This window comes from Nonomuraea sp. NPDC049750 (genome assembly GCF_040659625.1).
Lineage (GTDB): Bacteria > Actinomycetota > Actinomycetes > Streptosporangiales > Streptosporangiaceae > Nonomuraea.
This window is the reverse complement of the sequence record NZ_JBFANB010000040.1, coordinates 1-56,681: the sequence shown is the minus strand read 5'-3', so window position 1 is coordinate 56,681 and position 56,681 is coordinate 1. Positions and strand designations below refer to the sequence as shown.

Annotated in this window: 54 protein-coding genes and 1 pseudogene (1 of these 55 running past the window's edge); 25 read left to right on the top strand and 30 right to left on the bottom strand. The window is 69.8% G+C overall.

Annotated features, from left to right (window positions below; translation table 11 throughout):
- The 4 genes from AB0J16_RS52665 to AB0J16_RS52650 form a co-directional block, all read right to left on the bottom strand.
- On the bottom strand, positions 1–750 hold the 5' portion of the coding sequence (locus AB0J16_RS52665) for a class F sortase (RefSeq protein WP_358554689.1). It extends 9 nt beyond the left edge of the window; 750 of the gene's 759 nt are visible here — the first part of the coding sequence; its start codon is at positions 748–750; its stop codon lies beyond the left edge, outside the window.
- Between the two features lie 5 nt (positions 751–755).
- A complete protein-coding gene (locus AB0J16_RS52660; RefSeq protein WP_358554686.1) occupies positions 756–1,517 on the bottom strand; it encodes a hypothetical protein in 762 nt (253 codons plus the stop codon).
- A 234-nt stretch (positions 1,518–1,751) separates the two neighbouring features.
- On the bottom strand, positions 1,752–2,537 hold the full coding sequence (locus AB0J16_RS52655) for a class F sortase (RefSeq protein WP_358554683.1): 786 nt from the start codon (positions 2,535–2,537) through the stop codon (positions 1,752–1,754).
- Entirely contained in the window at positions 2,534–3,895 is a 1,362-nt protein-coding gene (locus AB0J16_RS52650; RefSeq protein WP_358554681.1) for a hypothetical protein, read from the bottom strand. The genes AB0J16_RS52655 and AB0J16_RS52650 overlap by 4 nt, the downstream gene beginning before the upstream one ends.
- Positions 3,896–4,057: 162 nt before the next feature.
- Between AB0J16_RS52650 and AB0J16_RS52645 the strand changes: the two genes are divergently transcribed.
- Positions 4,058–5,203: an acyl-CoA dehydrogenase family protein gene (locus AB0J16_RS52645; protein WP_358554678.1), complete on the top strand. Its 1,146-nt coding sequence runs from the start codon at positions 4,058–4,060 to the stop codon at positions 5,201–5,203.
- 51 nt (positions 5,204–5,254) lie between these two features.
- Here AB0J16_RS52645 and AB0J16_RS52640 read toward each other — a convergent pair whose 3' ends face one another.
- Positions 5,255–6,622, bottom strand: a complete 1,368-nt coding sequence (locus AB0J16_RS52640) for a S1 family peptidase (RefSeq protein ID WP_358554675.1) — start codon at positions 6,620–6,622, stop codon at positions 5,255–5,257.
- Between the two features lie 158 nt (positions 6,623–6,780).
- Between AB0J16_RS52640 and AB0J16_RS52635 the strand changes: the two genes are divergently transcribed.
- Positions 6,781–6,942: a hypothetical protein gene (locus AB0J16_RS52635; RefSeq protein WP_358554672.1), complete on the top strand. Its 162-nt coding sequence runs from the start codon at positions 6,781–6,783 to the stop codon at positions 6,940–6,942.
- On the opposite strand, the gene AB0J16_RS52630 is transcribed toward AB0J16_RS52635, so the two are convergent.
- Entirely contained in the window at positions 6,939–7,367 is a 429-nt protein-coding gene (locus AB0J16_RS52630) for a MarR family transcriptional regulator (protein ID WP_357959835.1), read from the bottom strand. The two genes, AB0J16_RS52635 and AB0J16_RS52630, sit on opposite strands and share 4 nt — an antisense overlap.
- Positions 7,368–7,387: 20 nt before the next feature.
- Here AB0J16_RS52630 and AB0J16_RS52625 point away from each other — a divergent pair, with 20 nt between their 5' ends.
- A complete protein-coding gene (locus AB0J16_RS52625) occupies positions 7,388–7,756 on the top strand; it encodes a hypothetical protein (protein ID WP_358554669.1) in 369 nt (122 codons plus the stop codon).
- Here the strand turns inward: AB0J16_RS52625 and AB0J16_RS52620 are convergent.
- From AB0J16_RS52620 to AB0J16_RS52610, 3 genes are all read right to left on the bottom strand, one after another.
- Positions 7,753–8,529, bottom strand: a complete 777-nt coding sequence (locus AB0J16_RS52620; protein ID WP_358554666.1) for an alpha/beta fold hydrolase — start codon at positions 8,527–8,529, stop codon at positions 7,753–7,755. The two genes, AB0J16_RS52625 and AB0J16_RS52620, sit on opposite strands and share 4 nt — an antisense overlap.
- A gap of 17 nt (positions 8,530–8,546) precedes the next feature.
- Positions 8,547–10,766 (bottom strand): SpoIIE family protein phosphatase, encoded by a 2,220-nt coding sequence (locus tag AB0J16_RS52615; RefSeq protein WP_357959827.1) that lies wholly within the window; start codon positions 10,764–10,766, stop codon positions 8,547–8,549.
- A 123-nt stretch (positions 10,767–10,889) separates the two neighbouring features.
- A complete protein-coding gene (locus AB0J16_RS52610) occupies positions 10,890–11,594 on the bottom strand; it encodes a metal-dependent transcriptional regulator (RefSeq protein WP_358554663.1) in 705 nt (234 codons plus the stop codon).
- A 102-nt stretch (positions 11,595–11,696) separates the two neighbouring features.
- On the opposite strand from AB0J16_RS52610, the gene AB0J16_RS52605 reads away from it, so the two are divergent.
- Positions 11,697–12,314: a UdgX family uracil-DNA binding protein gene (locus AB0J16_RS52605; protein ID WP_357959821.1), complete on the top strand. Its 618-nt coding sequence runs from the start codon at positions 11,697–11,699 to the stop codon at positions 12,312–12,314.
- 31 nt (positions 12,315–12,345) lie between these two features.
- Here the strand turns inward: AB0J16_RS52605 and AB0J16_RS52600 are convergent, their stop codons facing one another.
- Complete coding sequence (locus AB0J16_RS52600; RefSeq protein ID WP_358554660.1) at positions 12,346–13,614, bottom strand: MFS transporter; 1,269 nt, start codon at positions 13,612–13,614, stop codon at positions 12,346–12,348.
- Between the two features lie 10 nt (positions 13,615–13,624).
- Positions 13,625–14,278 (bottom strand): pyridoxamine 5'-phosphate oxidase, encoded by a 654-nt coding sequence (gene pdxH / locus AB0J16_RS52595; RefSeq protein WP_225294082.1) that lies wholly within the window; start codon positions 14,276–14,278, stop codon positions 13,625–13,627.
- Positions 14,279–14,454: 176 nt separating this feature from the next.
- On the opposite strand from pdxH, the gene AB0J16_RS52590 reads away from it, so the two are divergent.
- Complete coding sequence (locus tag AB0J16_RS52590) at positions 14,455–15,561, top strand: citrate synthase 2 (protein ID WP_214643257.1); 1,107 nt, start codon at positions 14,455–14,457, stop codon at positions 15,559–15,561.
- Positions 15,562–15,631: 70 nt separating this feature from the next.
- On the opposite strand, the gene AB0J16_RS52585 is transcribed toward AB0J16_RS52590, so the two are convergent.
- Entirely contained in the window at positions 15,632–18,277 is a 2,646-nt protein-coding gene (locus AB0J16_RS52585; protein ID WP_358554657.1) for an ABC transporter substrate-binding protein, read from the bottom strand.
- A 128-nt stretch (positions 18,278–18,405) separates the two neighbouring features.
- Here AB0J16_RS52585 and serC point away from each other — a divergent pair, with 128 nt between their 5' ends.
- Positions 18,406–19,515 carry a phosphoserine transaminase gene (gene serC, locus AB0J16_RS52580; protein ID WP_358554655.1) on the top strand — a complete coding sequence of 370 codons (1,110 nt, stop codon included), beginning with the start codon at positions 18,406–18,408 and terminating at the stop codon, positions 19,513–19,515.
- Between the two features lie 31 nt (positions 19,516–19,546).
- On the opposite strand, the gene AB0J16_RS52575 is transcribed toward serC, so the two are convergent.
- On the bottom strand, positions 19,547–19,921 hold the full coding sequence (locus AB0J16_RS52575; protein WP_358554652.1) for a BlaI/MecI/CopY family transcriptional regulator: 375 nt from the start codon (positions 19,919–19,921) through the stop codon (positions 19,547–19,549).
- Positions 19,922–20,054: 133 nt separating this feature from the next.
- Here AB0J16_RS52575 and AB0J16_RS52570 point away from each other — a divergent pair, with 133 nt between their 5' ends.
- Positions 20,055–20,591 (top strand): TIGR00645 family protein, encoded by a 537-nt coding sequence (locus AB0J16_RS52570; protein WP_358554649.1) that lies wholly within the window; start codon positions 20,055–20,057, stop codon positions 20,589–20,591.
- 307 nt (positions 20,592–20,898) lie between these two features.
- Here the strand turns inward: AB0J16_RS52570 and AB0J16_RS52565 are convergent, their stop codons facing one another.
- The gene (locus AB0J16_RS52565; RefSeq protein WP_358554646.1) at positions 20,899–21,450 is read right to left on the bottom strand and encodes an EF-hand domain-containing protein; all 552 of its coding nucleotides are present in this window, start codon (positions 21,448–21,450) and stop codon (positions 20,899–20,901) included.
- 145 nt (positions 21,451–21,595) lie between these two features.
- The gene (locus AB0J16_RS52560; RefSeq protein WP_358554643.1) at positions 21,596–22,513 is read right to left on the bottom strand and encodes a hypothetical protein; all 918 of its coding nucleotides are present in this window, start codon (positions 22,511–22,513) and stop codon (positions 21,596–21,598) included.
- A 137-nt stretch (positions 22,514–22,650) separates the two neighbouring features.
- Here AB0J16_RS52560 and AB0J16_RS52555 point away from each other — a divergent pair, with 137 nt between their 5' ends.
- Complete coding sequence (locus AB0J16_RS52555; RefSeq protein WP_358554640.1) at positions 22,651–23,880, top strand: transposase; 1,230 nt, start codon at positions 22,651–22,653, stop codon at positions 23,878–23,880.
- On the opposite strand, the gene AB0J16_RS52550 is transcribed toward AB0J16_RS52555, so the two are convergent.
- The 9 genes from AB0J16_RS52550 to AB0J16_RS52510 form a co-directional block, all read right to left on the bottom strand.
- The gene (locus AB0J16_RS52550; protein ID WP_358554637.1) at positions 23,863–24,411 is read right to left on the bottom strand and encodes an RNA polymerase sigma factor; all 549 of its coding nucleotides are present in this window, start codon (positions 24,409–24,411) and stop codon (positions 23,863–23,865) included. The genes AB0J16_RS52555 and AB0J16_RS52550 overlap by 18 nt on opposite strands.
- 96 nt (positions 24,412–24,507) lie before the next feature.
- Positions 24,508–25,122 (bottom strand): rhomboid family intramembrane serine protease, encoded by a 615-nt coding sequence (locus tag AB0J16_RS52545; protein ID WP_358554634.1) that lies wholly within the window; start codon positions 25,120–25,122, stop codon positions 24,508–24,510.
- 102 nt (positions 25,123–25,224) lie between these two features.
- On the bottom strand, positions 25,225–25,989 hold the full coding sequence (locus AB0J16_RS52540) for a crotonase/enoyl-CoA hydratase family protein (protein ID WP_358554631.1): 765 nt from the start codon (positions 25,987–25,989) through the stop codon (positions 25,225–25,227).
- A 6-nt stretch (positions 25,990–25,995) separates the two neighbouring features.
- Positions 25,996–26,769, bottom strand: a complete 774-nt coding sequence (locus tag AB0J16_RS52535; RefSeq protein ID WP_358554628.1) for an SDR family NAD(P)-dependent oxidoreductase — start codon at positions 26,767–26,769, stop codon at positions 25,996–25,998.
- Positions 26,770–26,817: 48 nt separating this feature from the next.
- On the bottom strand, positions 26,818–27,156 hold the full coding sequence (locus tag AB0J16_RS52530) for an STAS domain-containing protein (RefSeq protein WP_225294105.1): 339 nt from the start codon (positions 27,154–27,156) through the stop codon (positions 26,818–26,820).
- A 110-nt stretch (positions 27,157–27,266) separates the two neighbouring features.
- Positions 27,267–28,028, bottom strand: a complete 762-nt coding sequence (locus tag AB0J16_RS52525; RefSeq protein WP_358554625.1) for an ABC transporter ATP-binding protein — start codon at positions 28,026–28,028, stop codon at positions 27,267–27,269.
- A complete protein-coding gene (gene cbiQ / locus AB0J16_RS52520) occupies positions 28,025–28,816 on the bottom strand; it encodes a cobalt ECF transporter T component CbiQ (protein WP_358554622.1) in 792 nt (263 codons plus the stop codon). Before cbiQ ends, AB0J16_RS52525 begins: the two co-directional genes overlap by 4 nt.
- Positions 28,817–28,846: 30 nt before the next feature.
- A complete protein-coding gene (locus tag AB0J16_RS52515; protein WP_358554619.1) occupies positions 28,847–29,896 on the bottom strand; it encodes an energy-coupling factor ABC transporter permease in 1,050 nt (349 codons plus the stop codon).
- A 76-nt stretch (positions 29,897–29,972) separates the two neighbouring features.
- The gene (locus AB0J16_RS52510) at positions 29,973–31,799 is read right to left on the bottom strand and encodes a glycosyltransferase family 2 protein (RefSeq protein WP_358554616.1); all 1,827 of its coding nucleotides are present in this window, start codon (positions 31,797–31,799) and stop codon (positions 29,973–29,975) included.
- Between the two features lie 335 nt (positions 31,800–32,134).
- Between AB0J16_RS52510 and AB0J16_RS52505 the strand changes: the two genes are divergently transcribed.
- Positions 32,135–32,476 (top strand): hypothetical protein, encoded by a 342-nt coding sequence (locus AB0J16_RS52505; protein ID WP_358554613.1) that lies wholly within the window; start codon positions 32,135–32,137, stop codon positions 32,474–32,476.
- 17 nt (positions 32,477–32,493) lie between these two features.
- A pseudogene (locus AB0J16_RS52500) lies at positions 32,494–32,628 on the top strand (ClpX C4-type zinc finger protein); the annotation flags it as partial.
- Between the two features lie 559 nt (positions 32,629–33,187).
- On the opposite strand, the gene AB0J16_RS52495 reads toward AB0J16_RS52500, so the two are convergent.
- Positions 33,188–33,739 (bottom strand): CHRD domain-containing protein, encoded by a 552-nt coding sequence (locus tag AB0J16_RS52495; RefSeq protein ID WP_358554610.1) that lies wholly within the window; start codon positions 33,737–33,739, stop codon positions 33,188–33,190.
- Between the two features lie 160 nt (positions 33,740–33,899).
- Between AB0J16_RS52495 and AB0J16_RS52490 the strand changes: the two genes are divergently transcribed.
- Complete coding sequence (locus AB0J16_RS52490) at positions 33,900–34,826, top strand: D-2-hydroxyacid dehydrogenase family protein (protein ID WP_358554607.1); 927 nt, start codon at positions 33,900–33,902, stop codon at positions 34,824–34,826.
- Between the two features lie 99 nt (positions 34,827–34,925).
- Here AB0J16_RS52490 and AB0J16_RS52485 read toward each other — a convergent pair whose 3' ends face one another.
- On the bottom strand, positions 34,926–35,495 hold the full coding sequence (locus AB0J16_RS52485) for a CGNR zinc finger domain-containing protein (RefSeq protein WP_358554604.1): 570 nt from the start codon (positions 35,493–35,495) through the stop codon (positions 34,926–34,928).
- A gap of 70 nt (positions 35,496–35,565) precedes the next feature.
- Between AB0J16_RS52485 and AB0J16_RS52480 the strand changes: the two genes are divergently transcribed.
- Positions 35,566–36,333, top strand: a complete 768-nt coding sequence (locus tag AB0J16_RS52480) for a class I SAM-dependent methyltransferase (protein WP_358554601.1) — start codon at positions 35,566–35,568, stop codon at positions 36,331–36,333.
- Between the two features lie 95 nt (positions 36,334–36,428).
- Here AB0J16_RS52480 and AB0J16_RS52475 read toward each other — a convergent pair whose 3' ends face one another.
- Positions 36,429–37,529: a 5-methyltetrahydropteroyltriglutamate--homocysteine S-methyltransferase gene (locus AB0J16_RS52475; RefSeq protein WP_358554598.1), complete on the bottom strand. Its 1,101-nt coding sequence runs from the start codon at positions 37,527–37,529 to the stop codon at positions 36,429–36,431.
- A 168-nt stretch (positions 37,530–37,697) separates the two neighbouring features.
- Here AB0J16_RS52475 and AB0J16_RS52470 point away from each other — a divergent pair, with 168 nt between their 5' ends.
- The 10 genes from AB0J16_RS52470 to AB0J16_RS52425 all read left to right on the top strand — a co-directional run bounded on the left by AB0J16_RS52470 (position 37,698) and on the right by AB0J16_RS52425 (position 48,137).
- The gene (locus tag AB0J16_RS52470; protein ID WP_358554595.1) at positions 37,698–38,885 is read left to right on the top strand and encodes an ABC transporter substrate-binding protein; all 1,188 of its coding nucleotides are present in this window, start codon (positions 37,698–37,700) and stop codon (positions 38,883–38,885) included.
- A gap of 2 nt (positions 38,886–38,887) precedes the next feature.
- A complete protein-coding gene (locus AB0J16_RS52465) occupies positions 38,888–39,643 on the top strand; it encodes an ABC transporter ATP-binding protein (protein WP_358554592.1) in 756 nt (251 codons plus the stop codon).
- The gene (locus AB0J16_RS52460; protein ID WP_358554590.1) at positions 39,640–40,299 is read left to right on the top strand and encodes an ABC transporter ATP-binding protein; all 660 of its coding nucleotides are present in this window, start codon (positions 39,640–39,642) and stop codon (positions 40,297–40,299) included. Before AB0J16_RS52465 ends, AB0J16_RS52460 begins: the two co-directional genes overlap by 4 nt.
- On the top strand, positions 40,296–41,156 hold the full coding sequence (locus tag AB0J16_RS52455; protein WP_358554587.1) for a branched-chain amino acid ABC transporter permease: 861 nt from the start codon (positions 40,296–40,298) through the stop codon (positions 41,154–41,156). Before AB0J16_RS52460 ends, AB0J16_RS52455 begins: the two co-directional genes overlap by 4 nt.
- Positions 41,153–42,121 (top strand): branched-chain amino acid ABC transporter permease, encoded by a 969-nt coding sequence (locus AB0J16_RS52450; RefSeq protein ID WP_358554584.1) that lies wholly within the window; start codon positions 41,153–41,155, stop codon positions 42,119–42,121. The genes AB0J16_RS52455 and AB0J16_RS52450 overlap by 4 nt, the downstream gene beginning before the upstream one ends.
- A gap of 21 nt (positions 42,122–42,142) precedes the next feature.
- The gene (locus AB0J16_RS52445; protein ID WP_358554581.1) at positions 42,143–43,162 is read left to right on the top strand and encodes a hypothetical protein; all 1,020 of its coding nucleotides are present in this window, start codon (positions 42,143–42,145) and stop codon (positions 43,160–43,162) included.
- A 143-nt stretch (positions 43,163–43,305) separates the two neighbouring features.
- Complete coding sequence (locus AB0J16_RS52440; protein WP_358554578.1) at positions 43,306–43,971, top strand: hypothetical protein; 666 nt, start codon at positions 43,306–43,308, stop codon at positions 43,969–43,971.
- Between the two features lie 85 nt (positions 43,972–44,056).
- Positions 44,057–45,412: a DUF4331 domain-containing protein gene (locus AB0J16_RS52435; RefSeq protein ID WP_358554575.1), complete on the top strand. Its 1,356-nt coding sequence runs from the start codon at positions 44,057–44,059 to the stop codon at positions 45,410–45,412.
- 32 nt (positions 45,413–45,444) lie between these two features.
- Positions 45,445–46,722: a tetratricopeptide repeat protein gene (locus tag AB0J16_RS52430; RefSeq protein WP_358554572.1), complete on the top strand. Its 1,278-nt coding sequence runs from the start codon at positions 45,445–45,447 to the stop codon at positions 46,720–46,722.
- The gene (locus AB0J16_RS52425; RefSeq protein ID WP_358554569.1) at positions 46,719–48,137 is read left to right on the top strand and encodes a High-affinity nickel-transporter; all 1,419 of its coding nucleotides are present in this window, start codon (positions 46,719–46,721) and stop codon (positions 48,135–48,137) included. The genes AB0J16_RS52430 and AB0J16_RS52425 overlap by 4 nt, the downstream gene beginning before the upstream one ends.
- Before the next feature lie 14 nt (positions 48,138–48,151).
- Here AB0J16_RS52425 and AB0J16_RS52420 read toward each other — a convergent pair whose 3' ends face one another.
- The 3 genes from AB0J16_RS52420 to AB0J16_RS52410 form a co-directional block, all read right to left on the bottom strand.
- Positions 48,152–49,396 (bottom strand): MFS transporter, encoded by a 1,245-nt coding sequence (locus AB0J16_RS52420; protein WP_358554566.1) that lies wholly within the window; start codon positions 49,394–49,396, stop codon positions 48,152–48,154.
- Entirely contained in the window at positions 49,393–50,484 is a 1,092-nt protein-coding gene (locus AB0J16_RS52415; protein WP_358554563.1) for a PLP-dependent cysteine synthase family protein, read from the bottom strand. The genes AB0J16_RS52420 and AB0J16_RS52415 overlap by 4 nt, the downstream gene beginning before the upstream one ends.
- A gap of 97 nt (positions 50,485–50,581) precedes the next feature.
- The gene (locus AB0J16_RS52410; RefSeq protein WP_358554560.1) at positions 50,582–51,043 is read right to left on the bottom strand and encodes a hypothetical protein; all 462 of its coding nucleotides are present in this window, start codon (positions 51,041–51,043) and stop codon (positions 50,582–50,584) included.
- A gap of 218 nt (positions 51,044–51,261) precedes the next feature.
- Between AB0J16_RS52410 and AB0J16_RS52405 the strand changes: the two genes are divergently transcribed.
- The 3 genes from AB0J16_RS52405 to AB0J16_RS52395 all read left to right on the top strand — a co-directional run bounded on the left by AB0J16_RS52405 (position 51,262) and on the right by AB0J16_RS52395 (position 56,491).
- A complete protein-coding gene (locus AB0J16_RS52405) occupies positions 51,262–52,638 on the top strand; it encodes an aminotransferase class V-fold PLP-dependent enzyme (protein ID WP_358554557.1) in 1,377 nt (458 codons plus the stop codon).
- A gap of 125 nt (positions 52,639–52,763) precedes the next feature.
- The gene (locus tag AB0J16_RS52400; RefSeq protein ID WP_358554554.1) at positions 52,764–55,766 is read left to right on the top strand and encodes a BTAD domain-containing putative transcriptional regulator; all 3,003 of its coding nucleotides are present in this window, start codon (positions 52,764–52,766) and stop codon (positions 55,764–55,766) included.
- A gap of 62 nt (positions 55,767–55,828) precedes the next feature.
- Positions 55,829–56,491: a M15 family metallopeptidase gene (locus AB0J16_RS52395; protein WP_358554551.1), complete on the top strand. Its 663-nt coding sequence runs from the start codon at positions 55,829–55,831 to the stop codon at positions 56,489–56,491.
- Positions 56,492–56,681 lie beyond the last annotated feature (190 nt).

Sequence of the window (56,681 nt, the reverse complement as noted above, 5' to 3'; positions counted from 1 at the left end):
ATAGGAGCTTGTCATCGTCGCATAGACGATGATGTTGTCGGTGTAGTGACCGATACTGCGGTTGTACGTGCCGCCGCAGGTGATGAGGTGGAGCTGGGCGTTGGCGTTGGGCTGGTTGCCGTAGACGCGCTGGGTGGGGAACGTCTTCTTGCTCGCCTGCTCGACGCCGCCGACGGTGAACACCGCGGTCGTACGGTCCTGCCGCTTGACCTCGATGGTGTCGCCGTAGCGGATCTCGTACAGGCGGCTGAAGACGGCACTGCGCGTCCGGGTGTCCTTGTGCCCGAGCATCACGGCCGGACCGGCTTCGCCGGGGGTGGACATGTTGCGGTACCAGCCGACCAGGTTGGGGTTGTCGGCCGCCGGCACCTGGATCGTCCCGTCCTTGGCGAGGCCAAGGGATTCGACCGGCGCGTTGATCCCCAGCCGCTTGATCACGATCCGCTGCGGAGTGGACGGCAGCATCGGGGGCGCCGGGTCCGGCTGCGGCAGCGGCGGCGGCGCCGTCGGGGCCGCCTTGAACAGGGCCTGCGCCGGCTGTCCCGTCGCCTTGCCGTCGGGCTGCACGGTGACAGGCAGCGTGTCCCGCTGGCTGGCCAGGCCGTACTCCTCGGGCGAACGGAGCACGATCAGCAGCCCGGCCACCACGGTCACCACGCCGGCCACGGCGGCGAGGATCAGCACCGACCTGAGTACGGTGCTGCCCCTGTCCTGCGGCGGCTCGCCCCCGTAGGGGTACTGTCCGGCCACCTCGATCAGCCTCTGGTGGCGGAACGGCGACGCATGAAGAGTCCTCCAACGCCGGCGGCGAGTATCAGTGCGGAGCCGGTCAGCACGACCATCCTGCCGTCGGGACCCATGTCACCACCACCACCTGTGTCGGCTCCGGCCTTGGGAGTCTTGGAGCTCTTGGTGGTGGTCTTCGTCGCCGTGGGGGTCTTGGTGACATAGGCGGTGCGCGTCTTGGTGGGCTTGGGGGTGGGGGTGGGTGTCGGCGTGGGGGTGGGAGTGGGGGTGGTGCTTGGGGTGGAGCTGCCAGTCGGGGTACCCGTGGGGGTGGTTCCGGTCGCGACGACGAGGTTCATGGACGGTCCGCCGGAGGTTCCGGGCTGGCAGGTGTACCAGGTGGTGCCGTTCACTTTCAGCGCGAAATTGCCACCCTTGATCGCGACCGTTCCGGTGGCGGTCGGCTTCACTACCAGCGCCATCGTGGGCAGCGGCATGGGCGAGCCCGATGAAACGACTGTCAGCGGGGTGGCGGTCGCGCCGACAGATACCGGCGTCGACGGAATCGGGGTTCCGCTGGGGCTGATGGTGCCCTCAGCGACGACCGTGCTGTTGGCGGTGATCTGCGCGGTTGCCGGGAGCTGACTCGCGGTGGCCGTGGGCTGCTGGATGTCCCAGGTGACCGTCACAGTGGCGCTGGGCGTGATCGCCACAGCTGGAGTCTTCAGCTCCATCCGGAACGGATAGCTGGTGCCGTTGCACGTATAGGGCACATCAACCTGTGTGGCCATCGCGGAGGCCATCGTCGGAACGACCCAGAAGATACCCGCACCCGCTAAGGCCAGGCCAGATGCCTTGAGGGCGAGGCGATGCCTCGCCTTGGACGTCAGCACTGTCCTTCTCCGTTCAGCGCGCAGTATCAACAGGCGTATCAGAATCCCAGCCGTTGGTCACGGTTAGGTAGCGATGATACGAACTGTCCCTGTGAAGTTCGCGTAAACCCTACAAGCAAGCACTTGCCACCCTTACCCCTTCTTCTTGGACAGGGTGGCGTACACGATGATGTTGTCCGTGTAACTGTGGGCCGTCTTGTTGAAGACGCCGCCGCAAGTGATCAGCCTGAGCTGCGCGTTCTTCGTGTTCCCGTATACCCGAGCCGTCGGGAACGAGGACTTGCTGACCTGCTCGACTCCACTCACCGTGAACCGCGTCACCTTTTTGTCCGACCGGTACACGTAGATCTGATCCCCCTTGGCCATCTCGGAGAGCCGGTAGAACACCGCCGCGCCCTTCTTGGTGCTCACGTGGCCGTTGATCACCGCGGGCCCGAGCTCGCCCGGGACCGGCGAGAACTTGTACCAACCCGTGAGGCCCGGCTTGGTCAGCGGCGGGGTCGTGAGGTTGCCCTTGAGGTCGACAGTGACCGAACCGATCGTGGCGTTGACCTTGATCTTGGGGATCTTGATGCGGTACGGCTTCGCCTTCGCCTTCGCGGCCTTGGTCTTGGCCGGCGGGATGGCCGCGACGACCGGGGCGGCGGCCAGCGGCGGCGGCGCGTCGAGGCGGGCGGGGGTGAGCGGCACGTTCTTGCCGCCGGGGCCCACGGTCGGCGGCAGGACGAAGGCGCCCGCCGCGTTCTGGATCTGGACCGTGTCGCCCGGCTGCTGGGCCTGCGGCCCGGGACCCGAGCCGTCGTCCACGGGCGGCGCCAGCGACAGCAGGCCGACCATGATGGCGCCCACCCCGCCCAGCGACCCGGCGATCAGCAGCCCGGGAAGTGCCCTGTTCAGCAGCGGCTTCTGCTCGGTCATGACTCGACTCCTCCGGCATGCTCGGCCTTGCGCCGCCGTAGCAGCAGCCCTCCTGTGGCGCTGCCCATCAGCAGCATCGAGCCGCCCGCGATCAGCCCGTACGACCCGCCGCCCGGCGGCTCGGGCGCCTCACCGGAGTCGACCCCGCCCTTGGGGGTCTTGGCGACCTGCGCCTTGACGTACGTGGTCTTGGTCGTGGTCGGTTTGGGGGTCGCCGTGCTCGTACTGGTGCGTACGCCCCCCGGTATCACGCTCACCAGGTTGTCGTTCGTGCCCGGCGGGTTGTTGTGCGGGAGCGTGGGGGTGGGTGTGGTCGGGCCCGTGGTCGGCGTGCCGGTGGGACCGGTCGGGGTGGGCGTGGTCACTGTGGGGCTCGAGGTGGGGGTCGGCGAGGTGGGGGTGGCGCCGGGCACCGGCACGTCGATGGCGCCGGGGTCGTTCTGCAGCGCGCACGTGGCCTCGTCGTGGGTCGGCGGCTCGCCCAGGTTGGCGGTGCGCACCCGGAAGGCGTCCACGTTGGCGACCTTGGCCTCGGTGTTGGTGATCTCGATCGTGTGGGGTCCGTAGGGGAGCACCGGTGACTCCCAGAGGTCCTCCTGGGACCTGGAGCCGGTCATATCGCTGCCGTCACGGTCCTTGCTCGGCTTGACCAGCCCATCGGTCACGGTGGCGCCGTCGAGGAGCACGCGCACGTCGCCGAGGGCCCGATCCCGACGGGCGATGTAGGCGACCTGCGTGCCGGTGAAGGACAGCTTCGCGCTCTCGCCCTGCTGGTCGGTCCTGTGCAGGTCGTAGAGGTAATCGCCGAACACTTTCTCCGTGTTGATCCGCTGCCAGCCGCTGGAGTAGGTGATGCTCTCGTGGTTGTTGACCATCACCTCGCCCTCGGCGGGCTGGAACCTGACGACCAACCCGCCCGGCCTGACCCGGATGGTGCCGGTCCGCTTCACCAGGCCCGCGTCCGACAGTCCGTCGGGGAGCACTAACTGGTCACCGGGCACGAGTTCGGCCTGGTCCTTGCTGCCCTTCGGGCGGAGCTGACCGTTCCAGGCGCCGGTGATGTCGACCACGCCCTCCAGGTTCAGCGTGGATCCGGCCTCGAAGAAGCCCGGTGAACCGAACCGGCGAGTGCCCTGATACTTCAGCGCCCACTCGACGTCCAGCATGCCGCCCGCGGCGATCTTGGGCGTGATCGTGGCCTCCAGCTGCACGCCGTTCGTACCGGCGACACCACTCGTGCAGAGGTACTTCGCGACGAGCGAGGACTCCGCCGACCCTGAGGGGGATGACACCACGAACGCGGCCGACGCCGCCATGCCGACCGATGCGGCGATGAACGCCTTACTCCACCGATTCACGGCACACTCCGATCAACACAGTTGGCCGAAGGTCGATCTTAGGGTCGATATCCGCCGAAGACCGCAACTACCGGCACTTGTGATGAACCCGTGTCCGCCCCCGCAAACCGGCAACAGAATCGTATTCTGTCCAGCACGACCACCCCCACTTGGAGGCGACTGATGCGGCGAGACCTCTTCGACGAGGAGCACCTGCTCTTCCAGGAGACCGTGCGCGAGTTCATGGCCCGTGAAGTCGTGCCACACCACGGCCAGTGGGAGAAGGACGGCATCGTCCCGCGTGATGTGTGGAAGAAGGCCGGAGAGATCGGCCTGTTCGGGTTCTCCGTCCCCGAGGAGTACGGCGGAGCCGGTGTCACCGACTTCCGGTTCAACGCGGTCATCGTCGAGGAGATCATCCGGCATGGCGCGTCAGGGCTCGGGTTCGGGCTGCACAACGACATCATGGCGCCGTACCTCGTCGATCTGACGGACGAGGAGCAGAAGCGGCGCTGGCTGCCCGGGTTCGTCAGCGGCGAGCTCATCACGGCGATCGGGATGACCGAGCCGGGCGCCGGGAGCGACCTGCAGGGGGTCAGGACGACCGCGGTCCTTGACGGCGATCACTACCTGGTCAACGGGCAGAAGACGTTCATCACGAACGGGATCAACGCCGACCTCGTCGTGGTGGTCGCCAAGACCGATCCCGCGGGCGGGGCGCGCGGCACCACGCTGCTGGTCGTCGAGCGGGGCATGGAGGGGTTCGGGCGGGGTCGCAATCTCGACAAGATCGGGATGAAGGCGCAGGACACGGCCGAGCTGTTCTTCGAGAACGTCCGCGTCCCCGTGGCCAACCGGCTCGGCGCCGAAGAGGGCCAGGGCTTCTTCCAGCTCATGAACAACCTGCCGCAGGAGCGGCTGTCCATCGCGGTGGCGGCGGTCGCGGCGGCGGAGACGGTGCTGGAGCAGACCATCGAGTACTGCAAGTCCCGTCAGGCTTTCGGACGAAATATCGGGTCCTTCCAGAACACCCGGTTCGTCCTGGCGGAGCTGGCCACCGAGACGGAGATCGCCCGCCACTACGTGGACAAGTGCGTCCGGGCGCTCAACGCCAAGGAGCTGACCGTGGTCGACGCCGCCAAGGCCAAGTGGTGGACCACCGAGCTCCAGAACAAGGTCATCGACCGCTGCCTCCAGTTGCACGGCGGCTACGGCTACATGATGGAGTACCCGGTCGCCAAGGCATGGATCGACAGCCGCGTCCAGAGCATCTACGGCGGCACCACCGAGATCATGAAGGAGATCATCGGAAGGTCCTTCGGGTTCTAGAACCCGGACGCACGACGCCCTCCGACCGAGGAGGGCGTCATGCGTCCGTGGTCAGCGTTGCCAGACGTCGTAGTTTCTGTTCTGGTACAGGTACGCCGGCGTGAACGAGCACCGATAGGTGTCACCGGACTTGCGAATCAGGCCCTGGTGGATGCCCATGGCCATGCCACCGTGATACCAGGGGCCACCGCTGTCGCCGCTGGCGCAGTCGGTCGAGTTCGAGACGACCATGTGCCGCAGCGAGTTGACCGAGACGTTGCGGTAGCGCACGCTGGTGCACACGCGCCCGCTGATCTTGCCGAACTTGCAGGCCGTGTCACCGACCGCCGGCATGCCTGAACGGGAGTCGGCGTAACGCTTCTTGCTGAAGTCGTAGTAGAAGGTGCGCGTGGGCGTAAAGCCGCCGGTGTCGTAATACCCGATGTCGCCCCACTTCCCCTGATGGGACCAGATTTCCATGACGCCCGTCGATCCGCCGTCGGCACTGTGATTCTTGTACGTGCTGAACTCGGTGGAACCGCAGTGCCCGGCCGTGCCGATCCGCTTGGTGCTGGAGGTGACGTACTTGAGGTTGAACCCCGCGGTGCATCCGGTCAGGTAGCCGCCACCGCGGAGGTAATCGTCCTGCGGGACCGAGGCCGGCAGGGAAGAGACCTCGACCTCGACCTTCATGCCCGTGCTGAGAGTCCGTGCGGACGCGAGCCGGTCGCGTACGGCGTCCCGCTCGGCCTGCGGCATCCCCGTCTCCCGCAGTTCCGCGGAGACATGGATCACGCCGGTCTCGATCTCGTAGTACGTGCTCGCCCCCGCGACCGCCGGGTCCGCCATCGCGGCCTCGTGCGCGTTCTCCGAAGCCGTCGCCAGCTCCGCCTCCGAGAAGCCGCGCCCGCCGACCAGCCGCACCTCTGCGGGAAGCGTCTTGGCGAGCGCGACCGCCTGCTCGGGGATCGCGTCCTTGAAACCGAACCACGCGCTGGAGCCGTCCTCGGCCCGGACCGCGCCGGAGAACTCCTGCGGGAACGCCTCCTCCAGCTCGGCCGCGACCTTCCGGTAGGCCGACGTCCAACCATGCCGATCGATCGTCTCGGCGAAGCCGGTCCCGGTGTCCTTGGCGAGGGCCGCGAGGTCGTCCAGCTCTACCGCTGACAGGTCGTCGACCATGACGTCGGGGATGCTCGCTCTGCCGTCGGGCTGGTTCGCCCAAGCCGTGGGTGAGGTGGCGGCGGTCTCGGCCACGTACGCCTCGACGGCCGCCTCAAGAGTGCCGCGCTGGTTCGCGGCCGCGCGCTTGATGCCGTCCAGGGTGGGACGCTTGATCTGGGGCTGGGTCTCCAGGGGCAGGACGATCGTGTCGTCGGCCGCCGCGGCTGGGGCGTTCGCTCCGGCAAGGGGGGTGACCACGAGGGCGGCCACTGCCATGACGCGGATCCACTGTTGACCACGTGATAAGTGCACGGTTGTCTTCCTCGGTGAAGGGCGATCAAAGATCGCCCAGGGTTCCGGATCGTCAGACTCATGTCAAGATCAGCAGCCGGTGAACCGCACGCGAAGCGCCCCGACACCGCATACTGGTCAGCATGTACGGCGGCCTGATCCTGCTGGTTTTCCTGGCGTTGCTGTTCGCCTGGGGCCTCAACCGCGTGCGGCGTGCGATACGCCTGGGGCCGGTGGGCTACGTCGGGGTGATGATCGTCTTCGTCATCGTCATGCTGCTCATCTATGGGCAGACGGTCCGCTAGCCGGGCAGCCCTTCGACGAAGCGGGTGAGGAGCCGCGCGAACTCCGCGCGCTCCGCGTCCGACCATCCCGTCATCGCCTCGGCGAACGCCGCCTGCCTGCCGCGATGTGCCTGCTCCAGTGCGATCCGGCCGGCGTCGGTCAGCACGAGCAGCGCCCGGCGCCCGTCGGCCTGGTCCGCCCGCCGCTCGACCAGGCCGGCCGCGACGGCCGCCGCCACCAGCCTGCTCGCCCTCGGCTGGTCGACCGAGAGCGCCTCGGCCACCGTGGAGACGGTGGCGGGCGCGCTCGCGGACTCGATCACGTCGAGCACCTCGAACTCCGGACCCGGCGCGCCCTGCAGCCGCGCCAGCGCGCGCCTGCTCTGCCTGCGCCTGATGGCGACCATCGCGCGCTCGACTGCGGCAATTTCATTGTCATCGTACATATAGTTGCTATTATACATCCATGAACCGAAGAATCGGCTTCCTCCTCAAGCATGTCCACACCCTCCTTGAGGACACGATGGCCCGCGCCCTCCACGACCATGACCTCTCGCGCCGCCAATGGCAGGCACTCAACGCCGTGTCCGAGGGCGACGACCCGTACGAGGCGCTGAAGGCGTTCGACGGCGTCGGCGACGCGGTGCGCGAGCTGACCGCCAAGGGATGGATCACCGGCACCGCCCTCACCGAGGAGGGCAAGACGGCCCACGCGGCGGTCCTCGATCGCGTGGCCGAGTTCAGGCAACTCGCCATCCAGGGCGTGAGCACGCAGGACTTCCAGACCACCCTCGCGGTCCTGAACCAGATGGCCGCCAATCTGGAGGCCGCCTAACCTCCGCTGCCCTCCAGCAGCACCTGGGCCACCAGCCCCGGATCGTCGCTCATCGGCACGTGACCGCAGCCCTTGAGCAGCTTGACCCGCTGCCCCGACCACCTGGCGGCGCGTACGGCCTGGCGGCGCGGCAGCAGCCGGTCGTGCTCGCCCCAGGCGATCGTGATGGGCGACTTGGGCGGCGCGGGCGGCATCACTCCGGCGAACGCCTCCAGCGTCTCGTCGAAGCCGGGCGCACCGCCCAGCGCCTGGGTGGCGGCGATCAGCGCCGTCGGCGACAGCCGGGACGGATGGGCCACCAGGAGCCCGGCCGACAGGGCCCGGCCGAGGGGGTTCTCGGCGAGCCCGATGGCCTGCTCCGGCGGCAGCGCCCTGGCCGTGGCCCGCAGCGCGCGCAGCACCGACCGGCAGTACAGCAGCTCGGAGCGCGACCAGAAACCCGCGGGCGACAGCGCGGTGGCGGTGCGGACCACGCCGCGCGAGGCCAGCTCCAGCGCGATGTAGCCGCCGAGGGAGTTGCCCGCGACGTGCGGCTCGCGCACGCCGAGCAGCGCGCAGAACGACTCGACCGCGTCGGCGAGCGACTCCGCGGTGTACGGCGTGCCGTCGGGCAGGCCGGGTGAGACGCCGAAGCCGGGCAGGTCGACGGCGATGACAGTACGCGAGGCGGCGAGGCGGTCCATGACCGGCAGCCATGCCTGCCAGTGGTGCCCGATGCCGTGCAGGAGGATCAGTGGCTCGCCGGTGCCGCGTCGTTCGAAGGCCAGGTCCATGGCTTCGAGCCAATCACTCAGCGGCTACGGGTGGGAATCTCGAACCAGACCGCTTTGCCTTCCCTGGTGGGTCTCGACCCCCAGCGCCTGGCGAGTTGGTCCACCAGGTAAAGGCCCCGTCCGCCCTCGTCGTTCTCCCCCGCGCTGCGGATCCGCGGCAGGCGCAGGTCCTGGTCGAACACCTCGACCCAGACCGACTCCTCGCCTCTGCGCAGCCGCAGCGTGAACTCCTTGTCGCTCACCACTTCGTCCTCGAAGCCGGGCACGTCCCACGACTCCTCGAACGGCAGCGGCGGCCCCTCGACGACCAGCTCCCTACGCGGCACGCTTCCGTGGGCCGCGTGGAGCACCACGTTGGTGACGACCTCGGAGACGAGCAGGCAGGCCAGCTCGGCGCGCTCCTCGGGGACGTTCCAGCCGCCGAACGCCTCGGAGGCCATCCGGCGCGCCTCGCCTACCATGATCGGCTGGGCCGGGAACGTCCGCTCCTCGACGTCGAGGTCCGACTCGCTCGACCGGACCACCAGGATCGCCATGTCGTCGTCGATCTCGCCGGGCACCGCGACGGTCGCCGCGTCGGCCACCCGCTCCACCTCGGCGTCGGCCATCTTCGCCAGCTTCTCGCACAGGACGCCCAGCGTCTCCTCGTCGCTCGGCATCCGGCCGTCACGGCCGGGGCGGCGGTCGACCAGGCCGTCGGTGTAGAGGAGCAGCGCCGCGCCGGGCGGCAGCGTGCGCGTCTCCTCCTTGTAGACGAGGTCGGCGTGCAGGCCCTTGGCGCGTACGCCCAACGGCTGGCCGACCTCCTCGATGTCGAGCTCGACGCACTGGCCGTCGACGAGCAGCAACGGCGGCGCGTGCCCGGCGTTGGCGAACGACAGCTGCCGCGACCAGGCGTCGTAGACGAGGTATTGGCAGGTCACGATCGGCGGGACGCTGATGTCGGCGCCGCTGTCGTCCTTCTCGGGAGTGGCGATGATGCGGGTCCACTCGTCGAGCCTGGCCAGGATGTCGGCCGGTGACTTGTCGTCCTGCGCGAAGGCCCGCAGCGCCGCCCTGAGCTGGCCCATGATGGCCGCGGCCTTGGCGCCCCGGCCCTCCACGTCGCCGATGACGATGCCGACGCGACCGGCCGACAGCGGGATCACGTCGTACCAGTCGCCGCCGACCTGGGTCTGGATGCCCTGGCCGTGGGAGGCGAGCGGCGCCGCCGGGTAGTAGCGCACCGCGATCTGCAGGCCGTCGAGCTGGGGCAGCGCGCGCGGCAGCAGGTGCTTCTGGAAGGACTCGGCGGTGTGCCGCTCCTCCTCGAACAGCAGCGCGTTGTCGATCGCGAGCGCGACCCGGGTGGCGATGGCGCCGACGAAGTCGCGGTCGAAGGCGTCGTAGTGGGGGCTGCGGCGGTCGGTCAGGTTGGACAGCCCGAGGTACATCAGGCCGAGCGTCTCGCCGCGTACGCACAGGGGGGCCACGATGGCGGAGGTCATGCCGACCTCGCCGCACAGCTTGGCGCTGCCCTCGCTCGGCGACGGGAAACTGCTGACGGCGAAGTCCTCGACGAGGATGGTCTCCTGGCGGCGCAGCGCGGTGTCGGCGTAGTGGGAGGCGGGGTAGCGGATCTCCGCGCCCACGGGCTTCCAGGTGCCGGCCGGTGGGCTCCAGCCCTGTACGTGCTGCGAGACCCGCCGGACCAGCCGATCGCCCTCCATCAACTCGATGAAGCAGTGGTCGGCGAACTGCGGGACGAGCATCTCGGCCACCCGCTTGAGCGTCTCCTCGACGTAAAGAGAGCCGGCCAGCCGCTCGCCGATGCGCTCCAGCAGGCCGAAGCGGTCCTTCTCCCGCTCGTTGCTGCGCAGCGCCTCGCGGGCGGTGACGACGATGCCGGTCACCGACCCCGAGGGGTGGCGCAACGGCACGGCCTGGGCGCGGACGTAGACGATCGTGCCGTCACCCCGCCGTACGTCGAAGGTGCCCTCCCACACGCCGCCCTTGAGCACATGCTTGGTGAGCTCGATGGCGAGCGGGTGGTCCTTCTCCATGATGCCCAGCGACAGCATCGAGGTGTCACGTGACGACTTCGACGGGCGGCCGAAGAGCTTCTCGGCGAACGGGTTCCAATAGAGGAGATTGCTGAAACGGTCGGTCACCACGACCGCCATCTCGGCATGATCAAGCACGGATTCAGCCGCCAGATGATCAGCCTCTTCCTGGGACACATCCCCCCAACGCTTCATCCGGAGACCACTCCTAGGGAGGGCATGTGCGCAATGCGAACCACGGGCACTCCTGCAACAGCGTCGACCGGCCGGGAGTGGAGGGCCTCCCAATAGGGATTCAACCAAGGAGTAGCGGGCGAGTCAGCGCCTGGAGACGAAAACATGCGCGGCAACGTCACGCGGAAGCTCCGCGAGAGTGTCGTTCGCGTCACCGTCACCTGTCACCCGCACACCGTCGTCGCTCGCCGCGAGCGTCACCTCGCGTCCGGGTTGTATCCCAACTTGCTTGAGTTTAAGCATCACAGCAGGATCGCTTTGCACTTGTTCGCTAATTCGCCGCACGACCACGGGTATATCTCTTGGTCCGGCGAGGTCGGACATGGACGTCAAGAGGCTGGGGCCACCCTCTATGGGCTCTCTGGCGCCCAGCTCGCCCAGCCCGGGAATCGGGTTGCCGTGCGGGCAGACCGTCGGGTTGTCGAGCAGCGTCACCAGCCGGGTCTCCACGGACTCGGACATCACGTGCTCCCAGCGGCACGCCTCGATGTGCACGTCTTCCCAGGGCAGGCCGATCACCTCGGTCAGCAGGCACTCCGCGAGCCGGTGCTTGCGCATCACGCGCGTGGCCAGGGTGCGCCCGAGATCGGTCATCGACAGGTGGCGGTCACCTTCGACGCGGACCAGGCCGTCGCGCTCCATCCGGGCCACGGTCTGGCTCACGGTGGGACCGCTCTGCTGGAGCCGCTCCGCGATGCGCGCGCGCAACGGGACGATGCCCTCCTCCTCGAGCTCGAAAATCGTGCGGAGGTACATCTCCGTGGTGTCGATCAGGCCGTGTGCGGTCAAGGCTCCTCCCAACTGAATGCTACGCCGGTCAGGGCATGGACTGGACCCGTCGGCGACGGGCACAGAAGTCACACGGGAACCCTATGGGGAGAACGAGCGACCATGGTGATGGACGACAACACCGGGGCAGCCCGGTTCCTTCCCGACCGCCTCGATCTCGCCGCGCTGCGGCGGGCCGCGGCCGGGTGTCAGGGCTGCGACCTGTTCAGGAACGCCACCCAGACCGTGTTCGGCGAGGGCCCGGCCGGCGCGCGGTTCATGCTGGTCGGTGAGGAACCTGGGGACCAGGAGGACCGCCAGGGCGCGCCGTTCGTCGGCCCCGCGGGGCGCGTGCTGGATCGAGGGCTGGAGGAGGCGGGCATCGAGCGCGACGACGTCTACGTGACGAATGCCGTCAAGCACTTCTCCTTCACGCTCAGGGGCAAGAGGCGCATCCACCAGAAGCCGACGGCCGCCGAGATCGACGCCTGCCACCCCTGGCTGGCCTCCGAGCTGGCCGTGGTCCATCCGAAGGTGGTCGTGGTGCTCGGCGCGACCGCCGCGCGGGCGCTGCTCGGCAAGGACTTCCGGGTGACGAGGCAGCGCGGCGAGCCGGTCCCGCTGGGCGAGGCGCTGGCGGTCGCCACGATCCACCCGTCGGCTGTTCTGCGGGCTCCTGACCGGGACGAGGCGTACGCGGGCTTCCTCGCCGATCTCAAGGTGGCCGCGCGCACCGCCTGATCCATGGGCACCGCCCGAGCCGCGCGTACGGCTAACCGTCGGCTGACTGTCGGCTGACCGTCGGCGAACCGGCCCGGTAGTTCCGGAAGCTCGGCACCGACAGGCCGACGATCAGGACCGCGACGGCGCACGCCAGCCCGCCGCCCACCCACGCCCACGTCAGCCCGAACCACACGGCGGTCACCCCGGCCCGCAGGTCGCCCAGGCGCGGCCCGCCCGCCACGACGACCATGAACGCCCCCTGCATCCGCCCGCGCATCTCGTCGGGAGCGTGCAGCTGCAGGATGGACTGCCGCCAGACCGACGAGACCATGTCGGCCACGCCCCCAACGGCCATCAGCACGACCATGAGCCAGAGCTGCTGGGCTAACCCGGCCGCGGCCACGCTGAGCCCCCAGAGCGCGATCGTGACCGTCAGCGCCACCCCCTGGCGGCGTACCCGGCCCACCCAGCCGGAGCCGAGCGCGCCGAGCACCGCGCCGATGGCCATGCCGGCCGACAGCCAGCCGAGCGCGATCGGCGAGCCGTCGAAGCGCTCGGACACGGCCTGCGGGATCAGCGCCCTGGGCAGCGCGAACACCATCGCGATGATGTCCACGACGAACGACATCAGCAGGACCGGCCCGGTCGCGATGTAGCGCAGGCCGTCGATCACCGAGCGCCAGCCGGGCCGCTGGATCTCGCCCATGGGGAGCAGCCGGGGCAGCCGGATCGCCGCGTACAAGCTGGCCGTGAAGAGCACCGCGTCGATCCCGTACGCCAGCGCGTAGCCCTGCCAGGCCAGCAGCACGCCCGCGATCATCGGCCCGATGATCGCGCCGAACCCGAACACCAGCGAGTTGAGCGCGTTGGCGGCGGGCACCAGCTCGGCGGGCAGGATCCTCGGGATGATCGCGCCGCGGGCGGGCGAGGTCATCGCGAACCCGGTGGCGCTCACGGCCGCGGCGAGCAGCAGCAGGTAGACGTTGCCCAGGCCGAGGAGGGCCTGGGCCAGGATGAAGAGCGTCGCGCCCCAGGAGATGAGCGAGCTGGTGATCAGCAGCCGGCGCCGGTCGACCGCGTCGGCGAACGCCCCGCCCCACAGCCCGAACACCATGAGCGGGAGCAGGTTGGCCAGACCCAGCAGGCCGACCCAGAAAGAGGACTGGGTGAGGTCCCAAACCTGCTTGCTGACCGCGACGACGGTCACGCCGATGCCGATGTTGGCGATGGCCTGACCGGACCAGAGACGCCTATAGGTGGGAACGCCCAGCGGCCGTATGTCTATGAGATGACGCTTGACCAGCTCCCCGATTGCCACTTTAGGCACATTAAGGGGCAAGCCTCTCCAGAACCCATCCGGGGCGGGTTCGCCGGTAGCGCAGCCTGTCATGCATCCTGTCAAGCTGCCCCTGCCAGAACTCCACTTCCAGCGGGCTGACCCGGAACCCACCCCAGAAGTCGGGCACGGGCGGATGCTCCGGCCATCGGGCGGCGAGCTCGTCGTATCGGGCGTCCAGCTCCTCCCTGGACCGCACGACCGCGGACTGGCGAGAGGCCCAGGCCCCGATCCGCGAGCCGTACGGCCTGGAGTTGAAGTAGTCGGCCGACTCCTCGTGCGAGAGCCGTACGACCGTGCCCTCGATCCGCACCTGGCGGCGGATCGGGTGCCAGGGGAACAGCAGCGACGCGCGGGCGTTCTCGGCCAGGTCGCGGCCCTTGCGCGACTCGTAGTTGGTGTAGAAGACGAACCCCTGCTCGTCATAGCCCTTCAGCAGGACGGTCCTGGCGCTCGGCCGGCCGCCGGCCGAGGCCGTGGCCAGCACCATGGCGTTCGGTTCCGGCAGGCCGGCCGTGAGCGCCTCCTGGAACCAGGTGGCGAATTGGGTGATCGGATCGGCGGAGAGATCGGCTTCGAGCAGCGGCTCGCCCTCATACGTACGGCGAAGCCCCGCCAGCGCGGGCGGGCGCGAGGTGGCATCCACGAGACGGTATTCTTGCGCGCTTGGTGGCAGATCCCACACAACACTCCCTACCAGCGGCTTTCGCGTTCCGGCGGGTCCGGAGACCGACCACGGGCGGGTAGGGGGTTAAATTGACCCGCCGGTATCTCGACATCAAGGCATTGCCGCAACATGGCAAGAAAGGGAGGCGGCCGAGAATGTCCGACTTCAAACCCGGCCTCGAGGGCGTTGTAGCTTTCGAGACCGAGATCGCGGAACCGGACAAAGAAGGGGGCGCCCTTCGCTACCGGGGTGTCGACATCGAGGAGTTGGTCGGCCGTGTCCCCTTCGGGCACGTCTGGGGCCTGCTGGTCGACAACAAGTTCCAGCCGGGCCTGCCCCCGGCGGAGCCGTACCCCATTCCTGTCCACTCAGGTGACATCCGCGTAGACGTACAGAGCGCGCTGGCCATGCTGGCCCCGGCCTACGGCTTCAAGGCGCTCCTCGACATCAGTGACGAGGAGGCCCGCGACCAGCTCGCGCGCGCCTCCGTGATGGCACTGTCCTTCGTGGCGCAGTCGGCGCGCGGCCTCGGCCTGCCGATGGTGCCGCAGAGCCGCGTCGACGAGGCCAAGACCATCGTCGAGCGGTTCATGGTCCGCTGGCGTGGCGAGCCCGACCCCAACCACGTCAAGGCCATCGACGCTTACTGGACCTCGGCCGCCGAGCACGGCATGAACGCCTCCACGTTCACCGCCAGGGTCATCGCCTCCACCGGCGCCGATGTGGCCGCCGCGCTCTCCGGTGCCGTCGGCGCCATGTCCGGCCCGCTGCACGGCGGTGCTCCGGCCCGGGTGCTGCACATGATCGAAGGCGTCGAGCACCTGGGCGACGCCAAGAAGTACGTGCAGAGCGAGCTCGACAAGGGCAGCCGGCTGATGGGCTTCGGCCATCGCGTCTACCGTGCCGAGGACCCGCGCGCGCGGGTGCTGCGCCGTACCGCCAAGGAGCTCAACGCGCCTCGTTACGAGGTCGCCGCCGCTCTGGAGCAGGCCGCGCTGGAGGAACTGCACGCGCGCAAGCCCGACCGGGTGCTCGCCACGAACGTCGAGTACTGGGCGGCCGTGGTGCTGGACTTCGCCGAGGTGCCCTCGCACATGTTCACCTCGATGTTCACCTGCGCCCGTACGGCCGGCTGGGCCGCGCACATCCTGGAGCAGAAGCTCACGGGCCGCCTGGTCCGCCCGAGCGCCAAGTACATCGGCCCGGCGTCGCGTCCCCTCAGCGACGTTCCCGGCGCCTCCGAGGTCGTCGGCACCATCTGACGTCTCGACCCGCTGTTCGTACGGCTGCCGCGTTTCGACGCGGCAGCCGTACTTTCATTTCATCCGGGCTTCATTGGGGCGCGGTGTCGGGCAGGCCGGCGCACACGGCGTCCTTCGGGGGCGGCTCGGTGGCGTCCAGCGAGCCGCAGCGGACGACCGGCTTCGGGTTGCCCGCTCGCGCCACGTCCACCTTCATGATCGCGAAAGCCTTGTCGACCGGGGCGTGCAGATCGGCGGAGCCGAAGTCGATCTTCCCGCTGGAGCCGTTCCAGACCCGCCGGGTCAGCCGGTACAGGATGTCGCCCCGGCTGGGCAGGCCGCCGCCCTCCTGCGCTCCGGCCCGGTAGGCGGTACTGGCCGCCTGGTAGAGCACGTTGGCCGCGTCGAAGGTGAGGATGAGATTGTCGTCGGAGGACTTCGGGTGCGCGCCCGCGAGCAGGCCGCTGATGAACGCGGTCTGCTTGGTGGCGCTCTGGTTCCACAGCGCCCGGTGCGCCAGCGCCACGTAGTAGACCTCCATCTGCTTCATGTGGGCGATCTCACCCGCGTGGTCGGCCATCGCCCTGACGACGTCGTCGCCCGCGAGCACCTTCGCGTCCTTGCAGCCGCTGCCCTCTATTGAGGTCAGGAAGCCGAGGAACTCCGAAGCCCGCCCGGCATAGAGGAACACGTCCGGTTTGAGGCCACAGGCCGCCACAGCGGCCTCCTGGATGCCGCCCGACTCGACGTTGTAGTCCTTCGGCTCCTTGACCGTGATGCCCTGCGCCTTCAGCGCCGTCCCGAAGTCGTCGGCCAGGTTCTTCGTGTACTGGTCGGTGATCGATTCGTCCTGGACGATGACCGCGGACGGCTTGTCCACGTCCGCGAGCAGCATGCGCCGGGCGAACCGCGCGCCCAGCGTCGCCTCACGGAAGTTGGTCGGCCCCACCTGGAAGTAGTAGGGGGACGGCTGGCCGGGCCGCTTGCCGTCGGCGGAGTCGCCGACGTAGCCGATCCGGTCCGCCGTCGCCGTGGTCGCCACCATCGGGATCTTCGCCAGGTGCAACTCCTCGATCGCCTGGCTGACGCCCTCCACGCTGCGCGGCAGGCCGATCACGCCCACCACGTGCGGGTCCCGCGCGGCGAGCTCGGTGATGAGCTGCGCCGTCCGGCGGCCGTGGCGGAAGTTGTCGCCGGCGTTGGCGATCAGCACCTGCAGCCGGGGCGTGGTGCTGGCGGTCCGCTGCTGCTCCTCCACCGCCTCCAGCTCGGACAGGGCGGTCGACAGCCGGGTGTCGTTCGCCTCCGTCTTCGTGATCGAGAATTCGCCGAACAGGACCACGCTGACGTACCGTCCCGAGCCGATGGCGTATGCGTTGTTCGCGTCGATCTTCTTGACCAGGTCCTTCACAGCACCGTCGAAGAGGTCGTTCGGCGTGGCGCCGGTGGCGTTCACGATGCCGACGCACTCGGTGCCGCTCCGCTCCGCCCATTGCAGGCCGCCGCAGTGCGCGGCCCTGTCCCGCTGCACCCAGAAGACCAGGGCGAACGGCAGGACCAGCAGCAGCCCTATGGCCGTCCAATAGGCCAGGGCCCGCTTCCTGCGCGGCAGCACCGGCGGGTACTCCCCGACGGCGGGCATGTCCGTGGCCCGGATGCCGATCCTCAGGTCAGGGACGCGGAACCGGGCCGCGGCCCGCCACCGCCCGACGACCTCGGGCAACTGGCCCAGCTCCGCGGTCCCGATCGGCGGTCCGGGCGGGACGGAGGACACGGCCGCCAGCACGACCATCGGCGGCAGCAACCCGGTCGTCCTGGTGGTCTCCTCCACCAGCCGCAGGAACCGCGCGTTGACCCCGTCGGGATCGACGACCTCGATCAGCAGCAGGGCGTACAGCCCCCTGCCCCAGCTCGGCCACGGGATGATCCACTTCTTGTACGCCTCGCGGAGGTCGCGCATCAGCGCGTGGACCAATAACCGTTCGACGTCCGTGTCGTCACGCTTGACATCCGCGTCGTCATCCGCGCCCTTGGCATTGGCCAGGCGTAGCGCGTACTTGGCGGGCCCCTCGAACGGATCCCGCCGTATATACGGCTGATTGCGGAGCCAGCCAGTGAACAGTGTCCCCCTGATCGAGAAGAAGGCCTGGCCGGTGGTGCCGAGCGCGGCCACCAACAGGCCGAGCACCCACGGAGCGAGGCCGACGAGATCGGCGGGACCGTTGAACCACCAGACGGCCAGCGTGCCGACCGGCACCCAGGTCGTCGCGGCGCGCGCCAGGAAGTCGGCCGAGGTCCTGCGCCCCCGGTCGCTGTCGCGGCTGCTCCGCTGCCAATCCTTGAGCCGTTCCTTGAACATCCGGTAGCCCGTGTGCGTGCCCGGAGCCGGCAGCCAGCCCTCAGACTTGTTGCCCGGCGGCGGCAGGTGCCGCTGCTTCCTCGCCCACAGCACGAACCGCGCCAGTGGGAAGCGCGGCGGCGGCAGCAGCGACCCGCCCACCGGGTTGCCCAGCTCGCCCTGCTCCCCCGCCAGAGCCTCCACCAGCTCCTGGATCGACTTGTGCGCGCCCTCCTTGACGTGGGCGTAGGGCACGGAGTCCTGGAACGGCTCGGCGAGCAGCTTGGCCGCGGCGAGCGCCTCAGGGCCCGTCACGAGCACCGTGGGCAACGGCGGGTCGGCCCGCCAGAACACCGGCCGGCGAATCAACGCTTCGACGACACTCCGCAGATCGGCCACCCGGACTCCTCCAGCCGGACCTCACCCCGTGTTGCTGGTCCAACGAATGATCGAGGGAAATGGTTCATCATTTCTCAGGATCCGGACCCGGGTCCAGGCAAGCTCCTCGGGTAAGTACCCTTGGTCAGGTGGCTGACATCGTGATTCCCGCTGACATCAAGCCCGTCGACGGCCGCTTCGGCTGCGGGCCCTCGAAGGTTCGCACCGAGCAACTGGCCGCGCTCGCCGCCTCCGGCGCGAGCGTCATGGGCACTTCACACCGCCAGAAGCCGGTCAAGAACCTGGTCGGCCGCGTACGCGCCGGCCTCATCGACCTGTTCTCGCTCCCCGAGGGCTACCAGGTCGTGCTGGGCAACGGCGGCACCACCGCGTTCTGGGACATCGCCTCCTTCGGGCTCATCCGGGCGCGGTCCCAGCACCTGTCGTTCGGCGAGTTCTCCTCGAAGTTCGCCACCGTCGCCAAGAAGGCTCCCTGGCTCGGCGAGCCGACGGTGATCAAGTCGGAGGTGGGCACCTACCCGGCCGCGGTGGCCGAGGACGGCATCGACGTCTACGCGCTCACCCACAACGAGACCTCGACCGGCGTCGCCATGCCGATCAAGCGGGTCGGCTCTGACGACTCCCTGGTGCTCGTCGACGCCACCTCCGGCGCGGGCGGCCTGCCCGTGTCCATCGAGGAGACCGACGTCTACTACTTCGCCCCGCAGAAGAGCTTCGCCTCCGACGGCGGCCTGTGGATCGCGCTCATGTCGCCGCGCGCCCTGGCAAGGGTCGAGGAGATCGCCGCCACCGACCGCTACGTGCCGGAGTTCTTCAGCCTGCCGGTGGCGATCGACAACTCCAGCAAGGACCAGACCTACAACACCCCGTCGGTGGCGACGCTGTTCCTGCTGGCCGACCAGCTCGACTGGATGAACGGCAACGGCGGCCTGGCCTGGACCACCGCCCGCACCGCCGACTCCGCCCAGCGCCTCTACACCTGGGCCGACAAGACCTCCTACACCACGCCGTTCGCGGCTCCCGAGTTCCGCTCGCAGGTGGTCGGCACGATCGACTTCTCCGACGACGTGGACGCGGCGGCCGTGGCCAAGGCGCTGCGCGCCAACGGCATCGTCGACACCGAGCCCTACCGCAAGCTCGGCCGCAACCAGCTGCGCGTGGCGATGTTCCCGGCCATCGACCCGGCCGACGTCGAGGCGCTGACGGTCTGCATCGACTACGTGGTCGAGCGTCTTTGACCCGTCGCGCCGGTTACGTGGTTCTGACCCGTTACGTGGTTGAGCGTTTTTGACCCGTCCGGCGCGACAGCTCGTCCAGCAGGGCCAGGGCGTCCTCCTCCTCGACGCTCTGCGCGAACCTCGCCAGCACCGGCAGCCGGTCGGTGCTGGCCGCCAGCGCCTCCAGCATGAGCCGCGTGACGTGCTCGTCCCTGGAGTAGGCGGCCGCGTACTTGAAGGCGTTACGGTACGGCGTGCGGACGAGCAGCCCCTTCTTCACCAGCCGTTCGGCGACGGTCTGCACCGTGGTGTAGGCGAGCTCGCGCACCTCGTTGAGCGTGGCGAGCAGCTCGCGCACCCGCATCGGCTTACCCGCGTCCCACAGCACGTCCATGATCGCGCGCTCCAGGGATCCCAGGTTCGCCAACAGACCAACCCTCCGGCTCGGTGAGTTAGGAAACATTCTTCCCTAAAAGGCCCGCGCGCGACCAGGGCTGATCTCCCTTTCCGCCCAGTTGTGGCGACATATCCTCATGTGACAGGGGTTATACCGGATGAGTATGAGCAGGCGGCCCAATGGCCTGGGCTACCTGATGTTCGCCAGCCGCTGGCTGCAGGTCCCCCTCTACCTGGGGCTCATCGTGGCCCAGGGGGTGTACGTCTGGCAGTTCATGGTCGAGCTCTGGCACCTGATCGAAAGCGCTCTCCATGGTGGCGACACCGACATGGAAGTCACGGTCATGCTGTCGGTGCTGGGCCTCATCGACGTGGTGATGATCTCCAACCTGCTCATCATGGTCATCGTCGGGGGCTATGAGACGTTCGTCTCGCGCATCAACCTCAACGAGCACCCCGACGAGCCGGAGTGGCTGTCCCACGTCAACGCGAACGTCCTCAAGGTCAAGCTGGCCACGGCCATCGTGGGCATCTCGTCTGTGCACCTGCTGCAGACGTTCATCAAGGCCCAGACGATCCCGGACAGCAAGATGATGTGGCAGACGATCATCCACCTGGCCTTCGTCCTGTCGGCCATCGGGCTGGCGCTGATTGATCGCCTGCTGTCCTCGTCTCCGGCCGAGCGGGTGCACAGCTCCTAGTGCCGTCTCGGTCCCTGTGACGGTCCGTGGTGACTGGGGTCCTTTCGGTGGGATCCCCCTTGGGGGGAGGAGGATCCGGTCCGTCGTGGCTGGGGTTCTTTGGGAGGGATCCCCCCTTCGGGGGGGAGAAAGAAGCCGGTCCGTCGTGGCTGAGGTCCCCTTGGGGATGCCCCTTTCGGGGCAGTGGAAGAAGCCGGTCCGTCGTGGCAGTGGCCGCTAGGAGGGGACACCCCTCCGGGGCCGGGATGTCCGGCGGGCGTTCCTTGACTCCGCGCCGGCCACCATGAGCGTCAGGGTCTGGCCGGGCTCACCGGTCGCGGCCGCCCAGCACCCACGCGCTCGCGTCATCGGCCGATCCGGGCGCGTACATGCCCCGCAGGGCGGCCGTGTACTCCTCGCGGGAGATGCGCCCGTCGCCGTCGGTGTCGATGCGGTCGAAGAAGCCGTTGGACGTCTCGGCGGACTCGCCGACCGCCGCATACAGGCGGGCGAGCTCCGGCCGGGAGATCGAGCCGTTCGCGTCGGCGTCGACGGCGTCGAACACCGCGTCGGCGACGGGCCGCAGACCGTTGTCGTAGTAGTGGGGATCCTCCGCCGCGCCCGCCTGTACGAGGGCGACGTACTCGTCGCAGCTCACCCGGCCGTCCTCGTCGGTGTCGGCGCGGCGGATCTGCTCCCACCACACCCGGTAGGCCGCCCGCAGCTTCGCGTGCGAGGGCGTGTCCGGGTCGGGCGCGAGCGCGGCGCACATCCGATCGCCCAAGCGCTCGAAGTCGGCGGCCTCGAGATATCCGCTGCCGTTGACGTCGATGACGGCGAACGCGGCCCTGAGGTTGGCTTCGGCCAGAGGATTCGACACGGGGTGGCTCCCTTCGTGGAAACTTTACGTAATCATTCCACTACGGAGTGTCTCGTGTGTCGAGATGTGGCCGGGTGTCGATCATGCCGGTCAGGTCAGGGTGAGCGCCCGGCAGCAGGCCCTACAGGGTCGAGTAGCAGGCGCTCTACTTACCAGTTACCGGGTTCTTCGGGAGGTGTTTCTCCGTGACCAGCAGCCTCACCGTGCCGTCCTGCTCGGGCTCGGCGGCCCAGACGTACCAGTGGTCGCCGACCTTGGCCAACTGCTTCGCCGGGTTCATGCCGAAGCCGTTGCCGTCCGGGTTCGGCTCGATGATCCGGAAGACCACCCGCAGCCCTCGCCGGCGCGCCTCGGCCGCGACCTTGCCCACGGTCCGCCCATCGGCGTCGTAGCCTTCGAGCATTTCGCCCTTCCTACCGGCATCCCCGAAGGCCTGGTACTTCTCGCCGGGTTTGGCCGGCCGGCCCAGGTAGAAGACGCCCCGGCCGTTGAACCCCTTGCTCACTGTGACGGTGAGGAAGCAGCCGTCGTGGCCCAGCGCGCAGCCGGCCGGCTCCAGGCCACCACCGAGCCTGTCGGCCATGGTGGTTCCGGCGAATCCGTAGCGCACGATTGCGCCCACCTGGGTCGGTGAGGCGGGGATCGGCTCCAGGCCGATGTGGAGGCCTATCGCCTGGAACGCCTCGGCGTACAGGGCATGGTCGGCGAACGGGTCCTTGATCCTGGCGATGTACTCGTCGCCTCGCAGCTCGATGTCGATGGCGGCGTTCGCGTACGAGCTGGCGGTGCCCGCGTTCCGCTCCAGCAGGACCGGCCCCATGACGACGGCGGTGGCGAGCGCGGCGGTGGCGGCCAGCCCCACGAGCAGGCGGCGGGCGCGGCGCGATCTCGGCGCCCGGCGCCCGACGGTTGCGGCTGCCGTGCCTGGCTTCTCCTCGGCGATGGCCGCCAGCAGCGCACGGGCCCCCGCACCGGACGCCTGGCCGGCCAACTGCTCATCGTTGACCCTGGCGAGTTCGCTGATCCTGGCGAGTTCACTGGCCGGTTCGCTCAACTCGTTCATCTGAATGGTGGCGCGGAGACCCGGTCCTTCAGGTCCGGGAGGTAGCGCCACCCCTCCTCTCGAAAACAGTATGGAAAGACTTGGTCACGTTCGGTAATGTGTGCGGTGAGTGAGGCCGCTGTGACAGGAGGTGCACGATGGCGATCCGCCGCTCCGCCACCAAACGCCACGGCCTGCCCACCATCGTGCAGCTCCGGCTCACAGTCGCCCCGGACCAGGCCGAGGCGCTGGCGGCGGCGGTGCTGTTGTGCAATCAGGCGGCCACCGTCGTCTCCCGCCTGGCCTGGCAGCATCGCGTCTTCGCCGTGGTGGAGTTGCACCGGCTGTCCTACTACGAGGTGCGTTCGCAACTGGCCGGGCTGGGCGCGCAAGCGGCCGTGCGGGCAATCGCCCGGGTCGCCGGCGCCTACGCCAACCGGCGCGCCACCAAGAAACATGCGCACATCTTCCGGCCGCACGGCGCCATCCCGTACGACGCCCGGCTGATGAGCTTCAACCGTGACGCCCGCACGGTGTCGCTGTGGACCCCCACCGGCCGCGTCACCATCCCCTACACCGGCCGCCCAGACGACCTCAAAGCCATCGACACGCTGCCGATGGGGGAGGCTGACCTGGTCTGCCGGCGCGGGGTGTGGCTGCTGCAGGTCGCGCTCAGCTTGCCCAAGCCGGTGGTGGGTGAGCCGGTGGGCGGCTTTGTGGGGGTGGATCAAGGGGTGGCGAACCTGGCGGTCACCTCCGATGGTGCGGTGCTGCCCGGCCCGGCTTTGCCGGGGCCGGTCGGCGGTAACGGCCACGTCCGCACCCTGCGCGAGCGGCGCCACCGTCAACGCCGCCGGTTGCAGAAGAAGGGGACTTCTGCGGCGCGGCGGGTGCTGCGCCGTCTGTCCGGGCGTGAGCGACGGATGATGACCGACCTCAACCACCAGATCAGTAAGTTTGTGGTGCGTGAAGCCGAACGCACCGGCCGTGGTGTCGCCCTGGAGGATCTGCAGGGCATCCGCGGCTGGGTAAGGGCTCATCGGTTCCAGCGGCGCACCCTGCACGGCTGGGCGTTCGCCCAGCAGATCGCCTTCACCCGCTACAAGGCCGCCCGCGCCGGAGTCGCCTTCCTGCTGGTCGACCCCGCCTACACCTCCCAGGCCTGCCCGGAATGCGGGCACGTCAGCAGGGCGAATCGGCCGGCGCGGGGCCGGTTCGTCTGCCAAAGGTGCGGCCTCGCTGGGCACGCCGACCACATCGCAGCCCGCAACATCGCCGCACGTGGCGTAGCGGGCTGGGCTGTTATCAACCAGCCACACGCTACCGGCCTCCCTTCAGCCAGACGGGACCGTGAGAGCAAACCACCGGCTTCAGCCGGTGGTAGTTGATCTGGACTCCACGGGGAGACGGTTGACGGAGACGCCCGCGCCGGCCAAAGCCTTGGACAAGCGCTTGCGCGCGCGATGGAGCCGGATGCGTACGGCGTTGCGTGAGCAGTCGAGGACCTTGGCGAGCTGGGCGTGGTCCAGCCCTTCCCAGGCGACCAGCGACAGCAGCTCGCGATCGTCCTCGTGCAGCTCCTTGAACGCCTGCGCGATCGCGCCCAGCTCGACGCTGCCTTCGGGCGAGTGGGAGTAGAGGTCGGCGATGTCGGCGTTGAGCTCCACGCTTCTGGACCACCGCCTGACCTGGCCGCGCCGCTGGTTGGCCAAGACATTCCTGGCGATGCCGTACAGCCAGAGCCTGGCCTCCGCATGGGGCGGCAGGGCGTCGACGTGGCGCCAGGCGATGGCGAACGTCTCGGCGACCGCGTCCGCCGCGTCCTCGGGAGAATCACAGCGACGCAGGGCGTATCCGAGAATCGGCTCGTATGTCTGGGCATACACGGCCTCGAACCGGTGTCTTCGGTCGTCATCCACCGGCGGTTCCCATGGTGGCCTCCTCATGCGGGGGTTACGGACACCCCTTACATGTCTGAGGCCCTACTGGCATTTCACCCTGATTTGAGCGCGGGTCTACACCACTTCGCGCTTGCGGCGCAGCAGCCAGGCGGCGACGACGCCGCCCACCAGGCCGAACAGGTGGCCCTGCCACGAGATGCCCTGCTGGTTGGGCAGCAGGCCCCACAGGATCGAGTAGTAGGCGATGCCCACGCCAATCCCGATGACGATGTCGAACACGCGCCGGTCGAATATCCCGCGCGCCAGGACGTACCCGAAATATCCGAACACCAGGCCGCTCGCGCCCACCGTGATCGTGTCGGGGCTGGTGAACCAGGTGCCGATACCGCCGATCACGATGATCAGCAGGCTCGCCGCGAAGAACCGGCCGAGCCCGCGCAACGCCGCCAAGAACCCCAGGATCAGCAGCGGCAGCGAGTTGGCCATCAGATGCCCGAAGCCCACATGCAGGAACGGGGCGAAGAAGATGCCCACGAGTCCCGAGGGGTCCCAGCCGACGATGCCGAACTCGCGGTCCAGGCTGCCGTTCGTCGTGTAGTCGACGACCTCGACGGCCCACATCACGGCGAGCATCACGACCATGACGAAGGTCGCGCTCAGGGCGCCGGCGAGGAGGGTGCCCGCGCCACGCTTGGCCGACTCGTACGCGGACCTCGAATAGTCGCTCATGCGCCCCTCCCGCTAGACCTTTCCTTCTTTACCGTACGCAGAAGAAGTTATGCGCGCGCTAAGAAACCCCCTCCCAAAAAGGGGAGGGGGTCGGGAAAAGGACTACTCGCCCTTCCACTGGGGGGCGCGCTTCTCGGCGAAGGCCGCCGCGCCCTCCATCGCGTCCTTCGAGCTGAACACCGGGCTGATGATGCCGCCCTGCTTGGCGAACATCTCCTCCAGCGACCAGTCCTGCGACTCGATGATCACTTTCTTGGTCGCCGCGAGGGCCAGCGGGGCGTTGGCGGCGATCTTGCGAGCCAGCTCCAGCGCCCCCTCCAGCGCCTCGCCCGCCGGGGTGATCCGGTTGACCAGCCCCAGCTCGTACAGGCGCGAGGCCGGGTAGTGAGCGCCGGTCAGGGCGATCTCCATGGCGACGTGGTACGGGATCCGGCGCGGCAGCCGCATGATGCCGCCCGCGCCCGCCACAAGGCCCCGCCTGGGCTCCGGCAGGCCGAAGGTGGACTCCGACGACGCCACGATCACATCGCACGACAGCGCGAGCTCGAAGCCGCCCGCGAGCGCGTAGCCCTCGACCGCCGCCACGATCGGCTTCTTGGGCGGCGACTCGGTCAGGCCGCCGAAGCCGCGGCCCTCGACCACGGGGAAGTCGCCGGACAGGAAGCCCTTGAGGTCCATGCCCGCCGAGAAGTAGCCACCCGCCCCGGTCAGGACGTAGGCGGAAATGTCGGGGCGAGCCTCCAGCGTGTCGACGGCTGCCGCGATGCCACGGGCCACCGCGCCGTTGATGGCGTTGCGCGCGGCGGGCCGGTTGATCGTGATCACGGCGACGCCGTCGGACTCTTCGACGAGCACTTCGTCAGACACGTGACCTCACTTGGGCTGGAAGCGGATGCCGCCGTCGAAGCGGACGACCTCGGCGTTCATGTAGTCGTTCTCGATCAGGGACCTGATCAGGTGCGCGAACTCGCCGGGCCGCCCCATACGCTTCGGGAACACCACCGGCGCCACCAGCTTGGCCTTGAACTCCTCGGAGTTGGGCGAGAAGCCGTAGATCGGGGTGTCGATGATCCCCGGGCAGATGGTGTTCACCCGTACGCCGATGGCCGCCAGGTCACGCGCGGCGGGCACGGTCATGCCCACGATGCCGCCCTTGGAGGCCGAGTAGGCCAGCTGCCCCGTCTGGCCCTCCAGCGCCGCGACGGAGGCGGTGTTGATGACCACGCCCCGCTGCCCGTCGGCGTCCACCGGCTCGGTCTTGGCGATGGCCGCCGCGCCGATGCGCATGAGGTTGAACGTGCCGATCAGGTTGACCTCGATGACCTTGCGGAAGGAGGCGGGGTTGTGCGGGGCGCCCTCACGGTTGACGGTGCGCTCGGCCCAGCCGATGCCCGCGCTGTTGACGACCACGCGCAGCGGCTTGCCGGTGGCGACGGCCGCGTCGACCGCCGTTTGTACCTGCTCGTCGTCCGTCACGTCGGTCCGGGCGAAGACCCCACCGAGCTCGTCGGCGATGCTCTTGCCGCGTTCCTCGTTGAGGTCGGCGATGACCACCGTGGCGCCGTGGGCCGCGAGCTCGCGGGCCGTCGCCTCGCCGAGGCCGCTGGCCCCGCCGGAGATGATTGCTGCAGATCCGTTCACGTCCATAACCCGGACCCTAACCCGCCAACCGAATGAAGTTCTACTCGGGGTGGGTTAAATCTCGCCTACGGCCGTGTCGACATCGGAATATACCTTGATCCGCCGGTCGAGCCCGGTCGTGCGCAGGATGCGGGCCACCGGGGCCTGCGGCCCGGCCAATGACACGCCGCCGCCCTCTCCCGTGGCCAGCCGCCATGCCTCGATGAGCACCGACAGCCCGCTGGAGTCCATGAACGACAGCTGCTGGAGATCGAGCACCAGCCAGGCGCCATCCTGTTTGATGGCGTCTCGCACCTCGTCGCGGAGGAACGGCGCCGTGAACAGGTCCAGCTCACCCTCAACGGCCACCACCACGGCATCGCCAAGGGCATGTCGCGCAAGCCGCAGCTTCATTTGGCCCCTCCTCGATGAGCCACTGTACTTCGACATCCCCGGGTACCGGGCATGCACAAACTCGGATCATCCGTATGTGAGGCCCGAAACAGGAAAATGACCTTCCTGGATCAGCCATGCTCCGCCGGCGCGGGGATGGCGAAGCCGTATGGGAGCTCCAGGCGGTGGCGAGCGAGCAGTTCGGCGTCGGCGAGCAACTCGCGGGTGGGCCCGTCCGCGACGATCACGCCGTCGGAGAGGATCAGCGAGCGTTCGCAGAGCTCCAGCGCGTACGGCAGGTCGTGGGTGACCATGAGCACGGTCACGTCGAGCGAGCGCAGGACCTCGGCCAGCTCCCTGCGGGCGGCCGGGTCGAGGTTGGAGGACGGCTCGTCGAGCACCAGGATCTCCGGCTCCATCGCCAGCACGGTCGCCACGGCCACCCGCCGGCGCTGGCCGAACGACAGGTGGTGCGGCGGCCGGTCGATGACCTCCAGCATGCCGACCCGCTCCAGCGCGCCCTTGACCGCGTGTTCCAGCTCCGCGCCCGACACGCCCGAGTTGGCCGGGCCGAAGGCGACGTCGTCCCTGACCGTGGGCATGAAGAGCTGGTCGTCCGGGTCCTGGAAGACCAGGCCGACGCGCTGCCTGATCTCCTTGAGCGTGTCCTTGCGCACCGGTGTGCCCGCCACGCTCACCGAGCCGTGCCCGGCCGTGAGGATGCCGTTCAGGTGCATGACGAGGGTGGTCTTGCCGGCGCCGTTGGGGCCGAGCAGCGCGACGCGCTCGCCGCGCCGGATCGTGAAGTCCACGCCGAACAGGGCCTGCGTCCCGTCGGGGTAGGCGTAGGCGAGCCGGTTGACTTCGAGGGAGTTGACGGCCGGAGAGTTCACAGTGACAGTCCTTGTACGGCTGACAGGCCTTGTACGGCGGACAGGCCTAGTACGGCCAGGGCGACGCCTGGCAGAGCGAGGGCCGTGGCCCATTGCCCAACGGATCCCGAAATTTCGTCCATCATCGGCATCCGTCCGGAATAGCCGCGGCTGAGCATCGCGAGGTGTACCCGCTCACCCCGTTCGTACGAGCGGATGAACAGGGCACCCGCCGAGCGCGCGATCACCGGGATGTGCCGGAAATTTCGGGCTTCGAAGCCACGAGACTCCCGCGCGACCCGCATCCGCCGCATCTCATCCATGATCACGTCCATGTAGCGGAGCATGAACATGGCGATCTGCACCAGCAGGCTGGGCAGCCGGAGCCGCTGGGCACCGATGAGGATGACCCGCGGCTCGGTGGTGGCCGCGAGCAGGATCGAGGCGACCACCCCCAGCGTCGCCTTGGCCAGGATGTTCCACCCGGCCCAGAGCCCGGCCACGCTCAGCGAGACGCCCAGCACGCTCGTCCGCTCCCCCAGCCCGATCACCGGGATGAGGAAGGCGAACAGCACGAAGGGCAGCTCGACCACCATCCGCCGCAGCACGTACGTCAGCGGCACCCTGGCGGCCAGCGCGACGCCCGCGAGCAGGACCGCGTAGAGCCCGAAGGCCCAGAACCGCTCCCTCGGCGTCGCCACCACCACGATCGCGAAGGCGGCGACGGCCAGCAGCTTGCACTGCGGCGGGAGCCGGTGCACGACCGAGTCCCCTGCCAGGTAGAGCTGATGATGGTGCCCCGCGCCCACCCGACACTCACCGTCTCTCGTTCACTCGCCTCAGACCCGGGCCCTCTCCCGGCCACGGGCGGCATAGGCGACGCCCCCGGCGATGAGCAGCACGAGCCCGACTCCGATGATCCCGGCGACACCCACCGGGATGCCGCCCACATCACCGTAGTCGGCCAGCGCCCACGAGCCGAACACGTGGTGGGTGGCCTGGTCGAGGAATCCATGGTTCTCGGCGACCGCCTCCAGACCGTCGGGATTGGAGGAGGCGAAGAAGGACACGATCCCGGCCAACACCAGCGTCAGGCCGAGGCCACCGAGCAGGAACGCCCGCAACGGGCCGCGGGCGGCGGGCACCGGCTCCTCGGCGGCGCCCACCGTGACCGTCGTTCCCGCGGTCGTCCCCACAGTCGCCCCTGCGGTCGCGTCCTCAGCGCCCCTCAGTACGAGGGGCGTGCTCAGCCCGCGCGCGCCGTACACCAGGTCCGGCCGGACGGCCAGCACCGCGCCGACGGTCAGGACCGTGATGACGCCTTCGCCGATGCCGATCAGCACGTGCACGCCGCCCATCGCGGCCGCCACCGCGGAGACCTCGATCGGCGCGGTGCCGCCGACCCAGAACAGCGCCGAGAACACCAGGGCCGCAGACGGCACGGAGACCAGCGCGGCGAGGAAGGCGGCCACCGTCACGCCGCCCCTGCCCTTGGCGAGCCGCGCGACCAGCCGGAAGACGCCCCATCCGACCAGTACGGTGACGATGCCCATGATCGTGATGTTGATGCCCAGCGCCGTGAGGCCGCCGTCGGCGAAGAACACGCACTGCACCAGCAGGACCACGGCCATACAGAGCACGCCCGTATAGGGCCCCACGAGGATCGCGGCCAGCGCCCCGCCCAGCAGATGCCCGCTGGTGCCCGCGGCGACGGGGAAGTTGAGCATCTGGACGGCGAAGATGAACGCGGCCACCAGCCCGGCCATGGGCGCGGTCCGGTCGTCGAGCTCGCGGCGCGCGCCGCGCAGGCAGACCGCCAGCCCGGCGGCGGCGACCGCGCCGGCGGACACGGATACGGCCGCGTCGAAGAAGCCATCGGGTACGTGCACGGCAAAGCCCTTCGTCAAGCGGTGTTGCAATACGCCTACTTTAGGACATCGTCTTGCACCTGCACATAGATGGCAATTAGCGGAGAATTCTACGGAAGGCCGTACGGGTGGTCATCTTGAGCACGACCGTGCTCAGCCGCCCTTTGCCCGACGTCGCGTACGGCCGCACGCTCCGCAGCATGGCACCGCCGCGCAACCTGCCCCACAGCCGGCGCGGCGCGGCGACGGTCTGGGCGTCGGTCTCGATCCGGAACCTCGCGGGCGGCCCGCCCAGCTCGACCTCCAGATAGGCGTCCCAGATGCCCGGCGCGAACTTGCCCATCGCGGGCCGGGCCGCGAACCCGCCGCCCGGCAGCGCGACCACCCGCTCGGCCCGTTCGTTGCCCGTACGCCGCTCGCGCCAGACCAGCCGGGTGATCGCCGAGGCCGCCGGGATCACGCCCACGACCGTGACCTCGCCATCGATGAGCAGCCGCCGCCCGAGCGTCCAGCGCGTCCGGTGGATCCTGGCCCGGCCCGGCACGGTCATCAGGTGCCCGCCGACGTCGATGCTGAGGTTGCCGTTGTCCTTGGTGAAGTACGGCAGCGCCACCACGGCGCCGATGAGCCGGGGCGCCGGGCGGGTGACGCAGCCGTCGCGGTCGGCGCCGAGCCGTCCGTACCGGACCACGCCCTCCATCTCGACGGCCACCCGCAGGTCCCAGATGCCGGAGTCGAGCGCGGCCACGTCGACGCTGGCGACGAACGCGGCGCCCTCGCGCTCGGCGGGCACGATCAGCTCCTGCCCGCGCACGTTGCGGGCGCGCAGCACGAGCGCGACCCCGTCGTGCTCCGGCATGCCGTCGAGCCCGGCCACCCCGGTCACGACCAGCCGGTTGGCCTCCCAGCGCAGGCCGGTCAGCCGGCGGCGTACGGCGGCGCCCTCGATCTGGGCCAGCCGCACCAGGCGGTGGATGTCGCCGAGCGCGGCGATGCGCTGCTGGTCGGTCCGGCTGAGCTTGGCGTAGACGCCGGGCGTCAGCCACCTGTCGCAGAGCGCGGCCACCTCCTGCGCGATCTCCTTGCGCTGCACCTCGTCCGACTTCAGGAACGGCACGCCGAGCTGCTCGAACACGTCGAGCCTGAAGTGCCGGCGGAGCAGATGGTCGCGCAGCGGCCCCGGCGGGACGTGCTCGGTCATGAGTTGGATCGGCCCGCGGATCATGCCGAGCCAGCCGCGCGGGTCCCGGCTGCCCGGCTGCTGCATGATGCTGCTGCCGTCGGACCTGGAGACCAGGTGGTAGCAGTCGTAGTCGGCCACCACGGAGATCACCTTGGCGTGGCAGTAGGCGTGCACGGTGAAGTGGATGTCCTCGCCGACCAGCATGCCCTCGCCGAACTTGATGCCGTGACTGATCAGCATCTCCCGGCGGAACAGCTTGAAGCAGCTCAGGCTGTTGTAGACGGCGCTGTCACCGAGCTCGGCCCGCTCGGCGCCGCGGTGGAACATCGACATCGGAGCGCGCCTGCCGTGCCCGACGACCTTGCCGAGCACGATGTCGGAGCCGTTGCGGTCGGCCATGGCGACCATGCGTTCGAGCGCCTCGGGGCCCAGGTAGTCGTCGGCGTCGCAGAAGAAGACGTAGCGGCCGGTGGCGTGCTCGATGCCGATGTTGCGCGGCCGCCCGGCGCCGCCCGAGGCGGCGATGCTGACGACCTTGACGTTGCCCTTGTGGTAGGTGGCGTAGAGGTCGAGCAACTCGTCGCTGCCGTCGGTCGATCCGTCGTCGACGACGATGATCTCTTTCCTGATCCGCTGCACCAGCGCGGCGGTGAGGCACCGGTCCAGGTATTCACGGCAGTTGTGGGCCGGGATGATGACGCTGACGTCCACCGCGTCCTCGTCGCCGTTCGATGTCGCCATAGCCACAACCGCGCCCCTCAGCCGCCATCACTTACCGCAGTCACGTCGTTTCAGTATGTGATGACGACCGGGCATCGCGTGGCCGATCTCGCCTCTTCATCCGCGCCTTTTCCCCAGACAGAAGATTCGCCGCACTCATCGCATAAGCGCAGGTGAACCCGCCAATCCGCACAATCCGGCGGGACCGAACGGGATTCAGGGACGCTGTTTTCCCACCTGGGTGGAGAGAACCTCCTCCGGGGGAAGGATGCCCTACCCCCACGCGAGGTCAGGTGATCCACGGGACGGGATGACGCGTCTACAGTGAGGCAACCTTGACCGGGGAGGTGGCGAGAGTGGGATCCGATCTTCGCGGGCCCAGGGTGACCGGCTCGGCCGTACACGATGCGGAGTTCATCGTCTCCTCAGCGCGACTGGGAGAGCTCCATGAATGCTCCGCCTTGCTCCGCCGTACGCGGATCAGGGCGGAAGAGATCGTGGACGAGGCACGAGCGCTGCTCGCCGAGGCCGAGGCACAGGGCGACCATGAGCGGATCGTCATCCGTGGCGCCCAGCTCGACGAGGCGCGCCAGGCGTACTGCAAGGTGCTGAACGCGTACGTGACGATCTGCCGCCGGATCAACGAGGAGCGGCAGGAGATCATGCAGGAGCTCACGGGGTTGTCAGGCACCACCTGACGCGTTACTGTCAGGCCATGCCTGACTGGATGGACAACCTGCGCTGCTCGTTCTGTCACAAGAGCAGCGCCGACGTAGCCAAGCTCATCGCCGGACCCGGCGTGCACATCTGCAACGAATGTGTGGGTCTGTGCGCCGACATCCTCAAGGAAGTGGGGCTCGACCCCTCCCCCGAGCCCCGCCTGCCCATGTGGGAGACCATGAGCGAGGACCAGATCCTCGATCACCTCCCCAAGATCGCTGCTGTGCAGGTCCAGGTCGACGACAATCTGCACGACTGGGTACGACACCTCCGCACCAGGAACGTCAGCTGGGAGCGCATCGGCGCCTCGCTCGGCATGACGCGGCAGTCCGCCTGGGAACGGTTCAGGGAATGACCGTCCAGGGAAATGATCGGTAAACCCCTGTGACTTGTGGGGCGTCCTTGATGCCAGGGAGGCCCACCATGCAAGTCCTCGATGGCCTCGCGGCGCCCGATCTGGCCGAGCTCCACCTGGAGCTGATCCTCATCGCGGCGTTGCATGAGGAGGCCGAAAGCCTGTCCACCCGTTGAACGGGCTCCAGCTCCCCGATCGCACCGGGGAGCTGGAGCAGGGGATCAGTATCTCATCGACCCGCTCGACCTGGCCCGGGGAGCGGGCCTCAGCAGGTCACCGACCCAACTCGGGGAACCGGCCTCAGCGAGTCGCGGACCCCACCGGAGAACCGGCCTCAGTGGGTCGCGGACCCGCCGCCCCCGCCGGGGAGCTGGCCGCGGATGGCGCCGTCCGGATACTTCGCGTTGTGCACGTTGACGTAGTACCGATCCGGCGACTTGACGATCGCGTGCAGCTCGTTCTGGGTCAGGACGAGCGCGGCGTTCGAACCGCTCTGTTGCTTGGCCGCCTTGATACAGCCCTTCGCGGGACCCTTGGTCGGGGCCTTCAGGGTGACGGTGATCGGGCCTGCCACGCCTCTCTTGCCCCGGTGGATGTGGGCGGCCGTGGCGGGCAGGATGCGGTCGGCGGCGATGGTGTAGCAGAGCGTCTCGCCCTTCACCTGGTAGGTGAAGGCGCCATGCCCGTCCGGGTCACCTGGACCCGGCACCTCCTGCCGGCCGGTCATGACGACGCGTTGCCCGCGGTCGGCGACGCCGGCGGGGCTCGCGGCGGCGGCCTGGCTCGCGGTGCCGATCGGGCTCGCCGTGGCGGGGCCCGGGAGGGCGGCGAGGCCAGTGACGAGGGCCGCAGTGGTGAGGGTGGCGACTGCCAAGGGTCTGCTCATGGGATGTGGTCCTCTCCCATCACACTTCAGGACACCCTGCCGCACTCATGTGTCGGTGTTTCGAGGCGGCGGATCATGGGCGAAGCGGCTTGACGGTAAGCACCTGTACCTGCCGGAGACAGCGCCGGTAATATCCGCATTTATGCTGCGCTGTGCCGTATTGGATGATTACCAGGATATCGCACTCGGCCTCGCCGACTGGTCCCCGGTGCGGGCGACGAGCTTTCGCGAGCACTTCGCCACGCAGGACGACCTGGTGCGGGCCGTACACGACCACGAGATCCTGGTGATCATGCGGGAGCGCACGCCGTTCCCCGCCGAGCTCTTCGCCCGGCTCCCGAACCTGCGCCTGCTCATCACGACGGGCATGCGCAACGCCTCCATCGACCTCGACGCCGCCCGCGCCCACGGCGTCATGGTCTGCGGGACGGCCGGCAGCTCGGCGCCGCCCACCGAGCTGACCTGGGCCCTCATCCTGGGCCTGGCCCGCCACCTGATCCCCGAGGCCACGGCGCTGCGGACGGGCGGCCCCTGGCAGCACACGATCGGCCTGGACCTGCGCGGCAGCACCCTCGGCCTGCTCGGCCTCGGCAAGATCGGCTCCCAGATGGCCGCCATCGGCCGCGCCTTCGGCATGGACGTGGTCGCCTGGAGCCGCAACCTCACCGCCGACCGGGCGGACGAGCTGGGCGTACGGTACGCGGCCACGAAAGAGGCGCTGCTGACCGAGTCGGACATCGTGTCGATCCACCTCGTCCTCGGCGACCGGACCCGCGGGCTGATCGGCGCTCCGGAGCTGGCGCTGATGCGTCGCACGGCCTATCTGGTCAACACCTCGCGGGCGGCCATCGTGGACCAGGCCGCCCTGATCGAGGCGCTGACCGAGGGCCGCATCGCCGGCGCCGGGCTGGACGTCTTCGACCAGGAACCGCTTCCGGATGACCACCCGTTGCGCACGCTGCCGAACGTCCTGGCCACCCCGCACCTCGGCTACGTCACCCAGGGCAACTACCGCACGTACTTCCAGGAGGCCGTGGCCGACATCGAGGCATTCCTCGCGGGCGCGCCGGTCCGACTGCTCACGTAACCCCGGCCCTCGCGGGGGCTCTGGTCCGGCTGCTCACGCAACCCCGGTCCTCGCGGGCACCTCGGTCCGGTTGCTCGCGGGCACCCCCAGTCCAGCTGCTCACGTGGCCTTTCCCCGTGCCCGGAAGGCCGCGGTCTTGACCCGGTTCTGGCAGGCGGTGGAGCAGAAGCGGCGCGTGCCGTTGCGCGACACGTCCACGTAGACCCGGTCGCAGTGCGGCGCCGTGCACACGCCGAGCCGGTCGAAGAACTCGCCGCCGAGCACGATCGCGAGCCCGGTGGCGCAGCTGGCCGCCCAGTCGTCGGCCAGGGTGCCACCCGTGCCGTGGAAGTGGAGATGCCACGGCTCGCCGTCGTGCCGCTGGAGCGTCGGCCGGGCGTGCGACTCCTCAAGCAGGCTGTTGACCTGCGTCGCCGCCGTGTCGATGTCGTCCGCCGCGACGGCCTCGAAGACCAGGCGCAGGCGCGCCGCGATCTCGGCGTACGCGCCGCTCTCCGCCTCGGTGACCTCGGGATGCGTGGGGTAGACGGCACGGAGCACGTCCGTGGCGGCGGTGGCGAGATCGTCCAGCGCCGGCCAGGGCCGCCCCCGGCTCTCGCCAGGGGTCAGCACATTGACCACCGCCACGGCGACTCGGACCACCGCGTCCGTGTGACTGTTGAAATCCACTTGACCAGTTACATCCTATGCTTTAGCTTGTGACTGTCTAAAGCTTAAACGAGGGTCACAAGGAGACGACGTGCTCACTCACGAGATCGCACTCGACTGGATCGCGCGCTGGGACCGGCAGCAGGAGGGCTACCTGCCCGACCGCGAGGAGCGCTTCACCGCGTTGATCGACGCCGTCGAGGCGCTGGGCCGCCCGGACCCGCTGGTCATCGACCTGGGCTGCGGGCCGGGCTCGCTGTCCGCCCGCCTCCTGGAGCGGCTGCCCAAGGCCACAGTGATCCCGATCGACGCCGACCCGCTGCTGCTCGGCCTCGGCCGGGCCGCGTACCCGCGGCTCGGCTTCGTCGACCTCGACCTGCGTACACCGGGCTGGACAGACTCGCTGTCCCTGGACCGCCCGGCCGACGTCGCGGTGAGCACCACCGCGCTGCACTGGCTCGCCGTGCCGGAGCTCCGGAAGTTGTACGCCGACCTGGTCTCCGTGCTGCGGCCAGGTGGGCTGCTCCTCAACGGCGACCACTTCGACTCCGACGACGCCGCCACTCCGGCCATCGCCCGGCTCGAACGCGCCGTCCACGACCGCCACACCGACCGGGTGTTCGCCGACGGCCGGCCCGAGGACTGGCGGCAGTGGTGGGACTCGATCGCCGCCGAGCCCGCCTTCGCCGAGCTCAACGATGCCCGTACCGCTCGCACGACCGCGGGCGCGAACCACAGCGGCACCGAGTCCGGGCTGCTGTCCCAGCACGTCGAGGCCCTGCGGGCGGCGGGCTTCGCCGAGGTCGGCACGCTCTGGCAGCGCGGCAACAACCGCCTCCTCTGCGCCGTCCGCGCCTGACAGCCGTCCGCGCCTGACAGCCGTCCGCGCCTGACAGCCGTCCGCGCTTGACAGCCGTCCGCGCCTGACAGCCGTCCGCGCCTGACCGGGGTCTCCTAGCCCCACACCTCCCGCGCGGTCTCGGCGATCAGGGCCAGTTTGGCGAACTGCTGGTCGGCGTCGAGCACGTTGCCCTCGACGGTGGAGGAGAAGCCGCACTGCGGTGACAGGCAGAGCTGGTCCAGGTCGATGAACTTGGCGGCCTCGTCGATGCGCCGCTTGAGCGCGTCCTTGGACTCCAGCTCGCCGTGCTTGGTGGTGACCAGGCCGAGCACCACCATCTTGCCCGGCGGTACGTAGCGCAGGGGTTCGAAGCCGCCCGAGCGCTCGTCGTCGAACTCCAGGAAGAACCCGTCCACCGCCAGCTCACCGAACAGCGCCTCGGCCACGAAGTCGTAGGCCCCGGAAGCCGCCCAGGAGGAGCGGAAGTTGCCGCGGCACATGTGCGTGGTGATCGCCATGCCCTCGGGCTTGGCCGCGAGCGCGATGTTGATCTGCTTGATGTAGCGCAGGTGCATGTGCTCGGCGTCGTCGCCGCGTTCGGCGAGCTCGGCCCGCTGCGCCGGGTCGTTCAGGTAGGCCAGGCTGGTGTCGTCGAACTGCAGGTAGGTGCAGCCCAGCTCGCCGATCTTGCGTACCTGCTCGGCGTAGGCGGCGCTGAGGTCGCTCCAGAACTCCTCGACGTCGGGATAGACGTCCGGGTCGATGGAGGCGGGTCCGCCCCGGTAGTGGACCATGCTGGGCGAGGGGATGGTCAGCTTGGGCACCGCGGTGGTCACGGTGTCGCGCAGGAACGTGAAGTGGTCGGCGAAGATCGGCTCGGTCAGCCTGATCTTGTCGTGCACCCGCATCGCCGCGGGGGTGTACTCAAGGTCACCCTGCTCGTTGTGGAAGCGGACCGTGATGTGCTCGCCGGTGGCCTGGCCGATGCCGCCGAGCTGGTAGATGAAGTCCATGTGCCAGGAGGCCCGGCGGAACTCCCCATCGGTCGCCGCCTGCAGGCCCAGCTCCTCCTGCCTGCGCACGACCTCGCGGATCGCCTCGTCCTCCACCTCGCGCAGCGCCTCGCCGGTGAGACTCTCACGGGCGCTGAGCAGGGCGGGTGGCCGGAGCAGGCTGCCGACATGGTCCGCGCGGAAAGGTGGGGAGGTGCGCATGTGGATCACCTTCTCTAGGCGTACGTAGTACGCCCAAAGTTAGGCCACTATGCAACGGCTGTCACGGTTCTGCCCAACGTCCACCTGATCACAATGTTGGGCACTCTATTGACAGGCGTAAAGGCCCTGCCTACATTCAGGGCCACATTCGCGGTCCTGGAGGTCCTGATGCACAGGTTTCTCCCGTCCCTGGCCTGTCTCGTTCTCGCCACGGCCGCGTGCGGCAGCGGTGGCGGCGGCGAATCCGGCGCTAAAGATCCCATCAAAGTGGGCCTCATCGTCTCGCTCACCGGTAACTACACCCCGCTCGGCAGCGAGGACAAGAAGGCCGTCGAACTGGCCGTCGAGCAGATCAACAATGGCGGCGGCCTGCTGGGCCGCAAGGTGGAACTCGTCGCCCGCGACGACAAGACCGCGCCGGACCAGGGCATCGTGGCCTACAACCAGATCAAGGGCGAGATCGACGCGCTGATCGGCCCGGTCTTCTCCAACTCGGCCCTGGCGATCGAGCCCCTGGCGCAGCGCGACAAGATGCCCTACCTGTCGCTTGCTCCCGCCCAGGAGCAGGTCGAGCCGATCAAGTCGTACGTCTTTGTCACCCCCGCGCTGTCCAGCATGTACGCCGAGCGCTACCTGCAGTACCTCCAGGCCACCGGCCTCAAGACGGTCGCGGTCGCCTACGACTCCAAGAGCGCCTACTCCGTGTCCGGGCACAAGGCCATGGTCGCGCTCGCCCCGAAGTACGGCGTCAAGATCGCCGTGGACGAGCCGTACGAGACCACGACCTCCGACTTCAGCCCGCTCTTCACCCATGTGCGCGGCTCCGCGGCCGAGGCGCTGGTCTTCTGGGGCTCCGGCGCGCCCGGCGTCACCGCGGCCAAGCAGTATGCCGCCGCGGGGCTGAAGGTGCCGCTGTTCCTGACCGCTTCCCAGGCCAGCAAGCTCTGGCTGGAGCCGATGGGCGCGGCGGCCGAGGGGATGACCGTGCAGAGCGCCATCGGCGTGGTGGGCGAGCAGTTACCCGACGGCAAGCAGAAGCAGGTCATCGAGCAGATGGCCAAGCCGTATCAGCAGAAGTACGGATATCCGCCGCCACAGTTCGCGCAGGACGGCTACAGCGCCAGCCTGCTGCTGTTCGAGGCGATCAAGAAGGCGGGCGGCACCGACAAGGCCAAGATCCAGCAGGCGCTGGAGACCATGGACCTGGTCACCCCGAACGGCCGCTTCCGTTACTCCCCCACCGACCATTCCGGGCTCTCCCCCGAGTACATCTCGGTCAACACCGTGAAGAACGGCCAGTTCATCACCACGCCCTGGGCCAAGGCGCAGCTCGCCAAGACCGTGGCCGCGGAGTAGCGGTGCTGGCGGTCACCGGGATATCGCGCTCCTTCGGAGGCGTCTACGCCGTTGACGACGTCACGTTGAGCGTCGCGGACGGCGAGGTGTGCGGGATCATCGGGCCCAACGGCGCGGGCAAGTCCACGCTGTTCAACCTCATCACCGGCCACCTGCTCGCCGACCGCGGCGAGATCGCCTTCCTCGGGCGCCGGGTCGAGCGGCTGGCGCCCGACAGCCGGGCCCGGCTGGGCATGTCCATCGTCTTCCAGGGCGCCCGGGTGTTCCGCGGCATGACGGTCAGGGAGAACGTCATGGTCGGGGCGCACAGCCGTACCCGGGCCGGGTTCGTCTCGGCGGCGCTGCGGCTGCCGCGGCATCGCGCCGACGAGCGGGAGATCGCCCGCGAGGCGGACCTCGCCCTCGACCGGGTGGGGCTGGCCGAGTGGGCGGATCGGCCCGCCGACCAGCTCCCGATCGGCCAGCAGCGGGCGCTGCAGCTGGCCCGCGCCCTGTGCGCGCGGCCCCGGCTGCTGCTGCTCGACGAGCCCGCGTCCGGGCTGCGCGGCGGCGAGCGCGAACGGCTCGCCGCCCTGGTCGAGGAGCTGCGCGCGAGCGGGCTGACCATCCTGCTCATCGAGCACGACGTCGCCTTCGTGACCCGCCTCGCCGACCGCGTCGTCGTCCTCGACCTCGGGCGGGTCATCGCGGACGGGTCCCCCGCCGAAGTGCGCGCGGATCCGCTCGTACTCGCCGCCTATCTCGGACAGGCTTCATGATCGACGTCCGCGACCTGGTCGTCTCGTACGGCGCGGCCACCGCGCTCGATCACGTCACGCTGTCGGTACGGCGCGGCGAGATGGTCGCGCTGCTCGGCCCGAACGGCGCGGGCAAGTCGACGCTGGCCAACACCCTGGCGGGCCTGCTCACTCCGGCCTCCGGGACCGTGCGGATCGACGGCCGGCTGGCGCTCATCCCCGAGGGCCGCCAGGTGTTTCCGGATTTGTCGGTCGCCGACAATCTCGCCCTCGGCGGCTGGCGCTCCCGGCAGCGCGACCCGTCGTTCGTCTACCAGCTGCTGCCGCGGCTGGCCGAGCTGTCCGGCAGGCGGGCAGGTGTGCTGTCGGGCGGCGAACAGCAGATGTTGGCCTTCGGCCAGGCCCTGATGGCGCGGCCCGACGTGCTCGTGGTCGACGAGCTGTCGCTGGGGCTCGCTCCCCTGCCCACCGCCAAGCTGGCCGAACACCTGGTCGAGCTCAACCGTACGCACGGGCTGACGGTGCTGCTCATCGAGCAGAACGCGCGGCTGGCCTTCGAGCTGTGCCGGCGGGCCTACGTCTTGGAATCCGCGCGCGTGGTGGCCGAGGGCGAGTGCGCCGAGCTGGCAGACGACCCGCGCGTGGCCGGCGCGTACCTGGGCGGGGCGATCACATGAGCGCGTTCATCGGTTACCTGCTCAACGGCCTGGCCGTCGGATGCGCGATCGCGCTCATCGCCAGCGGGCTGGTCACCATCTACCGGGTCACCGGGGTGGTCAACTTCGCCCAGGGCACCTTCGCCGTCGTCGCCGGGCTCTGCACCTCCTCACTGCTGGGGCTCGGGGTCCCCCACGGGGTCAGCGAGGTGGCCGCCGTTCTGGTCGCCGCGCTCGCAGGCCTGCTGACCGGCCTGGCCGCCACCGGCAAACGGGACACCACCCCGCTGTCGTCGCTCATCGTCACGCTCGGCGTGGGCGTCCTCGCGTACGCCGTCGAGATCGTCCTGTGGGGCGACCAGCCGCGCTCGGCCCCCGGCCTGGCCGGCTCGGTGACCATCGCCGGGGCCCACGTCCAGACCCAGCACCTGCTCGTCATCGCCGTCACCGCGGCGACGTTCGTGCTGCTCATCCTGTTCTTCGGCCGTACCTACCTGGGCAAGGCGCTGACCGCGTGTGCCTCCAACCCCTTCGCCGCCCGCGTCATCGGCATCGACACCCGGCTGATGGGCCTGCTGGCCTTCGCTCTGGGCGGGCTGCTCGGCGGCATCGCCGGCGTGCTGGTCACGCCGCTGCGGCCCATCTCGTTCGACACCGACGTCACGCTCATCGTCAACGGCTTCGCCGCCGCCGTGTTCGGCGCGCTCACCCGTCCCGGCGTCGCGCTCGGCGGCGCGCTGCTGCTCGGCGTCGCCGAGACGATGGCGGCGGGGTACGGCTACGGGTCTCACCAGCTGGAGGTCGCTCTGGGTCTCATGCTCGTCGTCATGGTCGTACAGGCGAGCCGCCGATCGACGATCCATCAGGAGACGGTGTGAAGCGGGCGGCCGCCGGGCTGCTGATCGCCGCCGTCACGCTCGTCCTGCCCGCCGTGCTCGACGACAGCTCGCTGGCCGTGTACATCCTGCTCGGCCTGGCGGCCATGGTCACGGTCGGGGTCTCCCTGCTGATGGGGTACGCCGGGCAGGTCTCCCTGGGCCAGGGCGCCTTCTACGCCATCGGCGCCTACACCGCCGCCCTGCTCGCGCTGAACGGCGTCCCTCCCCTGGCCGGGCTGATCGCCGCGCCCGTCGCTGCGGCGGCGTTCGCCCTCGTCATCGGTACGCCGCTGCTGCGGCTGCGCGGCCACCATCTGGCCTTCGCCACCCTGGCCATGCAGCTGATCCTTCTCTCCCTGGCCGGGCAGCTGGACTTCACCGGCGGCGACATCGGGCTGCAGGCCATCCCCCGGTTCGGCATCGGCTCGGTCGAGGCGGAGAGCGCGTCCGCGTACGCGTATCTGACCTGGGCGGGCCTGGCCCTGGTGATGCTCGTGACGCACAACGTGATCGCCTCCCGGCCCGGCCGGGCGCTGCGCGCCCTGGCCACCAGCGAGACCGCCGCCGCCTCCGCCGGGATCCCGGTCGGCCGCTACAAGCTCGTCGTGTTCGCGCTGTCGGCCGCCTTCGCCGGCCTGGCGGGCGGTATCTACTGCTTCTACACCGGGTACGTCGCGCCGGGGTCGTTCCCGGTGCTCATCTCGATCCAGTACATCGTCATGGCCGTCGTCGGCGGCCTTGGCACGATCTGGGGAGCCGTCGTCGGGGCCACCGCGATCACGCTGCTCGTGCAGGGGCTCGACCGGGTCGCGAACCTGCCGGGGATGCCGACGTACGCGCCGAGCGTGCTGTCGTACGCGGTCTACGCGCTCGTCCTCATCCTCGTCGTCCTCTTCATGCCCCGGGGGCTGCTGCCCACGTTCGCCCGGCGTAGTTCGCCGAATCCGCGCGGCAATTCCCGGTGAACTTGCCGATTGGGAATAGCGGTGAACCCGGATCGGGGGCCACTGCGTACATCGTGGCAATCGACTTTCCGGAGACTTGCCATGAGGATCCGCTATTCGGCCATTGTCCTCGCGCTTTCCGGTGTCGCCGCGTGTAATGGCGGCGGCGAACCGGCGGCACCGGCGTTCGCGGGCGGCGCGACCGCGAATCCGCTGCCGGCCGGCGCGTCGGTCTCCCCTTCCGAGGCCAAGAACATTCTCGATCGGTACGAACGCCTGGCCAAGCAGGCGAGTTCGAAAGGCAAGGGCTGGGAGGCCGCGGAAGCGGGACTCTCGCTGCAGCTGACCAACGCCGACACCCGGATGGACACGCTGCTCGGCGAGCGCAGGAAGGGCCGCGCCGGAGTCGACGAGTCCCGGTTCGCGATCCCGGCGAGTGGCGACTGGTTCCTGGCCGAGTACAAAACCGGGTCGAACTGGACGCAACTCATCTTCCAGCAGACCACCGAAGGGTGGCGCGTGGTCTCCGCCTCGGCGACGCGGCCACCCGCCATCGCCAAGGACGGCAACGGCTACGCCACCGCGCTGAACGTGGACGAGCGCGGCGGCCTCGCCGTCTCACCCCGGCAGGCGGCCACGGCGCACGCGCGCCTGATGAGCACACTCGGCGCGGACGCGGGCGCCAAGCAGCTGTTCGCGGCCGGGGATTACACCACCGAACTCGTGGCAAGCCTGCGGAGCGACCGGCAAAAGGCGCAGGGCCAGTGGAATCTGAAATACCAGCCGCAACTCGCGCCGGAGGTCTTCGCCCTCAAGACATCGGCCGGCGGTGCCGTGGTCTGGTACGGCATGCGCGAACAGGACACTTTCACCGCCCGCCCCGGCGCCGCGGAATTGGGGCTGTCGCAGCCCAATTGGAAGGCGCTGAGCCGCGGCACGTTCTACAAATCCAAGGTCACCATGAAGAGCGGGGCCATTTACGTCGCCGTCATCCCTCCGTCGTCCGGAAAGGTGCGGGTGATCAGCCAGTGGTTCGCGCCGTTCAACATCAGCGGATCATGAGCCTTTGATGCTATTTGGTGGCTAATGGCCCCTGAAGAGGTTTCTTTTACAAGCACTTTACCGTGCGTAGTAGATCGATTACTGTGAGTGCATCCGACCTGGTCAAAGGCCAGATACCCTCCGCACGATGAAAGGTGCACAGCATGCGCGCTCTCCCTCTCGTCGCTCGAACCGCCGCACTCGTCGCCGCGATCTTCCTGGCGGCACCGGCCCTGTCCGCGGCCGCCAATCCCTTCCCCCCGCGACCCGCGGTCCCCGGCGGTCCGCCCGTGGACCAGCTCAGCGCCGTCTGCTTCAAGCTGCCGTACTTCGGCCCGAAGGGGCACGCCAACTTCGATTTCGGGCCGAAAGTCGTCCAACTGCTCGATGACCGGGGTGTCAAGGTGGAAGGAGTCGACCCGATCGAGGCCAAGCCCGACAACAAAGGTGTCTACATGCCGATCGGCTGGCAGCAGGACCACATCGACCCCTGCAACGGCGTGTACTACCCGGGCGGCTTCGCCCTCAACGACGTCAAGAGCGGCCACAAGGTGACGATCCACGACATCCACCTGCGCGCTGACGGGGCTCACGCCGGGGTGGCGATCGACGGGGTCGAGCAGGGCGAGCAGCTCGTGGCGACGTACAAGCTGGCGGAGTTCCTGCCGACCGTGGCCACGCCCCGACCGCTGGAGGGCGGCGTCGGGCCGAAGTACTGGCCGTTCTACGTCAGCCCGTACCTCAGCAGCACGGTCAAGGACATCACCGGCATCACCCTGAACGCGGGCGAGTACCTCGCCAACCTCGACGCGGTCGTCCAGTACGTGTGACGTAACAGCCCGGCACCCGCGGCGACGGCTTCGTCGCCGCGGACCGCTCTGAACCGCGTACGAGACCATCCGCGAAGCGAGGGACATGATGCCGAACCTCATCGGCAGACGGCCATGGCTCATGGCCGCCGCCGCCTCCACCACCGTACTGACCGGCGCCGTGCTGCTCGGCCCGGCGATGAACGCCGTCACGGCGACCAGCCACTGGGACGCCCCGGGGACGTTCAAGGACAAGGTCATAGACGCCAGCGACCTGTACGCCTTCACCAGCCCGGACAAGCCCGACACGGTGACCATCGTCGCGAACTACATCCCCTTCCAGATCCCTTACAAGCCCTACCAGTTCGACACCAACGTCCAATACGACCTGCACATCGACAACACCGGCAGCGGCAAGGCGGCCATCACCTACCGCTGGACCTTCCGCAACAAGGGGTTCCCGGTGCCCTCGGTCCTGCGGCGCGAACGCCAAGCGGCCGGACCCGAATCTTTGGTGGAGCAGAGCTTCACGCTGACCAAGCTGCGCCCGGGCCAGCCCGACCAGACCCTCATCAGGGATGGCTACGTGGGCCCTTCCGACATGGGCATCCTGATCACGCCCGGCTACCAGGGACTGCGTCAGAAGGCCGTACTCGACCTGCCCGGCGGCGGAAAGGTCTTCACCGGGCAGGCCGCCGACCCCTTCTTCAGCGACAACAAGGCGGTGAACCTGCTCAGGTTCGGCATACCGTTCCCGCCGCTCGCCACCGGCGTGCCGATGAACGTCGACTCGCTCGCCATCCAGGTGCCCAAGTCCGAGCTGGCCCTGGGCGGCGACTCCACGGCCAACCCGGTCGTCGGCGTCTGGACCACGGCCGCCCGCAAGTCCCTGAACGGCGAATACAAGCAGCTGTCACGGCTGGGCAACCCCAACTTCAACGAGGTGCTCATCCCGTTCGCCTCGCGTGACCGCTTCAACGGCATGCGTCCGCAGGACGACGCCGGCAGCGGCCTGGTCGTCGAGTCCACCCGGGACCCCGAGCAGGCCAGAACCGTCGAGCGGCAGGCCGGGGTCAAGGCGCCGGCCCCGCCGCGCGCGGACCTGGAGGAGATCTACCTCACCGGCCTGACCACCAAGCGGGGCGGCCCGCTGAAGGAGGACCTCAACTCGCAACTGCTCAACCGGGACGCCTCCGGCTTCACGCCCACGGAGCAGTTGCGGCTCAACATGAGCACCCCCGTCACCGCCAAACCGCACAAGTATGGCTACCTCAAGGGCGACAAGCAGGGCTATCCCAACGGCCGTCGCCTCACCGACGACGTGGTCACCGTCAACCTCCGGATGCTCCTGGGGGAGCCGGCGGGACCAGGAGCGCCCAATCTGATCGACGAGAACAACCCGGTCTTCCTCACCGCACCCATCACCGGCAGCTTCCCGTACGTCGCCCTGCCGGTGCACTAGACCGACAGCTCGTTCTGACTGACCGAGGACTGATGAGACGCGTACGGAAAGCGCTACCGCTGCTGGGCTGCGTGCTCCTGGGCTGCGCCCTGTTGGCCTGGTTCGCCCCCGGCGCCTGGCTGCGCCGGGACGAAACGCCGCCCACCCCGCCGCGGCGTACGGCGTACGAACCGGCCGCGTTCATCGATCAGGCCCAGGACCACCTGCGCCGCCATCCCGGCGACACGCGGGCCTGGGCCGACCTCGGCGGTGCGTACCTGGAGCAGGCCCGCCGCACCGGCGACCCGGCCTTCTACGGCAAGGCGCAGGGGGCGTTCCAGCGTTCCCTGCCGCACATCGACGCCGTGATCGGGATGGGCGCCCTGGCCAACGCCCGCCACGACTTCGCCCTCGCGCTGCGCTGGGGCACGCGGGCGCGCGCTGCCGCGCCGTACCGATGGCCGTTGTACGCCGTGCTCACCGACGCGTACGTGGAGCTCGGCCAGTACGTCAAGGCCGACCGGGTGCTCCGCCACCTGCTGGACGGCCGTCCGGACCTGGTCTCCTTCACCCGCGCCGCGCACCTGTTCCACCTGCGCGGGCAGAGCGCCCGTGCGCGCGAGGCCCTGGAACGGGCCCGCGACATCGCCGCCGACCCCGCCGACTACGCCTTCTGCGTGTGGCAGATCGGGGAGCTCGCCTGGAGCGACGGCGACCCGCGCGCCGCCCTGTCCGCCTACACCGAGGCGCTGGCCGCCGACCCCTCGCACACGCCCTCCCTGGCCGGCAAGGCCCGCGCGGAGGCCGCGCTCGGGCGCCTCGCCGACGCTCGCCGCGACTACGCCGACGCCGTCACGCGCAGTCCCTCCTTCGTCGTGGAGTACGGCGAACTGCTCCAGCACCTCGGGGACCAGGCCGAGGCTCGGCGGATGTACGCGGTGTTTCGCGCGCAGGTCAAGCTGCAGGCGGCGAACGGTGTAACGGACTCCCTCGCCGTCGGCCGGTACGAGGCGGACCACGGCTCACCGGCCGTCGCCGTTCGGGAGCTGCGGGCGGAGTGGGGGCGGCGGCACAGCGTGGACGTGGCCGACGCGCTCGGCTGGGCCCTGCACCGGGCCGGGCGCCACGCCGAGGCCGCCCGGTATGCCGCTTACGCCGACCGGCTCGGCGGGCGGAACGCGCTGTTCGCCTACCACCGAGGGGAGATCTCCCGCGCCCTCGGCCGGACCTCTGCCGCTCACGCCGAGCTGACCAGAGCACTGTCCATCAACCCGTACTTCTCACCGGACGGCCCGGCAAAGGCCCGCGCGGCGCTGGGCGGCGCGGCGTGATCGGCTTTGTCGCCGCTGCCGTGATTCTGGCCGCGCATCCGCTGGGGAATCTGAGCGTCAACCACTACGACGGCCTGAGCGTGTACCTCGACCGGATCGAGGACACGGCGATCATCGACAGCGCCGAGATCCCCACCCTGCAGCAGCGCCAGGGCGCCTCCGGGCCGCCCGACGCCTACGCGGCGCGCGCCTGTGGGGAGCTGGCCGGCGCGGTGCGCGGACAAGCCGGGGAACGGCCACTGGCTTGGCGGGTCACCAGCGCGTCCTTCGCCTACCGCCCTGGGGCCGCCGGGCTGCCCACCAGCAGGCTCACCTGCCGCCTGGCCGCTCCCCTACGCGTCGACGGGCCACTCACTCTGACATTCGCCAACCCGTACCGTGGCGAGGCCGTGGGCTGGCGGGAGATCACGGCGTCCGGCTCCGGTGTCCGGCTCAGCGCGTCCAGTGTGCCCACCCGCAGCGTGTCCGGTGAGCTGCACGCCTACCCGGCAGACCTGCTCAGCTCCCCGCTCGATGTCCGTCAGGCCCGCTTCACGGTGGAGCCGGGCAGTGGCGGCCTCGGGGCACCGGCCCGCGTGCCCGGTGCGGACGTGCTCACCCGCTACACCGGTCTACTGGCCGACCGCCTCAACAGCCTGGTCGGGGCCGACCGGCTGACGGTCCCGCTCGGGCTGCTGGCCCTGCTCGTGTCGCTGGTCCTGGGTGCCGTCCATGCCGCGCTGCCCGGCCACGGCAAGACCGTCATGGCCGCGTACCTGGCCGGGCGTGACGGCCGCGTGCGTGACGCGTTCGCCGTGGCCGCGACGGTGACGTTGACGCACACGGCCGGGGTGATCGTGCTGGGCGTGCTGCTGTCGGTCTCCGCCTCGGTCGCCGGGGAGACGGTGCTGGGCTGGCTCGGGGTGATCAGCGGACTGCTCATCGCGGCGATCGGCACCGCCCTGCTGCGCTCGGCCGTCGTACGACCCGCGAGCCAACACGGGCACGGACACGGACACGCGCACGGACACGCGCACGGACACGCGGATGGGCACGCGGACGGGCACGGACCTGCGCACGGACACGGACATGCGGACGGAAACGGGCGCGGGCACGGGCATTTCGCTTCGTCGGGGCGGGGCGTGGTCGGGCTGGGGGTCGCGGGCGGGCTGGTGCCGAGCCCGTCGGCCCTCGTGGTGTTGCTGGGGGCGATGGCGCTCGGGCGCACGGCGTTCGGGATCGTCACGGTCGTCTGTTACGGACTGGGCATGGCCCTGACCCTGCTCGCCGCGGCCCTCGCCGTCCGCCACCTGGCCGACCTCACCCTGACGAACCGGCTGAACAGGCTGCGCCCGTACACGGCGACGATCACCGCCGCACTCGTCCTGCTCGTCGGCCTCGGCATCGCCGCCCGCGCCCTGGCCTCCCTCCTCTGAGACGGCACAGCTGGTCAAGTGGCGGTGGCCAGCCGGCCGACGGGGGTGAGCCGGTCGCGCCGGTCCAGCCGTCTGACGGCGGCCGCGGAGGCGAGCCCGGCGACGGCCAGCAGCAGCCAGGGCAGAGCGGCCAGCCGCGTCGTACGAGCCGCGTCGAGCAGGGCACCCGCGACCAGGTTGCCGGCCAGGATGCCCACGCCCGAGGCCAGGTTGTAGATCCCGTAGTAGGTGCCGATCAGCCGATCTCCCGCCATGTCGGCGATGGTGGCCATCTCGAAGGGAAAGGCCATCAGCGTGCCGACGGTGAGCAGAAGAGTGCAGGCGAGCACGGGCAGCATCGCCCACACCGGCGCCAGCGGCAGGTGCGCCGCCACAGCCGGCGGCAGGAAGGCGAGGCCCATGAGCGCCAGACCGCGGCTGATCGCCTGCCCGCGAGTCCAGCGCGCCGCGCACCAGGTGGTCAGGTGCACCTGCCCGGCGATGCCGAGCAGCGCGGAGAGGGCGTACAGCGCCATCACCCCCGCCTGGCCGCCGCCGAAGCGCTGCACCTGCAGCGGCAGGGCCAGGTACATCTGGTACGACAGCGCGTACGAGGCGATCATCGCCGTAGCGAAGGAGACGAACGCCCGGTTCCCGAACGCCGCGCGCCACTCGCGCAGCACCGGCTGGTGCTCTGCCCCCGACGGGCGCCGGGCCGGAAGGCACGCGCCTTGCAGGACGGTCAGCACCGCGAAGATCGCCGCCGCGGACAGGCACACGGCCGGGAAGCCGACACTCATCAGGGCGATGCCGGCCAGCGGGCCGAGCAGGATGCCCGCCTGGTAGAACACGTTGAACACGGCGAATGCCGCCACCTTGCGCTCGCCGGCCTCGACGGCCAGGTAGGCGCGGGCCGCCGGGTTGAACAGCGCCCCGGCGAAGCCGGTCACGGCAGCCGCCGCAAGGAGCCAGGGCAGCGAGGTGGTCAGCCCGAACAGCGCGAACCCGACCGTACGCAGTGCGCACCCGGCCATGATCATCGGCTTGTAGCCGAGCCGGTCGGCCAGGGTGCCGCCGATCAGGAACATGCCCTGCTGGCTGAAGTTCCGCAGGCCCAGGACCAGCCCGATGGTCCAGGCCGCCAGCCCGGCGGCGGTCGACAGGTGCTGGGCGAGATAGGGCATGAGCATGTAGAAGCCGAGGTTGATGCCCAGCTGGTTGATCTGCAGCAGCTGGATCGGCCGGTCGAAGGAGCGGAACTGCCGCAGCATGCCGCTCATCGCGTTCCTGCCAGCGGGTCCATCACGCGGGTGCAACGCGTCCAGCGGCGCACCTCCCGCTCGCTCGGCGTCGGCAGAAGGTCCGGTTCCTCCGCCGGGGTCGTGTCGAGCAGGCCGTGCCGCTGGCAGTGCTCGTCGTCGAAGATGGTGTTCCAGTATCGCCAGGGCCCGTCGGGGAAGATCGCGACGATGGTCTGGCCGGGGGTGGTACGCGCCAGCCAGCGGGCCACCAGGGTGACCGCGCCGGTGCTCCAGCCGCCCGAGATGTAGTGCCGGGCGGCCAGGGCGCGGCACGCCCAGACCGCTTCGGCGGCGCTGACCCAGTGCACCTCGCTGAAGGCGTCGTAGGCGACGTTGCGCGGGTGGATGCTGGAGCCCAGGCCGCGCATCAGCCGGGGCCGGGCGGGCTGGCCGAAGATGGTGGAGCCGACCGTGTCGACGCCGATCAGCCGCAGGTGCGGGAAGTGACGGCGCAGCACCTTGGAGATGCCCGCGCTGTGCCCGCCGGTGCCGACCGAGCACACCAGCACGTCGATGTGCGGCAGCTGGGCCAGCAGTTCGTGGGCGAGCCCGGCGTAGGCGTCGACGTTGTCGGGGTTGTTGTACTGGTCGGGACAGTAGGAGCCGGGAAGGTCGGCGAGCAGGCGGTGTACCCGCTCCCGGCGGGCCTGCTGCCAGCCGCCGACCGGGTGCGGCTCGGTGACGATCTCCAGGCGGACGCCGTAGGAGGTCAGGAGCCGGCACATCAACGGCTCCATGCCGAGGTCGCCCACCAGCACGACCGGGTGGCCGAACACGATGCCGGCCAGGGCCAGGCCGAGCCCCAGGGTGCCACTGGTCGATTCGATGATCGTCGCACCCGGTGCGAGCTCTCCCCGGGCTCGGGCCTGGCGCACCATGTGCAGGGCGGGCCGGTCCTTGATGCCGCCCGGGTTGAAGCCTTCGAGCTTGGCCCAGAATCCCCCTCCCCCCGGCACGGACGGCTCGGAAATGAACGCCAGCGGCGTATTGCCGACGGTGAGCGCCAGAGTGGAATGGGCGGCCGGCGAAAACTCTTGCGGGCGCGCGAACATTGCTGGTGATGACATGGATGAAATCCCCGAAGAATACGCGAAGTTCACGGCACGGCGATATGACCGCGAACTTGGGCGGGCAATGGACAACGAAATCAGACGCGGTCCTGGCCTATACGCGCATCACGCTTTCCTGATCGGGCCTGACCCCCCGCCCGATATCGGCCGACGACGAAGGGGCCTGGGCGGTCTGCCGTGCCGCCGGGCGGGGCAGCTCCACTGCCGACCCGGCCAGCACGAGCGGCACGCCGGTGGGGTTGGTGGCCGAGCGGTCCTGCTCGGTTCCGTGTACATGGCCCACGGGCAGGTCACGATGCAGGCAGCGGACGCCGTGCGTGACCGGAGAGACCCCGCCGGCCGCCAGATGAGCGCCGTGGGTGAACGCGGAGACCCCTCCGCCGGCCAGTTGAGCGCTGTGAGCGACCGGCTCCGACAGCTCCACGGCCGCGCACGCGCCGCCATGGGCGAACACCACACTGAGGACCAAGGCGATCGCGAACACCGCGTGCGTCAGCAGCCGGCCGGTGCCACGGGCGGCCGGTCGGCGCGAACGGAGCGTTCGTGTCGCAAGCATCACCGGTGATAGTGCCCGAAAGGCAGCCGGACGCGCCCCGCAATAGCAATGCTTCCGGTAAAGCTCGTGCCGTCATCCGGTTTCGCGGGCGCGTCGATGGCCGGCTCATCGACATGGGGGAAAGAGCGTCCTATCGCACGGCCATTTATCCCGTACCGCGATTTACGGTGGACATTCGAGCCTCGCGTGGATCGCGCTGTTATCAGGTGGAGTCCCTCATGAGCCTGTCCCGACGCCGGATCCTCGCCGGGCTCGGCGCGCTGGCCGCCGGCGCCGCGACCCGCCCAACCGTGACGCCCTCAATCCCGGCAGTGACGCCTTCAGCCCCCGCCGTGACGCCTTCAGCCCCGGCTGTGGCCCGCCCAGCCCCGGCGAAGGCGCTGACCGTGCCCGGCGGCGGTCTGACCCCTGAGCAGCTGGCCCAGGACGAGGGTTTCTGGGCCGCCGTCGCCCGCCAGTTCCAGGTGAGCGCCGACTTCGTCAACCTGGAGAACGGCTACTACGGCATCATGCCCGAGCCGGTCCGGCTGGCGTACCAATGCAACATCGACCAGCTCAACGAGCGCAGCTCGCACCTGCTGCGCACCGCGTACAAGCCGCGAGCCGACCAGGTCCGCGACCGCATCGCCACGCTGCTCGGCGTCACCAGGGACGAGATCGCGCTGACCCGAGGCGGCACCGAGGCGCTGCAGAGCCTGATCTCCGGCTACCGCCGCCTGCGCCCGGGCGACGGCATCATGTACGCCGACCTGGACTACCACAGCGCCCAGTACGCGATGAACTGGCTCCAAGCCCGGCGCGGCGTCCACCTGGCGCGGATCGTCATCCCCGAGCCTCCCACCCGTCAGGCGGTGCTGGAGGTCTACGAGCGCGCGCTACGTGAGCACCCGAAAGTGAAACTGCTGCTGCTCAGCCACATGAACAACCGCACCGGCCTGGTCACTCCGGTGCGCCAGATCGTCGCCATGGCCCGCCAGTACGGCGTCGACGTCATCGTCGACGCCGCCCACTCCTGGGGGCAGCTCGACTTCACCCTGCCCGACTTCGACGCCGACTTCGCCGCCTTCTCCCTGCACAAGTGGATGAACGTGCCGCTGGGGGCCGGATTCCTCTACATCCGTGCCCAGCGCCTGGCCGACATCGACCCCCTCTACGCCGACGAGACCTATCCGGCCACCGACATCCGCTCCCGCGTGCACTCCGGCACCATGAACGTCGCCCCCTTCCTCACTGCCGACACCGCCCTGGACTTCCACGACACCCTCGGCGCCAAGGTCAAGCAGGCCCGGCTGCGCTTCCTGCGCGATCGCTGGGTCCGCCAGCTGCGCGACCTCCCCACCGTGCAGATCCTCACGCCGGACGAACCCGACATGTACGGCGCCATCACCGCCATGCGGCTGCGCCGCCGTACCTCTGAGGCCGACAACCAGGCCATCGCCGACGAGCTCATGACCCGGCACCGGATCTTCACCATCGCCCGCACCGGGATCACCGGCGGCGCCGCCGTACGCGTCACCCCGGCCCTGTTCACCTCCGCCGACGATGTGGACCGGCTCGCCGCCGCACTGCGCGACATCGCCCGCAGAGGGGCGTGATCGGCAAGGACGCCGAGCCGCCCTGCTGCCTGACTGACTGACCGATTTCTTCCTCGGGGCGGTGGCGTACGGGGTCGCGCGGTGTTATCACTGCGGGGACAAGGTCACCTCCCCGAGGGGGATCAGTGGAGTTCCGTCTGCTCGGCCCCGTCGAAGCCTGGGACGGCGGCAAGCGCCTGGCGCTGGGCGGGCCGAAACCCCGCGCACTCCTGGCCGCGCTGCTGCTGGCCAACGGGAAGGTCGTCTCCAGCGAGCGGCTCGTGGACGTGCTGTGGGGCGACGACCCGCCGCGCAGCGCCTCCGCGCTCGTCCAGACGTACGTGTACGGCCTGCGCCGCACCCTCGCGGACGGCGGCGAGGGGGAGGTGATCGAGACCAGGCCGCCGGGGTACGCGGCCCGGTTCCAGCCCGGCCGGCTCGACGTGGAGTCGTTCGAGCGGATGGTCGCCGAAGGCCGGCGGCACGCGGCGGACGGTGGGCACGACCGCGCGGCCGAAAGCCTGCGCGCGGCGCTGGCGCTGTGGCGCGGATCGGCGCTCGGCGGCATCGGGCACGTGCTGCGCGGCGAGGCCGCCCGCCTCGACGAGACGCGGCTGCTCGTCCAGGAGGAGCTGCTTCACGCGGAGCTGACGCTGGGCAGGCACGCGGAGGCGGTCGGCGAGCTCACCGAGCTGGTCCGCCTGCACTCCGCCAGAGAGCGCCCCCGCGCCCTGCTCATGAGGGCCCTGTACCGGCTGGGCCGCCAGGCCGACGCGATGGCGGTCTACCACGAGGGCCGCAAGGCGCTGGCCGACGAGCTGGGCGTAGATCCCGGCCCCGAGCTGCAGGAACTGTACGAGGCGGTGCTGCGCGCGGACCCCGCCCTGGACCCCGCTCCGGCGCTGTCCAGATCACAGCCGGTCCCGGCGCACCTGCCCCGCGGAGTCGCCGACTTCACCGGCAGGCAGCGCCAGCTCGCGGAGCTGACCGCCCTGCTCGACGCCCCCAGCGACACGGTCACGGTGTGCGTCATCTCCGGCAAGGGCGGAGTCGGCAAGTCGACGCTCGCGGTGAAGGCCGCCCACCAGGCGTCCCCGGCCTATCCCGACGGGCAGCTCTACGCCGACCTGCGCGGCGTCACCGGCTCTCCGGCCCCGGCTTTGGAGGTGCTCGGCCGTTTCCTGCGGGCGCTCGGGCTGCCGCCGTCCGCGATTCCGTCGACGGTGCCCGAATGCGTGGACGCCTACCGCAGCGCCCTGCACGGCCGGCGGGTGCTCGTGGTGCTCGACGACGCGGGCTCCGAGCAGCAGGTACGCCCCCTGCTCCCGGGCAGCCCCACCTGCGCCGTGCTGATCACGGCCAGGCGCAGGCTCGCCGGCCTGGACGGGGTGCGGGTGAGCGACCTCGACGTCTTCGACACCCCTGCGGCAGTGGACCTGCTCGCCCGCATCGCCGGTCCTGAGCGCGTACGGGCGCAGACGGAGGCGGCCGGGCACATCGTCCGCCTCTGCGGTCATCTGCCGCTCGCGCTGCGCACGGCGGGCGCGCGGCTGGCGGCCCGCCCGAACTGGCCGCTCGCGACGCTGGCCGGGCGGCTGGCCGACGAACACCGCCGCCTGGACGAGCTCACCGCCGGCGACCTGGAGGTACGGGCCAGCGTCGCGCTCAGCTACCGAGGGCTCGACGAGGGAGCGAAACGGGCGTTCCGCCTGCTCGGGCTGCTGGGCGTGCCCGACTTCGCGTCCTGGGTGCCCGCGGCGCTCCTGGACGTGCCCGAGGCCGAGGCCGAGGAGGCCGTCGAACGCCTGATGGATGCCCAGCTCCTCGACGATGTCGCAGTGGACGCGGCCGGGCAGACCCGCTACCGCCTGCACGACCTCCTGCGCGTGTACGCGGCCGAACGCGCCGAGGCCGAAGAGCCGCCCGAGGAGCGCGCGGCGGCCGTCAACCGCGCTCTGGGCGGCTGGCTGTGGCTGATCACCCGGGCCGCCGCCGCCCGGCCGCCGGGCGCGCTGGCGCTGCGGCGCGAGTACGCCATGGCCAGGCCCGTCGACGCGGACGTGGCCGACCTGGTCACGTGGTTCAGCGCCGAGAGTCCCGCCCTGGTCGTCGCGGTGGAGCGGGCGGCCGCCATGAACCTGCACGAGGTGGCCTGCGAGGTGGCCGCCGCCCTGTGCTCCTCCTCGTTCTCCGTGGACACCCGTTTCGAGGAGTGGCGGCGTACGCACGAGTCGGCGCTGGGCGCGGCACGGCGGGCGGGCGATCCGCTGGCCGAGGCGACGCTACTGGTGGGGCTCGGCCAGCTCCGCTACCGGCAGGACCGCTATTCGGAGGCGCAGGCGTTCTTCCACCAGGCGCTGCCACTGCTGCGCGCGGGCGGCGACGCGCACGGGCAGGCGGTGGCCGTCGCCGGCATCGGCAACGCCTGCCGCGAGCTGGGCGACCTGGCCGGGGCGCTGGCCCACCTGCGGGACGCGGCGGAGGTGTTCCGCTCGCTCGGCGACGACGCCGCGGTCGGATACGTCAAACGGCTGGCCGGATCGGTGCTGATCGAACAGGGTGAGTTCGCCGCCGCCCGCGAACTGCTCGACGACGCCCTGGCCGCCTTCCGCAGGCTGGGCAGCAAGCGCGGCGAGGGGCTCACGCTGCGTACCATCGGCCTGGTCCACCGGGCCGTCGGCGAGTTCGGCCGGGCCGAGGAGCTGTGCGCGCGAGCGGTGGCCCTGCTGCGTGAGGCGGGCGACCCGCTGATGCTCGCGTACTGCGTGCAGGCCCTGGCCAAGACCCGCATCCGGCTCGGCGGCGACGCCGGCATCCTGCCCGAGCTGCGCGAGGCGATGGAGGTGTGCGAACGGAACGACGACCGGTTCGGGATGGCGCTCGTCGAGCGGACCGTCGGCGAGCTGCACCTGGCCCACGGCAGGCACGCGCAGGCCGAGGAGCATCTCGGCCGATCCGTCGCGCTGTGGGACCGGCTGGGGCTGCCGCTGTTCCGCGCCCGCACCCTGCGCGACCTGGCCTCCGCCCGCGAGGCGGCCGGGGACGCCTCCGCCGCCGCCTCCATGCGAGCCGAGGCGCTCGCCGTCTTCGCCGAGTACGGCACCCGCGAGTACGGCGAACTGCGCTCGTCTGGTGCTTTTCTGGAGTGAATTTGGAGTGCCCTCGCTCAACGTCCTCCTAAACAGCCCTTTTTCTGTGCAAGGAGAGCGTCGTGCCGGACATCGTCCTCATGTCAGACCCCAGAATCAGCGAGATCCCCGTCGAGGATCGCGCGGAGCCGCTGGTAGACCTGCGCACCGTCCCCGGCCTGCGGCTGGACCCGCGGATGGCCGACACCGGCGGAGCGTACGCGCACATCCGCCAAGGTCACGTCGAGCGCCTCCTGCGCGCCCAGAACGGCCTGCCCGACGGGCTGCGGCTGCTCATAGTGGAGGCGTACCGGCCGCCCGCGCTGCAGGAAAGGTACTTCCAGCGGTACGCCTCGCAGCTCGGCGCGGACAACCCCGACTGGTCGCCTGAGCACGTGTACGTGCAGGCCAGCCGTTCCCTGGCGCCGCCCCACATCGGCCCGCACGTCTGCGGCGCGGCGATGGACCTCACCCTGTGCACCGGCGACGGCGCCGAGCTGGACATGGGCACCGAGGTGAACGCCAGCCCGGAGGAGAGCGACAACGCCTGCTACACGGTCGCGCCGAACATCTCCAAGCACGCCCGCGCCAACCGGGAGACCCTCATCGGCGTCATGTCCGCGGCCGGGTTCGTCAACTACCCGAGGGAGTGGTGGCACTGGTCGTACGGCGATCGTTACTGGGCCCTGACCACCGGCGCTCCCGCGGCCCTGTACCCCCTGATCGAGTGGTCGCCGCGTACATGAGTTCGACCGCCGCGGTGATCGATGATCACCGCGGCGGTCGCGTGTGGTGAGGACCTTAGATCGGCTTGGTACGGAACTGGTCCCAGTTGCCCGCGCCCGAATCCCAGGTCATGGTGGGGGCGTTGAAGCCGCCGCCGGTCTTGGCGGTCCAGGTCCACAGGCCGGTGCGGCCGCCGGGGTAGTCGTAGAA

Bases quoted from the DNA above. Each gene is read 5' to 3' on its own strand.
- AB0J16_RS52630 (WP_357959835.1), bottom strand. From the start codon at position 7,367: ATGTACGATGACAATGAAATTGCCGCAGTCGAGCGCGCGATGGTCGCC.
- AB0J16_RS52455 (WP_358554587.1), top strand. From the start codon at position 40,296: ATGAGCGCGTTCATCGGTTACCTGCTCAACGGCCTGGCCGTCGGATGC.
- AB0J16_RS52410 (WP_358554560.1), bottom strand. From the start codon at position 51,043: ATGCTTGCGACACGAACGCTCCGTTCGCGCCGACCGGCCGCCCGTGGC.
- AB0J16_RS52415 (WP_358554563.1), bottom strand. From the start codon at position 50,484: ATGTCATCACCAGCAATGTTCGCGCGCCCGCAAGAGTTTTCGCCGGCC.
- AB0J16_RS52460 (WP_358554590.1), top strand. From the start codon at position 39,640: ATGATCGACGTCCGCGACCTGGTCGTCTCGTACGGCGCGGCCACCGCG.
- AB0J16_RS52570 (WP_358554649.1), top strand. From the start codon at position 20,055: ATGAGCAGGCGGCCCAATGGCCTGGGCTACCTGATGTTCGCCAGCCGC.
- AB0J16_RS52655 (WP_358554683.1), bottom strand. From the start codon at position 2,537: ATGACCGAGCAGAAGCCGCTGCTGAACAGGGCACTTCCCGGGCTGCTG.
- AB0J16_RS52510 (WP_358554616.1), bottom strand. From the start codon at position 31,799: ATGGCGACATCGAACGGCGACGAGGACGCGGTGGACGTCAGCGTCATC.
- AB0J16_RS52440 (WP_358554578.1), top strand. From the start codon at position 43,306: ATGCGCGCTCTCCCTCTCGTCGCTCGAACCGCCGCACTCGTCGCCGCG.
- AB0J16_RS52420 (WP_358554566.1), bottom strand. From the start codon at position 49,396: ATGAGCGGCATGCTGCGGCAGTTCCGCTCCTTCGACCGGCCGATCCAG.
- AB0J16_RS52475 (WP_358554598.1), bottom strand. From the start codon at position 37,529: ATGCGCACCTCCCCACCTTTCCGCGCGGACCATGTCGGCAGCCTGCTC.
- AB0J16_RS52435 (WP_358554575.1), top strand. From the start codon at position 44,057: ATGATGCCGAACCTCATCGGCAGACGGCCATGGCTCATGGCCGCCGCC.
- AB0J16_RS52605 (WP_357959821.1), top strand. From the start codon at position 11,697: ATGGTGATGGACGACAACACCGGGGCAGCCCGGTTCCTTCCCGACCGC.
- AB0J16_RS52555 (WP_358554640.1), top strand. From the start codon at position 22,651: ATGGCGATCCGCCGCTCCGCCACCAAACGCCACGGCCTGCCCACCATC.
- AB0J16_RS52535 (WP_358554628.1), bottom strand. From the start codon at position 26,769: ATGGACGTGAACGGATCTGCAGCAATCATCTCCGGCGGGGCCAGCGGC.
- AB0J16_RS52625 (WP_358554669.1), top strand. From the start codon at position 7,388: ATGAACCGAAGAATCGGCTTCCTCCTCAAGCATGTCCACACCCTCCTT.
- AB0J16_RS52470 (WP_358554595.1), top strand. From the start codon at position 37,698: ATGCACAGGTTTCTCCCGTCCCTGGCCTGTCTCGTTCTCGCCACGGCC.
- AB0J16_RS52545 (WP_358554634.1), bottom strand. From the start codon at position 25,122: ATGAGCGACTATTCGAGGTCCGCGTACGAGTCGGCCAAGCGTGGCGCG.
- AB0J16_RS52430 (WP_358554572.1), top strand. From the start codon at position 45,445: ATGAGACGCGTACGGAAAGCGCTACCGCTGCTGGGCTGCGTGCTCCTG.
- AB0J16_RS52635 (WP_358554672.1), top strand. From the start codon at position 6,781: ATGTACGGCGGCCTGATCCTGCTGGTTTTCCTGGCGTTGCTGTTCGCC.
- AB0J16_RS52660 (WP_358554686.1), bottom strand. From the start codon at position 1,517: ATGGCCACACAGGTTGATGTGCCCTATACGTGCAACGGCACCAGCTAT.
- AB0J16_RS52590 (WP_214643257.1), top strand. From the start codon at position 14,455: ATGTCCGACTTCAAACCCGGCCTCGAGGGCGTTGTAGCTTTCGAGACC.
- AB0J16_RS52615 (WP_357959827.1), bottom strand. From the start codon at position 10,766: ATGAAGCGTTGGGGGGATGTGTCCCAGGAAGAGGCTGATCATCTGGCG.
- AB0J16_RS52405 (WP_358554557.1), top strand. From the start codon at position 51,262: ATGAGCCTGTCCCGACGCCGGATCCTCGCCGGGCTCGGCGCGCTGGCC.
- AB0J16_RS52620 (WP_358554666.1), bottom strand. From the start codon at position 8,529: ATGGACCTGGCCTTCGAACGACGCGGCACCGGCGAGCCACTGATCCTC.
- AB0J16_RS52560 (WP_358554643.1), bottom strand. From the start codon at position 22,513: ATGAACGAGTTGAGCGAACCGGCCAGTGAACTCGCCAGGATCAGCGAA.
- AB0J16_RS52640 (WP_358554675.1), bottom strand. From the start codon at position 6,622: ATGGCAGTGGCCGCCCTCGTGGTCACCCCCCTTGCCGGAGCGAACGCC.
- AB0J16_RS52645 (WP_358554678.1), top strand. From the start codon at position 4,058: ATGCGGCGAGACCTCTTCGACGAGGAGCACCTGCTCTTCCAGGAGACC.
- AB0J16_RS52495 (WP_358554610.1), bottom strand. From the start codon at position 33,739: ATGAGCAGACCCTTGGCAGTCGCCACCCTCACCACTGCGGCCCTCGTC.
- AB0J16_RS52530 (WP_225294105.1), bottom strand. From the start codon at position 27,156: ATGAAGCTGCGGCTTGCGCGACATGCCCTTGGCGATGCCGTGGTGGTG.